Here is a 55334-nt window from a genome sequence, read left to right as displayed (position 1 = left end):
AAATCAGCGACGCCAGCCCCATCGGCAAGGCCCTGAGCGGAAAACGGGCCGGCGAGAAGGTCACGGTACAGCTGCCCAAAGGCACCGCCGAGTTCGAGATTCTCAGCGTGGATTACGTGTAAAGCAGGATTGAGGGAAACAGACGGCGCGCTGCGCCCTGTCTCCTTTCAGCACCGCGCCCCGGAGCCATTAAACCTCCGGGGCGCGGTCCTGTTCAGACCGACTTCGAGTGAATCAAGCGTTCTGCTTAATTCATTCCAAGCGGAACGAGCAAGAGAATGTACGGATGGCGCGATCTAGAGGCGCAGGCAGTGCCCTGATTTGCTGTGCCGTCATTCAGCGGAAGTCGTCTCAGGTTCTGGGCTTAAGGGCTGGAATCCGTAATCCGCCCCGGCCGTCCCAGCCTTTGAAGGCGTAGAAGCGGCCGGGTTCGCCGGTTTTCAGGTAGTCACTCAGCGGCTCGCGCATGGGCGGGGCCTCGATTTTTTCCAGGGCCTCGTCAGGGGTGCAAAAGCGCGCCTCCACGATAAAGCCGTCGGGGTCGGCGGGGTTGAGCAGACCGTCCCAGGTGGCCTCAAAGGCGACCGCAATGGCGCGCTCGCCCCGGCGCTCATCCTCAATATGGACGGTGTAGGCCATGTGCTTGATGCCGGTCAGCTTTAGACCCGTTTCCTCGTAGATCTCGCGGTACAGGGCCTCGGGCAGGGTCTCGCCCGGCTCGACAACGCCGCCGGGCAGCGTGTGGCGCACGCGGCCATGCCCCTGCCAGTCATTGCCCACCAGCAGCACCCGCCCAAAGCGGTCGCGCAGAATACCGGCGGCCACCAGCAGGTCACGCCGCCCCATGCTGCTCGTCTCCCCCGGCCATCTCCAGCAGTTGCTGTTCGCGCTGGGCACGCGCCAGCGCCCCCACCACCGGGGCCAGCACGCCGGTCATCACGCTGTCCAGGGGGTGGTTCTTGTCCTCGCCTTCGAGGCGGTGGTCGGTGACGCGGTTTTGCGGGTAGTTGTAGGTGCGAATCTTCTCGCTGCGGTCGCCCGTGCCCACCTGGGCAGCGCGCTCCGAGCGTTCCTGGGCTTCGCGGGCAGCGCGCTCCCGCTCGGCCAGGCGGGCGGCGAGCACCTGCAGCGCCTTTTCGCGGTTTTTAATCTGCGAGCGGCCGTCCTGACAGACCACCATGATTTCATCGGGGGTCCCGGCGCGGTAGACAGCGCGCACGGCCGAGTCGGTGGTATTGACGCCCTGCCCGCCCGCACCCTGCGAGCGGAACACGTCAATCCGCACCTCGGACAGGTCCAGCTGCACCTCGCCCTGCTCGGCTTCGGGCAGCACGGCGACGGTCACCGTGCTGGTGTGAATGCGGCCCTGGCTTTCGGTGGCGGGCACGCGCTGCACCCGGTGGACCCCGCGCTCCCATTTGAAGGCGCGGTAAGCCCCGTCGCCCGTGACCTCGGCCACCACCTTGCTGGCCCCACCCAGGTCGCTCTCGTTGGCGTCCAGCACGTTCAGGCGCAGGCCCAGGCCCTCGGCGTAGCGGGTGTACAGCCGCAGCAGGTCCATGACAAACAGCCCGGCTTCGGCGCCGCCGGCCCCGGCCCGCAGTTCCAGAATCACGTCTTTAGGGTCGTCCGGGTCGGTGGGCAGCAGCAGCACCACCAGTTCGGCTTCCAGCTCGGTCAAGCGGGCGCCGAGGGTCTGCACCTCGCCAGCGGCCAGCTCCCGCATGTCAGGGTCGGTCAGCAGTTCGCGGGCGCCGGCCAGGTCGCGGTCCACGCCGTCTCGCTCGCGCAGCACGGTGATCAGGGGCAGCAGCTCGCGGTGGCGGCGGGTCAGGCGGGCGTACTCGCGGGGGTCGGCCAGCGCGGCCGGGTCCCCCAGCGCCCGCTCGACCAGACCAAATTCCGAAGCGAGGGCCGTCAGGCGCGCGCTCACGCGCCGGGGGACTGCCCGCACCACGGCGGACAGCGGAGAATAGGGGTGGTCACAGGGAACATGAACGCAGTCTAGCGCCCGCCCTGCAGGCTGGGCTGACAGGCAGGGCGGGCTTTTTCCTTACATTTGCCCACTACCCGTTCCAGTTGCCCTGGGCGCTCGCCTAACCCGCCCCAGAGGTGCCTGGCCAGGGCGGCGCTACAGTCGGGCGCATGAGAACCGTGACAGTCGGCCTGCTGGGCTGCGGAACCGTGGGCCAAGACGTGCTGAACCTGATCGAGCGCCGCTCGGGCATCTTTGCCAACCTGGGCGTGAAGATTGAAGTGGCGGGCGTGCTGGTGCGCGACGCCGAGAAAGCCCGGAGCATTCCGGCCGGCATCCCCCTGACCACCGATCCCAGCTTTTTGCAGGAATGCGGCGTGGTCATTGAAGCGATGGGCGGCATCGAGCGGCCCCTGGCCCTGTTGCGGCCCTCCCTGCGCTCGGGGCGCGCGGTCATTACCGCCAACAAGGCGCTGCTGGCCGAATGCTGGGAAGAACTGCGCGACTACGCCCTGGACGGCAAACTGTACTACGAGGCGTCCGTGATGGCCGGCACCCCGGTCATTGGCCCCATGAGCACCGTGCTGCGCGCCAGCACCTTTACGCGGCTTCAGGCCGTGCTGAACGGCACCTGCCTGTACATCCTGACCCAGATGGAGGGCGGCAAGTCCTACGAGGCGGCGCTGGCCGAGGCGCAGGCGCTGGGCTACGCCGAGGACCCGCCGACCCTGGACGTGGGCGGCTTTGACACCGCCCACAAACTGACGGTCCTGGCCCGCTTCTGTGCCGACGGCAACTTCAAGTACAGCAGTGTAGAGGTGCAGGGCATTGAGGGCGTGACGCTGGCCGACGTGCAGGCCGCCCGCGCGCGCGGCGAACGCATCAAGTTGGTCGCCGAGCTGGACCGGGTGAACGGCGAGTGGCGAGGCCGCGTCTCGCCCCAGAGTCTGCCCGACACGCATCCGCTGTGTAATGCCGGCGCCAGCCGCAACGCGATGGTCTATGAGGGCGAGGAATGCGGCACCCTGATTTTCGCGGGCGGCGGCGCGGGCGGCATGGTGACCGCCAGCGCGATGGTGGGCGATCTGCTGGACTGGGTAATTGGGTTTCCGGGGCACGTCCCGCTGCACTAACGGGGAGTGGGCAGTAGGAAGTGGAAAAAGAAGGCAGAGGCTGAGGCAACCGCCCAGGCCCCCACTGCCCACTTACTCCTCCGCTTCGTCCTCGTCGTACGCCTCGTGGTCGGTGCCCGACTCCTCTTCGGGCCAGTCGTCTTCGGTGCGGGTGCGGCGCAGGTCGTCGCGCGGGGCCGAGAGGCGGGCCTGCTCACGGTCATCGCCGCTCATGACGCCCTGGGCGCGGGCCAGCACCGATACGTCGGCGGCGTCGGTGCCGTAGCGCTCGGCCAGGTAGGCGGCCACCCACGCGCCGAAGTACCACAGGGCCAGCGCCGCCGGGTAGCCCTGGGCGCCGTCCGGGGCCGGCACATGAATGATCTCGTCAATGCGCGACTCCAGCACCTCGCGCGCCAGCAGCAGGGTGTCGTCGGCGTCGCCCAGAATGAGGGCCACCTTGGCGTCACCCTTCTCGTGCTGGGCCTCGAAAGCCGACGTCACCAGCGGCAAGGGGTCACCCACCAGCGGCACGGCCAGCGTCTTGCCGGTGCGCGCCAGCAGCTGCTGCCAGGCGTGCGGCAGGGCGTCGGCGTCAGCGGCGGCCAGCAGCAGGGGCGTGCGGCCCCACAGGCTCCAGGCCAGGTCGCGCGCCGGGTTGTTCTCGGTGACGTGGGGGGCGCAGCGGGCGGCCAGGCCCAGCAGCAGGGCGTCGGCGGCGCGGGCGTCGTCGCCGTGACCGCTGGCGTGGGCCACGGCCTGGGCAAAGTGATAGGTGCTCAGGGGGCCGCCCGGCACCAGCACGTCAATTTCTTCGGGGGTGCCCCCGGTCGCCACGCGGCGCACGCCCGCGCCCGCCACGGTGGCCAGGTCGGCGTAATCGGTGGCCAGAGCGCCTGCGTCCGGGCTGCCCAGCACAAACTGGGTGCCGCTGCGGACCAGGCTGGCCGGCACCAAGCTCTGCGTCAGGTGAGCGGCCAGGGTGCCTTCGCCCACGCCCACCACGCCGTATGGCCCGGCTTCGGCGCGGTCGGGGCCGGCATACGAACCGGGCAGGGCTTCAAGCAGGGTCAGCAGGTGAGAACTCATGGCCACAGGGTAACTTGCCCTGGCCCCAGGCGCGCCGCGCGGCGCCGAAAAACCCGCCGCCAGACGGCCTTCAATGCCTTCACCTCCACTTAACCTTGCGTGCTAGAATCCGGCGCGTGTGTCCTGACATCCCCAGCTGGGCCAAAGCAGAAACACCCCGCCGCGTGAGGGACAGGGTGCTGAAGACTGTGGCGCGCTCGACTGGACTCGAACCAGTGACCTTTGGCTCCGGAGGCCAACGCTCTATCCACCTGAGCTACGAGCGCAAAGCTCCGGTAACCTAGCACTTCGTATGAAGGAGTTCAAGTGAACAAGAAGAAAGTCGTGAACGTCTTTATGGGCGTTTTGGCCCTGCTGCTGATCGTGGGCATGGCCTATCAGTTCACGCCCAACCTGGGCGACCTGTTTGCCCGCAAAGAGACGGGCACCCCCGCCCTGACCGTCAACGGCACCCGCGTGACCGTCGAAGAGCTGGAAAACGTGCGGCGCAGTAACCCCATTCTGAGCAGCACCGACACCGGCGTGCTGGGCGACGACTTTAAGACGTACATCGTGGCCCAGAAAATCGAGCAGGCCCTGGTCACGGGTGCCGTGAAGGACATCAAGGTCAGCCGGGCCGACGTGAACACCAAGGTCACAGAAGTCCGTGAGCAAAACGACCTGACCGACAACAAGAAATGGACCGACGCCCTGCAGGGTGCGGGCCTGACCGACGCCACCTACCGCGAGCAGGTGCGCCAGCAGATTGCCATTGAGCGCAAGGTCGAGGAACTGAAAAAGGCCGTGCCTGCGCCCACCGACGCCGAGCTGCGCGCCTACTACGACCTGAACCCCGAGCGCTTTCAGACCGACGCCCGCATTCAGGGCCGTCAGATTGTGGTGGCCGATAAGGCCAAGGCCCAGGGGCTGCTGACGCAACTCAAGGGCGGCGCGGACTTTGCTGAACTGGCGGGCGCAAACAGCACCGAATTTAAGGACCGGGGCGGCGCCCTCGGGCCTGTTGAAAACGGCGTGCCCCGCCCCGTGGCCCAGGTGGCCCTGCCCAGCGAAGTGGGCGCGGCAGCCTTCGCCCTGACGACGGGCGGCCTGACCGATGTCGTGGAGAGCGGCGGCAAGTTCTACATCGTCAAGGTCGAGAAGTACCTGCCGCCTGCGCCGAAGCCCTTCGCCGAGGCCAAGACCGACCTGACGACCGCCGTTCAGGAGCAAAAGCAGAACGCGGCGCTGGAAGCCTGGGTCACGGCCCTGAAAAAAGACGTGAAGGTCGAGTACCAGGACATCAACTGGAAAGTCGAGAACCCCACCGTCGCCACCGTGGGCGGCCAGGACATCCCCTACTCGGAAGTGGTGGGGCAGGTCGTGAGCAACCAGCAGTTTGCGGGCCTTCTCCAGCAGGTGCCCGCCGAACAGGCCGCCGGTCTGGTCAACGGCATCCTCAAGCCCCAGGTGACGCAGCAGCTCATTCAGAGCTACGCCGCCCCTGCCCTGGCCGAGCGCCTGAAGCTGAACCTCACCGGCACCCGCCAGGAACTGGCCGCCGCGCTGGCCGCCTACGGCTCGCGCAACGTCAAGGCCAGCGACGCCGACATTGCCGCCTTCTACGCCCAGAACAAGGCGCAGTTTGAAACGCCCGGCAGCGCCAGCGTCAATGAAGCCAGCTTTAAAGACCAGGCCAAGGCTGTGGCCTTCCGGGGCAGCTTTGCGGGCGGCAACTTCACGGCCGCCGCCACCAAAGCCGGCGGCACCGTCAGCGAGCGCGGCAGCGTGACAGCGGGCAGCGGCACCCTCAGCGAGGAACTGAACGCCGCCGTCTTTACCGCCAAGACCCTGAAGGACGCAGGCGAGGGCAGCCTGACCGACGTGGTGAAGGTGGGCGAGCGCTTCTCGGTGCTGTACGTCGCCGACCTGAAGCCGGCCACCACCCAGCCCCTGAGCGCCGTGCGCGGCCAGATTGAAACCCAGGTGCTGGCCCAGAAGAAGAGTGAAGCCGGGCAGAAGTTCGTGGACGCCCAGGTGGCGACCCTGAAACCCAAGGACAACCTCAAGACCGTGCTGGCCGCCCAGGAGAAGCGCGTGGCGGCCCAGACGCCCAAGACCCCCGCCAAGGAAGAGGGCGCTGAGAACGGCACCGGCAGCACGGGGGGCACCACCCCTGCGGAAGGCGCCGCCCCCGCAGAGGGCACCGAAGGCACCCCGGCCACGCCTGCCACAGAAGGCGCCGAAGGCACCACCGACCCGGCCACCCCCGCCGAACGCTAAAGCCTGACCTGTTCAGCCGCCCTGCCTCGTGCGGGGCGGTTTTCTGTAGCGCCCCTCTGACCGTAGGCTGGTGGCTAGACAAAGCGCGGTGTTCTCCTGGCCAGTACTACCGCTGTTGCTCACTCACGGCATAGCCAAGGAAAGCACTCTCTGCGACGCCAGACCGCAGCAGTCCGGCTATTCACCTTCTCGCTTCGCCCGGATTTCACCCCGCACACTGCTGGATTCAACCGGCGTCTGTATGAGCAGGCGCCTTTTCGGGCAAATGCTCTAGACTTGGCCGGTTATGCCGCGTGTCTTTTCAGGAATTCAGCCCACCGGTGAGCCGCACATCGGAAACTATTTCGGGGCCATGCGGAACTACGTCGCCCTGGGCGACCAGTTCGGCAAGAACTCGATTTACTGCGTGGTGGACCTGCACGCGCCCACCAACCCGGCGGCCTTTGACCCGGCCCTCCTGGCGGCGCGCACCTTCGAAATGGCGGTGGCCAACTTTGCGGCGGGACTGGACCCCGAGAAAGTGATCTTTTTTGTGCAGTCGCATGTCCCCGAACACACCGAACTGGGCTGGCTCTTTACCCTGCTGACCCCAGTGGGCGAACTGGAGCGCATGACCCAGTACAAGGACAAGGCGCAAAAGCTGGAAAGTACCCCGGCGGGGCTCTTAATGTACCCGGTGCTTCAGGCGGCCGACATCCTGCTCTACAAGGCCGACACCGTGCCCGTGGGCGAGGACCAGGTGCAGCACATCGAGCTGACGCGCGAGATTGCCCGCAAATTTAACCACGCCTTCGGCGAGATGTTCCCTGAACCCAAAGCCGTGCTGGCCAAAGACGCCCTGCGAATTCCGGGGGTTGACGGCCAGGGCAAAATGAGCAAAAGCAAGGGTGAGGCCAGCACCCTGGGCATCCTGGAACCGCTGGAGTCGATCTGGCAGAAGCTGCGGGTGGCCCCCACCGACCCGGCGCGCGTGCGCCGCACCGACCCCGGCGACCCCGAAAAGTGCCTGGTGGGCGACTACCACAAACTGTTCAGTGACGGCGCCACGCTGGCCGAGGTCTACGAGGGCTGCCGCACCGCCGGGATTGGCTGCGTGGACTGCAAGAAGAAACTGATGACAGGCGTCACCGCCCACCTGACCCCCATTCAGGAACGCGCCGAGGCGCTGAAGGCCGACCCGGATTACGTGCGCGACGCCCTGGTGCAGGGTGCGAAAGAGGCGCGGGCCATTGCCCTGCCTGTCATAGAGGAGGCCCGCAGCAAGGTCGGTTTCCTGCGGCTGTAAAGGCAGTGACGGCGACCCTGACCTCTTCCTCGTCCGTTCCGGCGCCGCCTCCCAGCGGAGCAGGCGGGTTTACCGTCACGCTGCCGGTCTTCACGGGCACCCTGGCCGAGCTGGCGGCGGGCCTGCGGGCCGGGCGCGTGGCGCCGGGCGAGGTGCCGCTGCTGGCCCTGACGCGCGAGGTGCTGGCCTGGGCGCAGGCGGTGACGGGCGGCACCGGTCTGGCCGACGCCCACCCCGACCTGCTGCCTGGCCTGGCTGGGGTGATCGCCTTGAAAGCGCGCCTGCTGCTGCCCCAGCCCGAGCCTGACCTGCCCCCCGACAGCGAATGGGATGAAGTGCCCGACGACGTCCTGGAAGGCGTCGAAGCCCTGGCCGAGCTGGACGTCCTGGTGGGGTTTCTGGCCGCCCGGCGCCGCGAACGCGAGGGCCTGATTCCGGCGCGGGCGGTGCCGATCACCCTGCCCCGGCGCGAGCGCCCGCCCAACCCCCAGGGCAGCCTGGCGCGGCTGGTGCGCGCCGCCCGCAGCGCGGTGCGGCAGGTCGAGGTGCCGCTGCTGGCGCGCGACCGCCTGACCCTGCAAGGGGCGCTTGAAGCCCTGCGGGCGTTTGGCACGCGGCTGCGGACCTTCACTTTCCGTGGGGTGCCGGCCCAGGACTGGGGCGAACGCACCACCTATTTTGCGGCGCTGCTGGAAGGCGTCAAGGAAGGCACCTTCAGCGCGCAGCAACCCGAGACCTACGGCGAAATTACCGTAACCTCGCACCTGACCGAGGATTGAGTAGGCCCTGACGGCGCGGCCAACCTCCCCAGGTGTCAAGAGACCGGTGCGGCAACCCAAGACCCGGAGGGAAAACCTGGCTTCTTCTGCACAACTCAAGCGTTCTGGCCGTTAATCCAGACTCGGGCCCACCAGCTGCAAAAAGGATTCAATCCGATTCGACTTGCAAAGCTCCGCAGGAGCAAATGCGGCTCACCGTGGCGTGCGCCCTCCGGCTTTTTGCCAAGATGTGGGCAGCCGGCCGTCTGATTTGGCTCGTGTCACCCTGGCCTACCAGGCATCCGGGTCGGCGTCGGCCTCCTCGGTCAGCAGCCAGAGTTGGCGGCCCTGCGCAGCGGCCTCACGCTGGGCGTCCAGAAGCGCGGTTTCCAGGTCACGGCTCAGGTGGGGATGGTGGCTGCGAAACTGGGTGTAACTGCACAGCAGCAGGGCCAGGCGGTCTGGCAGACGCTCGGGGTCGGTCAGCACGTCGTACAGGGCGTCCCAGTTGTGACCGAACGTGCCCGTGATAGCCAGGCCAGACATCAGGGCCAGCATCAGGCTGGGTTTGTCGTGAACCTGGCCAAAGCTCACCTCCCGCACCCCTATCTGATAGCCCGCCGCCAGGATGCGCGGCTCGTGCGGCGCGACCTGCAGGCCACTGGGCGCCTCGTTGAAGACTTGCATTACCAGCCTCCCGGAGATGGCCGCCGCTTGGACCCGTGAAACAACAGATCAAGTCGAGCAGCACCACATAGAGAACAACTCGTCTCGCGCGTGGCGGTTAGTCCCACGCAGCTCGCGGGCAAGCAGTAGGAAACGGCGAAATCCACGTGCATCATGGGGCGATCCTCTGGAAGCTGGCGTAGTGGTCGGCGGTGTAGTAGCACTCGGCGGTGCGGGTGACAGGCTGGCCGCCGCAGACGACGCGGCGCGCGCCCCGGTCCTGTTCGCCCGGCGTGGGCACCGTGTATTCGCGGTAATACGCACTGGATTGCCGGGGCAGCAGGCGCTCGCGGTTCCCAAAGGTCGCGCCGTCCCTGCTATAGGCGAAAGGGCCGCCCCCGGCAATCCGGGTCAGCACCCGCTGACCTTCCGGGGGTAGGTCGGCACGCGCCACCCAGGGCAGACCGCTGTCAGGGTCGCGCCCGGTGCTGGCTGGGGCCGAGGTGCTGGGCGGCCGCTGGTCAGCCGCTGGCCCGGTCGTCTGGAGGGGCGCCGGGTCACAGGCCGCCAGCCACGTGGCCAGCAGGAGAAGGGGAAGCACAGGCCTCATGACACTCAGTCTAGGAGTCAGCGCCACAAGCCGGGCAGAGGATGGCTTAAGCCTGGGATGACGCCGAGGCGAGCAGACCTGTAGAACTGCAACGTACAGGGGGGGGGCTGTGCCTTGTTGCAGGCAGGACAATGCCACAGGCTGTCATACGGATTCCGTCTGTTTCGTTTACAAATCGGAACAGAACCGATTTGCAAACTCCACGCCCGGAACCCGTTTTGCTCCTTCTCGCTCCGCTCGGATTGAATCGTTTGCATAAACGATTCAATCGGAGTTCGTATCACTCTCAGCAATACGCCTGGCTCATGGACAGCCCTCATGACGCCCTCTGAAGGCAAGGCGACCTGCTCTCGACTGTTCGGAGGGAATCCGCTTCTCGCGTCAGACCTCTTCGGCCGCGCGTACCGCTGGCAAGCCTGCGGCAAGACAGCCCTGCCTATCCGCTGGTCCCAAAAGCGGCGATAGAGTAATTCGGCCGGACCCCCTGACCTCCTCCCCGCCCACATAAAGCCCAGCAGGCTTGAGCCCCAGATGAAAGGAGCCCCCATGAGCATCAAAGCGTTCTTGCTTCAACAATTTGAGACGGAACATCAGGCGTTTGTGCAGGCCCTGAAGGGCATCCCAGAAGAACAGTTTTCCAGAAGTTCCCCCTGCGGCGGCCACTCAGCGGCCTGGATGGCCCTGCATATTCTCGACTGGGCCCGCCTCTACCTTCCCGAAGAACAGGGCGGCGGACCGAAGGCGACCTATGCCTACCTGGGCTGGGAGAACGAACCCTGGACACAGGCCCTCAGAGGCGAACCGGCCATGAGCGAGGTCACGCCGCAAGAGACGATTCTTGCCGCGCTGGAAGCTGCGCTGGCGCAGGCCCGCGAAGGCTACGCCCGCATCCCAGAGCAGGGATTTGCGCCGGAGTACCAGATTCAGACGCCGTTCGGTGAGCGCGTCCTGAGTGACTCGCTGGCGCGGCAGTTGCGGCATATCGCTTACCACCGGGGTCAGGCCGTGCTGCTGCAACGTCAGTTGTGACGGACAGCTGAACGGAGGCGCAACCGGAGGGCCGAGGTCAAAGCCATGCGCGCCGCTGAGCCAGCCTGGGCTACCTGACCTGCTTGCCCATCAGGGTTCACCCTTCAGCTCAGATGTTTCGTCCAAAAAACGCAGCCTGTCCTGTGACGGTCTGCGTTTCTTCGGTGGCCCTGTTGGTGTCCAGCAGGGAACTTCAGGCCAGGTTGCCGTCTGTCATGACGCCCGCCGCAATCAGGGCCAGAATCAGCGCGCCCACAATCACGCGGTACACCGCAAACCCTTTAAAGGTGTTGGTAGAGACGAACTTCAGCAGCCAGCCAATCGCTAAGTAGGCGGTGACAAAACTGACGCCCGCACCCAGCAGCACGTTGACCAGACCAATCTCGCCAAAAATCAGTTCACGTTCCTGAATCAGGTTCAGCAGAGCCGCGCCGCCCAGCGTAGGGACGCCCAGATAGAAGCTGAATTTGGTAGCGGTGGCGCGGTCCAGGCCCAGCACCATGCCGCCCAGAATCGAGCTGGCGCTGCGGGAAAACCCCGGCCACAGCAGGGCCAGGCATTGCAGAGCGCCGATCAGAAAGGACCGGCGAACCCCAATCTTCTCGATGGCGTCCACGCGCGGCGTCACTTTGCGGCTCTCGATCAGCCAGATCAGCACACCGCCCACGATCAGCGCCCAGGCGACCACGCTGGGACGGAACAGATAGGCCTTGATGGCGTCGCCGAACAGCAGGCCCAGCACCACCGCCGGAATACAGGCCACCAGCACGCCCAGCCACAGGGTGCGCTGGGTCTGGTCGGTGCCGATGTGCCGCACCTTCAGAAAGTCGCGCCAGTAATACACCAGCACGCTCAGGATGGCGCCGCCCTGAATCACCACTTCAAAAGCGTCTTTGACGTCCTTGGTCCAGGGCACGCCCATCAGGTTGCCGGTCAGAATCAGGTGCCCGGTCGAGCTGATGGGCAAAAACTCGGTGATTCCCTCGACGATGCCGTAAACGATGGCGTACAACCAGTCCATAAGGGGCCAGTGTACGGCCTGATACGGATTCCGTTTCATTACGGCGCAGAGGGTGCCTTTTCGTCTGCGGCTCCACAACGCGGAGTCCGTCTCTGCTCTCGCTCGCCCTCCTGAGAAGCTCTCCGAGTCTGCTGTGCCCCTTTCCAAGTCCGCTCGGAGTTCATCGGGCATTCTGCTGAATTCAATCGGAGTCTGGATGGCAGGGGCTGAAGGACGTCCATCCGAAGACGCAGACTGAGCGGGTGAGGACCGAAACCTATATTCGCCGCTGGGGGCTGGAACCGGACGGCGAGCCGTTTTCGACCCCCAGCAGCGACCTGTGCCCGGTGCGGTGGAAGGGGCAAGCGGCCATGCTAAAGGTGGCGAAAGGTGCCGAGGAGCAGCGCGGCAACCTCTTGATGGTGTGGCTGGCGGGACAGGGTGCGGCGCAGGTGTACCGCCACGAAGGACCAGCGCTGCTGATGGAGCAGCTGGACCCTGAGCCCGACCTGACGGCGATGGTCGGGGCCGGACAGGACGATGAGGCCAGCCGGATCCTGTGCCGGGCGGCGGCGGGGGTGCATCTGCCGCGCCGTGACCCGCCGCCCGAGCTGGCGCCGCTGCTGCAGTGGTTTCGTGCGTTGGAAGAGAGGCAGCGCCAGAGCAGCCTATTTGCCGGATGCTGGGGGCTGGCCCAGGCCCTCCTCTCTTCACCCCAGGACGTGCGCCCGCTGCACGGGGACCTGCACCACGGCAACGTGCTCCACAGTTCGGAGCGCGGCTGGCTGGTCATTGATCCCAAAGGCCTGCTGGGTGAGCGGGGCTACGACTTTGCCAACATGCTGTGTAACCCGTCACTGGAGACGGCCCGGCACCCAGGGCGACTGGAACGGAAGGCGGGCGTGATCGCGGCGGCGGCCGGCCTGGACCGCGCCCGGCTGCTGGCCTGGGTGACCGCTTACGCGGGCCTCTCTGCAGCGTGGCATCTGGAAGATGACCAGCCCACCGAAGCCGGGCAGACCTTGGACCTGGCGCAGCAGGCCCTGGCCCTCTCCCCTGCACCTTAACTTTCGGGTATACTCTCCGTTTGGGTGCCCCCGTGACCCTTCGCTGCGCGCGCTCGAGCGTCGCGCGCTGCCTGGCCTCCCCTGCGGGGCTGGCACGAGGACGGCAAACTTTTTCCCGAATCAACGCTCCGGAGTTTTCATGTCGTACATCTCCATGAAGCAGTTGCTTGAAGCCGGGGTTCACTTCGGCCACGAAACCAAACGCTGGAACCCCAAGTTCAAGCGCTTCATCTTCGCCGAGCGCAACGGCATTTTCATCATTGACCTCCAGAAGACACTGAAGCAGGTCGACCGCTCCTTTGACTACATCAAGGAACTGGCTGAGCGCGGCGGCGTGATTCTGTTCGTGGGCACCAAGAAGCAGGCCCAGGAAATCGTGGAACTGGAAGCCCGCCGCACCGGCATGCCCTTCGTGACCAGCCGCTGGCTGGGCGGCATGCTGACCAACTTCAAGACCATGCGCACCCGCATTGACCGCCTGAACGAACTGGACGACATGTTCGAGTCGGGCCGCGTCAATGACCGACTGAAGGCCGAGCGCATCAAGCTGGCCGCCGAGCGCGAGCGCCTGCAGCGCTTCGTGGGTGGCATCCGCAAGATGAGCCGCCTGCCCGACGCGATCTTCGTGGTGGACCCCACCAAGGAAGTCATCGCCGTGCAGGAAGCCAACAAGCTGGGGATTCCCGTGATCGCCCTGGCCGACACCGACTCTGACCCCGATGTCATTGACTACATCGTGCCCGGCAACGACGACGCCATCCGCTCCATCCAGCTGATTACCCACCGCATCGGTGACCTGCTGGTCGAGGCGCGCGGCGGCGGCGAAGACGTGGGCGCGGCCGATGGCGCCGAGCAGACCGAGGACGCCACCGACAGCATCGAGGCCTAAACAGGGCCGGCAGGGGGCTGTCCGGCGAAGGTGATTTGCCCGGACAGCCCCTTTCTCTAAGCATCCTCAACTTCATCCTTTACAGGAGGCATGACCATGCTGGAATCAATCAAGAAACTCCGTGAACTGACGGGCGCAGGCATGATGGACGTCAAAAAGGCCCTGGCCGACGCCGGCAACGACGAGGACAAGGCCATTGCGCTGCTGCGCGAGCGCGGCATTGCCAAAGCCGTCAAGAAGGGTGACCGCGAAGCCAAGGAAGGCATCGTGCGCTTCAAGGTGGACGGCAACCGCGCCGCCATCGTGGAAGTGAACAGCGAAACCGACTTTGTGGCCCGCAACAGCGACTTCCAGGCGATTGTCGAGAAGCTGGCGCAGGCCGCGCTGGACGCGAAGACCAGTGATCTCGAAGAGTTCAAGAACTTCAGCGTGGACGGCGAAACCGTCGCCACCCTGGTCGCCGCCACCGCTGGCAAGATCGGTGAAAACATCGTCCTGAACCGCGTGGCCTACCTGGAAGGCAGCACCGTGGCGGGCTACGTGCACAGCAACGGCAAGATTGGCGTGCTGGTGGACGTGGACGGCGGCACTGACGCCCAGGCCAAGGACGTGGCCCTGCACGTGGCCGCCGAGCGTCCCCAGTTCCTGACCCGCGACGAAGTGAACAGCACCGACATCGACAAAGAGCGCGAAATCCTGACCAACAAGGCGCTCAACGAGGGCAAGCCCCAGCAGATCGTCGAGAAGATCGTCGAGGGTCAGATTGGCAAGTTCTACTCCGAAAAGGTGCTGCCCGAGCAGGCCTTCGTGAAGGACAACAGCCTGACGGTCGCCAAGTACCTGGGCGGCGCCAGCGTCAAACGCTTCGTCCGCTTCGAAATAGGCGCGTAAAGCGTACCGGGGCCCCTGAAAAGGGGCTTTTTTCTGCGCGGCCCTTCCCTGTTCCTGTCGCTCCGGCAGCCGCGCCCGCTGGCTGCCGGCCTTGTTTGCCCCATTCCTGCCGAGGTGTTCATATGTTTAAGCGCGTTCTACTCAAGCTGTCGGGTGAATTCCTGGCGGGCGAATCCGGTTTTGGTATCAGCCCTGACACCACGGCGGCGCTGGCCCGGCGCATCACGCAGGCGCTGGACGGCACCGGGGTCGAACTGGCGGTGGTGATTGGCGGCGGGAATTTCTGGCGCGGCGAGCGCAACGGCAAAGGCATGGACCCCGCCACGGCCGATTACATCGGGATGCTGGGCACCGTGATGAACGCGATGGCCCTGCAAGACGCCATGGAAACCGCCGGGCGCCCCACCCGCGTCATGAGCGCCATTCAGATGGCGGCCGTGGCCGAGCCGTACATTCGCCGCCGGGCCATTCGGCACCTCGAAAAGGACCGCGTGGTTATCTTTGGCGGGGGTAACGGCGCGCCCTTTTTCACCACTGACACCACCAGCACCCTGCGTGCCCTGGAAATTGGCGCCCAGGTGGTGCTGATGGCCAAAAACAAGGTAGACGGGGTGTATGACAGCGACCCGCGCAAGAACCCGGACGCGAAGTTCATCTCTCAGGCGACCCACCTGGAAGTCGTCGAGCAGCGCCTGGAAGTCATGGACGCCACCGCCCTGACGCTGTGCATGGACCGCGGCCTGCCCATCGTGGTGTTCGATCTGTTTCAGGAAGGCAACCTGCGCCGCCTGCTTCAAGGTGAGCGGGTGGGCACGCTCATCCAGAGCTGAGACCAACTCCGATGAAACCGTTGTTATAAAAGCGGTTTCATCCAAGGGGACTCGGACAGCGGCAGACTCCAAGAGCTTCGCAGAAGAGCGGGCAGGAGGACAGCGGGGCCCAGGCGTGGGGTGTGTCCATCGCTGCCCTTCCTGGTTATCAACGGAGCACTCTGTCTGAGGCGCCGCGCGCCCGCCAGAAGCGGGCATCCTCAAGGCATCCCCAACCCCGCGCCCGCACCCCGCGCACTGCCGCTGGCTTCCCATCCTTTACACTGGCCGCACTTCCCGGTAAGGAGACTTCACATGGCTGACATGAAAACCATTCAGGCCGACGCCCGCGAGAAGATGGGCAAGGCCATTGAATCGCTGGAAAATAACCTCTCGGTGCTGCGCACGGGCCGCGCCAACCCCGGCATCTTGAAAAAGATTGTGGTGGACTACTACGGCAGCTCTATGCCCATTGACCAGGTGGCCAGCATCACCACCCCCGACGCCCGCACACTGGTCATCACGCCGTGGGACCGGGGCGCGCTGAACCCCATCGAAAAGGCCATCCGCGACAGCGACCTGGGCCTGAACCCCAACAACAAGGGCGATACGATTTTCATCTCGCTGCCCATGCTGACCGAGGAGCGCCGCCGCGACCTCGTGAAGAACGCCAAGAACTACGCCGAGGACGCCCGCATCGCCATTCGGAACATCCGCAAGCACACGCTGGATGAGGTGAAAAAAGTCGAGGGCATCGGTGACGACGAGATCAAGCGCGGCGAGGCCGACGTGCAAAAGATCACCGACGAGTACGTGACGCGGGTCGAGGCGACCTTCCAGAAGAAGGAGCAGGAAATCCTAGGGTGAAGGCGCCGCGCGCCGGTTGTGAGAGGTGGGTTGTCGGGTGTAGGCGCGTCCCTACAGCCCACAACCCACGTCCCACAGCCTCCCCGGAGGGGCCATGGAATCCCTGAGCAGCCGCATTCTGACCAGCGTGGTGGGCTTTGCCATCCTGAGTCTGGTGGTGTGGGTGGGCTGGGCGGCGCTGCTGCCCGGCCTGATCGTGGTGGCCATCATGGCGCTGCGCGAATACATCCGCATGCTGGACCGCAGCGACATAGACGTGCGGCGCGTGAGCCTGGGGGTGTTTGCGGCGGCGCTGCTGGTGGCCAGCCTGCCCATGTGGCCCTCCACCCCCTGGCCCGGCGGTTCGTGGCGAGAAGCCGTGCTGACCGCAGCCGTGGGTTACTTTCTGGTCGTGGAGGTGATCCGGCCCGGCGAGCGGCCCCTGGAACGCATCGTGTATTCCATCTTCGGGCTGCTGTACATTCCCTGGCTGCTGGGGTACTTTCTGCTGCTGCGCTACAGCCCGGACGCTGGCGACGGCCTGCTGTATCTTGCCCTGCCCCTGCTGGCCACCTTTGCCGCCGATATCGGCGGGTACTTTGTCGGCTACTTTTTCGGGCGGCGCAAACTGGCTCCGGAAGTCAGCCCCGGCAAAACGGTGGAAGGCTCGATTGGTGGGCTCCTCTTCAGTTTTCTGATGGTGCTGGGCCTGACCACCGCCACCCACATCTGGACCCCATTCGAGGCGCTGCTGTACGCCATTCTGGTCGCCAGCGCCAGTCAGCTGGGCGACCTGGCCGAGAGCCTCCTCAAACGCTCTCTGAACACCAAGGACAGCGGCACCAGCTTGCCGGGCCACGGTGGGTTTCTAGACCGGGTGGACAGCCTGTTGTTTGCCGTTCCCGCGACATACCTGTTCTTGAACATCAGCGTGTTTACGCGGTAAGGGGCGGTGGGGCGTTGGTGATGGGTGGGAGGACAAACAAGGCGGCTAAGGCCGCCTCTTTTGTTGTTCTGCCTGCAGTGTGTCGGTGAGGAAGACCAATCCTGACCCGCATATGGGATGCACACGGGTGTTCGTTTTCGGTGCCAGTCTCTCGCCGCGCCCTCCTATACCCTCGTCTCAGCTGGACGGCCATCTGTCACACCAACATCCCGGAGCAGCATCAAGTTGCAAACCTCATGCCTGGAAGGGATTTTGCTCCTGCCCACTCTCTCGCAAAGCTGTCCCGGTCTACGGGGCCGCTGTGCCCGTCCAATGGGACGCAACCGAGCTTGCCAACCATTGCGGCGTCCGGCCCAGTCCTGCCCAGTGCCCCATTCGTCCCTGGCCGCTTCCTCTACCATGCAGGGCAGATGAACCCTTCGGTACAGACCATTTCGGTGCTGGGCAGCACGGGCAGTATTGGCACGCAGACGCTGGACATTGCCCGCGAACGGGGCTACCGGGTCACGGCGCTGGCCGCCGGCAAGAATCTGGACCTGCTGGCGGTGCAGGTGCGTGAATTTGGCCCGCAGGTGATTAGTGTGGACGGGTCGGTGTATGACCAGGCCAAACAGCGCTTCTCGGGCGTGCAGGTGACCGCTGACCCCAGTGCGCTGGCAGCGCTGAAAACGGACGTGGTGGTCAATGCCATGAGTGGCCTGATTGGCCTGGCCCCCACCCGCGCCGCCCTAGAAGCTGGGCAGGCCGTGGCACTGGCCACCAAGGAGGCGATGGTCACGGCCGCGCACCTGATGTGGGCGGCGGCCGAGCAGGGGGGCGGGCGCGTGGTGCCGGTGGATTCTGAACACACGGGCATCTTTCAGTGCCTGACCGGCGAGGCCATAGACGACGTGGCCGAGCTGATTCTGACCGCCAGCGGCGGCCCTTTTCGTGAGGGCCCTGCGGACCTGAGCAGCGTGACCCCCGAGCAGGCGCTGAGGCACCCCTCATGGAGCATGGGCCCCAAGGTGACCATTGACAGCGCAACCCTGATGAACAAGGGGCTGGAAGTCATGGAATGCGCCTCACTGTACGGCCTGCCCCTATCGCAGGTGGGTGTGGTCATTCATCCCCAAAGCCTGATTCACGCGGCGGTGCGGTTCCGGGACGGCAGCCTGAAAGCGCAGTTTGGCCCCACGGACATGCGCCTGCCGATTGCCTACGCCATTGACGCCGCGCCAGGCGGGATGACCCGCCCCGGTGACGTGCACGGCGCGCGGCGTGGGCGCGAGGTCGGCCGCCACCTGGGCTGGGCCATGCGCGGCGAATGGTCGTTCAGCGCGCCCGACCTCTCCCGCTTTCCCTGCCTGGCCCTGGCCTACCGAGCGGGCGAAGCGGGCGGCCTGCTGCCGGTGGCCCTGAACGCCGCCGATGAGGTCGCGGTGGACGCCTTCCTGGCCGGGCAACTGGACTTCCTGGGCATTGCCCGCCTCATTGAGCAGGTGCTGGACGAGACCCCAGCTGGCGCACTGACCTGGGACACCCTGGCCGAGGTGGACGCCTGGGCGCGCACACGGGCGAAGGAACTGTGTGTGGGCGGGGTGCGCGCGTGAACGTCCTGCAAGGCATCACCGCCGCCCTGACCCCACTGGGGCTGCTCTGGACGCTGCTGATTATTAGTCTGGCGACGTTCATTCATGAACTGGCGCACTATGCCCTGGCCCGGTGGCAGGGGGTGACAGTGAACTCCTTCAGCATTGGCATGGGGCCGGTGCTGCTGCGCCGAAACTGGTACGGCACCGAATGGCGGCTGTCGCTGCTGCCCATCGGCGGCTACGTGGAAATTGACGGCATGTCTCCTGAAGAGGACGGCCAGGGCGGCCACCGCCAGCCCACGCGCGGCTTTGCGGCGCTGCCGGCCTGGGGCAAGGTGGCGGTGTTGCTGGCCGGGCCGCTGGTCAACCTGCTGCTGGCCACCACGCTGATGACCGTTAACTTCAGCGCCCAGGGGGTACCGGCCCCAGACCGCGCCCGCATTGAGGAGGTCGTGGCTGGGTCGCGCGCCCAGACCCTGGGCCTCCAGGTGGGCGACGTGATTACGGCGGCCGACGGTCAGGACATTCCAGAAACAGCGCGTCTGGGAGGCCGCGATGTGGCCGGCTGGGAGGGCGTGCGCGAGGTGCTGACGCAGCCTGGCCCCCACAGCTTTACGGTGGTGCGGGCCGGGCAGCCGCGCGAGGTGAAGTTTGACTGGACCCCCGTAATAGGCGGCGAGCGGCAACTGCTGGGCATCCGCTACGGCCCAGACGTGCAGCCAGTGAGCGTGGGGACCGCCTTCGTCCGCTCCTGGCAGGTCACCGCCGAGGCCCTGCCGCAGGTGCTGCGCTCCTTTGCCGGGCTGTTCCAGCGCTTCTTTACCCTTGACCTGTCGCGCGACGAGAATGTCAGCGGCCCCATCGGCACCGCCGAGATTGTCAGCCGGGCGGCGGCGGTGAGCCCCTGGGCCCTGCTTCAGGTGGCTATTCTGCTGAACCTGTCACTGGCCTTTTTTAACCTGCTGCCGATTCCGGGTCTGGACGGCGGGCGCATTCTGCTTGTGCTGGTGGGGGCCGTGCGTGGCCGGCCTCTGAGCTTCAGCCAGGAACAGGCCATCAACTTCGCGGGCTTCGCCTTCGTGATGCTGCTGATGGTCTTTGTGGTGGTGCGCGACGTGATCAGGTTTTTTTAGGGTTGTAGGGGGTGGGAAGGGCAGCGGCGAACATTCGTTTCCGCTGCCCTTTTCCTACAGCCCACGACCTACAGCCCCTTCAACACCTCCGCCACGCCCGTCCACCGCAGCGCCGGATACCGCCCATTGTCCAGCGGGGTCAGCTTGGCCTGACCGGTGAACATGTCGTGGAGATACTGCATCCCCTGCCAGGCGGGAAACACCTCGTCGCTGGGGGGCGTGAGGGCGCGGGTCAGGGTGGCAAAGGCGTGCAGGCTGCCCGTTCCCCCGGCCCGCAGGAGGCCAAACGGCTGGCCGGTCGCGGCCGAGGCTGCCGCCTGAAGGCCGCGCGCACTTTGCACGTCGCCCGCCACCCGCAGCCAGCGGGGCGCCGCAGGGTCCAGGGCCACGCGGGCCGTAAACGCGGCGGTATCAGCCACCGTCGTGAAGTCCAGCGGCTGGTCAGCGTCACCCCAGTACAGCACCCGCCGGAGCCTGGGCAGCACCACCGGAGCCTGCCCGGTCAACAGGTCGGCGAACATGCCGTTCAGGACCGAGGTGGCCTGAATCGGCACGGCATCCAGGCGCGCCCTGAACTCGCGGCGCAGGTCGAGGTTGCGGTTGCGGCCGCCTGGCCGGGTGAAATCCACCGAGAAATCCGAGGGGATGAACCGGGGCACCCCGGCCTCCACCGCCGCGTCCAGCAAGCGGGTCTGCACGTCCACGATCACGGCGCGCAGGCCTGACAGCGCCGAGACCACACAGGCCGCGCCCTCCACCGCCCGAATCAGGTCAGGCACGCGGTCGGGGTTAGCAGTGACGACCTCTGCCCCCGCTGCGCGCAGGGCACTGACTTTTGCGGGGTCGCTTTCGGGGCGGACCAGCACGCGCACGGGGGCGCCCAGGCCCAGCAGTTCCTGGGTGATAAGGCGGCCCAGTTGCCCGGTGGGGCCGGCCACGACGATGGGCGCAGAAGACATGCCGGTTATCCTCCCGGCTCAGGCGCGGCGCGACTGTACGGGGCCACACGGCCTGCTCGCGCCCCGGCAGGCAGTTCTCACGGGGCGCGGGGGGAGCGGCTCATATAGATTCCGCTAAATTGCAGCACAGCCGAACAGGCACCGTCAGCACTTCCAGATCGCGCCATCCGCAGCTGTTCCTTCTCGCTTTCCTGCAGAGCTTTCCAAGGCCGCTCGAATTTCACCCGGCATTCTGCTCGATTCAATCGGAGTCCGTGTTAGACAGACTCCGATTGAATCGTTTGCCCGGCAGGCGCGCGAGGAGGCGCACAAGCGGGCTAACGGATGCGGAGTTGGCTAATCGGTGACCTCCTAAGTTGTCAGCGTTCCAGCCGGCAGGCCAGCTCACTTCTCCACCTGGCCCGGCTACTCTGCTTCCATCACGCGCTCGACCCGGTCGCCCAGGCCGGTCAGGACCTCGTATTCCACCGTGCCGCCCCAGGCCGCCACGTCGGTCACCGTCACGTCGGCAGGCCCCCAGAGGGTGGCCCAGTCACCCACCTGAACGGCCAGCCCCGTCACGTCCACCATCAGCTGGTCCATGCAGATGCGGCCCAGCACCGGGCGCTGCTGGCCGCCCAGCAGCACCTCGGCGTGCCCGGTGGCGTTCCGGGGGTAGCCGTCGGCGTAGCCCACACCGACTGTGGCCACCAGGGTGTCGCGCGCCGCCCGCCACAGGCCGCTGTAACTGACTGTCTCGCCGGCGTAGGCCGTGTGCAGGTGGGTCACGCGCGCCTGTAGCGTCATCACCGGACGCAGCGGCAGGAGGCCGCGCAGGTGAGGCGGCGCGAAGCCGTAGGCCGCCAGCCCTGGCCGGGCCAGCGCCATACCGGGCAGCACGCCAAAGCTCAGCACGCCGCCGCCGTTGGCCGCGTGGGTCATCAGGGGCGTGGGCGTGGGGGGCAGCGCCGCCAGCACAGCCGCAAAGCGCCGCAGCTGCTCGTGGGCAAAACTGAGGTCGGGTTCATCGGCGGTGGCCAGGTGGGTATACGCGCCTTCCAGCAGCCCGCGCTCGGCCAGGCGGCGGCCCACGGCGGCGGCGTCTTCGGGACGGGCCCCCAGGCGGTTCATGCCGGTGTCCACCTTCAGGTGCGCGCGGGCGTGGGGGGGCAAGGCGTCGGCCTCCGGCACCGACGCCACCGGCAGGCGCACGCCCAGGTCGGCCAGTGGCCCTACCTCGTGGGGCATAGGGGGGGTCAATAGCACTAAAGGCCGACCCAGATTCAGTGCAGCCAGGGCCGCCGCCTCGCGCGGGGTGGCCACCGCCAGGCCCCACACGCCGGGGTGGGCCGCCGCCACGCGCGCCACCTCCTCCAGGCCGTGCCCGTAGGCGTTGGCCTTGACGGGCAGCAGCAGCCCCGCGCCGGCCCGCTCGGCCAGCGCCCCCAGGTTGGCGCGCAGGGCATGGGGGTTGATCACGGCGCGGGCGCGGGCAGAAAGGTCAGGCATCTGGCTCCCGATGCTAGCGCTGCGGCCAGAGGTATCCTTCACGCTAGTCATGCCCAAGCCTTTTGCACATTCTCTGGCCCGCCGCACCCTGACCCTGGCCCTGCTGGCTGCCGCCGGCCTGACCTCCGGCGCCGCCGCGCAGACCGGCGGGATTCTGCCCCTGGTGTCGGTGGGTGAAAAGTGGCCCCAGGCGCAGGAATCCTACGTCATCCGGGTGGCGGCCCAGGACGCAGGGAAATCACTGGGCCTGGAAGTCTATTCGCCCAGTTTCAACCTGGCTGACTATGTGGATGGCCGCCGGGGCGAGGGGTACTTTGGCGACGAGCTGTACAAGAAGAACGAGCCGTTCGAGACCACCTTTACCCTGACCGGCCCAGGCGGCACCGTCACCGAGCGGCGCTACGGCCTGAACCGCGAGCATACCTGGGAAAGCCTGTTTGCGGGCGGCCTGGCGGCCGGCACCTACACCCTGAAGGTCACGAGTAAGGGCGACGGCAAGAACTCGTTTGCCCTGCGCGTGGCGGCGCCCTTTGCCCTGGAAACCAGCGACTTCAGCGTGAACGCTCGCAGCACCGACGCCGAGCCCCTGCTGGCCGCCCGCCTGAACGTCACCGCCGACTGGGTGGGCAAGACCCTGGCGCTGCAAAACTACGACGTGGACGGCCCGCAGGAAGCCGAGGTCTGGGCAGTGCAACCGAACGGCACCCGCGTGAACCTGACCCCCAGTGACAACGGCCGCACCGCCACCGATCCTTACGTCATCACGCCGGAGCTGGTGGGCGAGTGGCGCGTGTTCATCCGCGTGCTGGGCACCACCCGGCAGTACAGCAACGCCATTCGCTTTGCCTTCCGGGTGGGTGACCAGTCGGTGCGGGCCACGGTGGGCGGCTTCACCCTGCCTGACACCGTGAAGATTGCCAACCAGCTGCTGGTCGAGGTCGTGGACCCCCAGGGCCGCCCGATTCCCGGCGCCTCGTACACGCTGGTGGGCGACACGGTGGTGCGGCCGACGCTGCCGGCCGGGTACGTGCCTGTCAGCAGCGCCCTGGTGGCGGGGACCGGCAACATCGTCTCTCCGACTGAAATCCGCTATCAGCCGGGCTTTAACAAGGTGCGCTTCGTGGCCCGCGCGCCGGAAGGGCAACTCGTGGTGGACGCCGTGGCCCTGTACGGCGACCAGCGCCTGCCGCTGACCGGCGTGCCGTTCGAGGTCGCGGGCCGCACCCTGTCCACGCCCGCCACCGTGCCGCTGGCGCCCGGCGACTACCCGGTGACGCCCACCGTCATTCCCGGCAGCACCGTGACCCGCCCGCTGCCTGGCCGCGTGACGGACGCCGCCGCTGGGCGCGTCACCATCGAGTACCGGGTACGCACAGACCTGACGCTGGTCACGGCCCCCGACCTCCTGAACGCCTGCGACGTCACCCAGCTGACGGCCCTGGCCAAGACCGACTTTCCCTACCGCCTGCCGGGCCGCCTGCAACTGAATCTGCCGGGCGGCTGGACCAGCGACTACCCGCTGGAGGTGGCCGGCGAATTTAGCGGCACCCAGCCCCTGCGCCTGAAAGTTCCGGTGCGGGTGTGCCGCACTGACACCGCCCAGGCCACGCTGGACCCCGTCGGCCTGAGCACCACTGGCCAGGCGCGGGTGCGCAGCCCCGGCAGCGCCAACGTCACCCGCACGGTCGAGGGCGGCGCGCGGGCCAGCCTGCAAAAAAGCGTGGAGACCGCTGCCCAGGGCTATCTGGTCACCCTGGTGCTGACGGTGGACAGCACGCTGGACAATGTCCGCCTGGGGGACCCGCTGCCTGCGGGGGGCGCCCAGCCGGCCGTGCGCGGTCCCCTTCAGGTGCAGGGGCCCAGTCTGGCGAACGTGAACCCCCGATTTGAAGGCGACACCATCGTGCTGACCCGAGTGATTCCGGGCACCTATATCCTGACCTACACGCTGCTGAGCGACCAGCCCGCCGACCGCGTGGTGACTCCACCCGACCTGAGCTGGTAAGCCCACAGGCTGCACATCTTCATGTGTCCCATGTGCTTCTCAGGTAGCCTGCGGCCATGAAAGCCCTCTGGCCTGTCCTCCTGGGGTTCGCCCTGACTGCCTGCGGCGCCCAGGTTGCGGCGCCGGGAGTTGACCAGCTGCTGGGCGCTCCCACCGCCCTGAACGTAGGCGGGCAGGTGCTGACGGTGGGCACGGCCCCCGCCGCCAGTTCGCAGGGGTTTGGGGTGAAGGTGCGCCTGGCCTCGGCGCGCACGCCACTGCCGGCCGTGCGACTGGACGGGGTATTTGTGGTCAGCGGCTCGGCCCTCTGGAAGTCGCCCCTGAGCAGCGCTGGGAACGGTCAGGGCAGCGCCTGGGGGCGCAACGTCTCTGCCTGGCAACCCGGTGAACCCGTGCAGGTGGTCGTGCGCCTGAAGGACGAACGCGGCCGCGTGCTGTGGCTGCGCGGCCCGCAGACGCGGGTGGGCCAGGCGCCCTAGAGCTGTTCTCCGAATGCAGCGGCCAGAGCGAAGAGCCTCTAGCCGCTGCATTTTGCTCCGGTTAGCCCTGGTGTTCGCAGGGGAAGAGCAGTTCCTGTTCTCAAGGACGCCGCCAAGCCCCAACCGCTGACCTCAAGGAGGAAGTGAGCGAGAGACTGCTGCTCTCTGATGGCGGTCTTTTGTGATGTTTGAGGGAAGCTCCTCAAACGAAGTGACTCGACAGACTGACAGCGGCTGCCAGTTCCATTGATGGGCCAACAACCCCCCTCAACTCCACTTTCGCCGCTGTCTCTTACGGATACTCACTTTGTTCGCCTCAGCGTGGTTGAGGGGTATGACCCTCAACCACGCTGAGTTCCGCTGTGAGTCACGCCGCCCCACCTTTCCTGCAACAACACACCGTCCTGAAAAGGAGGCCGCACCCGCTGCACATCAGCAGAGACTCGCGCGGCTGTGTCAGGCCACAGGCCACTCACTTCAGCGCACCAGGCTCCCCTGCTCTCCCAGACTCACCACGCCGTCGCGCACGTTCAGGTGATGATTCGCCTGGGCGGCCACATCGCGGTCATGGGTGATCAGCACCACCGTGCGGCCTGCGCTGGCCGCTTCTTGCAGCAGGGCCAGCACCCGCTCGCCGGTGCGGGTGTCGAGGTTGCCCGTAGGTTCGTCGGCCAGCAGCACGCTGGGGTTGCCGGCCAGGGCGCGGGCAATGGCCACCCGCTGCGCCTCGCCGCCCGACAGCTGCCCCGGCAGGTGCGACGCGCGGCCTTCTAACCCCACCAGCGCCAGCAGTTCGCGGGCGCGGGCACGGCGCTCTTTGGGCGGGTGGCCCGCCAGAGCCAGCGGAAACTCCACGTTCTCCAGCGCACTGAGAATGCCCACCAGGTTGTGGTTCTGAAACACGAAGCCGTAGTGCGCCAGCCGGAAGTCAGCGCGCGCGGCCTCCCCCAGCGTGGTCAGGTTGGTGCCGCCTACCTCCACCTGCCCTGTGGTGGGGGTCTCGAAGCCCGCCAGCAAATTCAGCAAGGTGCTTTTGCCGCTGCCTGACGGCCCCACCACTGCCGTGAGCCCAGGGGCAAAGGTATGGCTGAAGGGCGCCAGCGCCTGCACCTGGCCGTCGCCACTGGGATAGACACGCGAGAGGTTCTGCACGCTAAGGGTTGGAAAATTGGCGGTCATCTCAGACCCTCCCCAGAGCTTCGGTGATGTTCAGGCGGCTGGCACTGCGCGCGGGCAACAGCCCCGAGAGCAGGCCCAGCAGGAAGGAAATGCCCAGCGCCAACAGCGTAAGGCGCGGGGTCAGGGCCGCCGCGTCAATGCCGGCGAGGTCCTGCGTGTACAAGTTGACGCCCGCAATGCCCAGCAAGCCCAGCAGAACGCCGCAGACCCCACCCACCAGCGACAGCAGCAGTGATTCGGTCAGCACCAGCGCGCGCACAAACGACGGCCGGGCGCCGATGGCCCGCAGGGTGGCGAACTCGCGGGTGCGCTCGAACACGCCCATCATGACGGTGTTGGCCACCGCCAAGCCGCCCACCACCAGCGCAATCAGCGAGATGCCGAAGCGCACGGCGTCGCTGATCCTGAGCGCCCGCTCGACAAAACTGAGGAAATCCGATTGCGTGGCGGCCTCCAGGTTCAGCCGCTCGGAGATGCGGCCGGCCACGTCGCGGGCCTCACGCGGGTTGTTCAGCTTGACGGCCACCAGCGACACGCGGTCCTGTGCGCCCTCGCTGGCCTGCAACGTGGCCAGCGGCAGGAAAATGAAGTTGTCCACCAGTCCAGATTCGGGGGCCAACACGCCCACCACCTTGACGCTGGAGCGGCGGTTGAGGTTCAGGCGGCTGCCCAGCCCCAGGTTCAGATTCTTGGCGGCTTTGGCCCCCACCACCGCCGCGCCGGCCGGGTTGTCGCTCGCCTGCAGCGTGCGGCCCTGCGCAACCTTCGAGTTGGGGAACACCGCGCCAATGCCGCCATTCTCGGCCGGCAAGCCGTACAGCACGGCGCTTTGCGTGGGGTCCAGGCTGCCGCGCACCGCCATGATGACTGGCGTAACTGTCTGGATACCCAGGTCCGGGGCCAGCGCCTGCAGGTCCTGCACGGTCTTTTGCGGCAGGTTGGGGTGCATGGCCAGGCCCTGCGACAGCGGCGTCAGACTGACCTGGATGTCCGGGCCAATGCCGCCCAATTCGGTGACAAACACTTTGCGGATGCCCTCGCCCAGCGACAGAAAGATGACCATGCTGGCCACCGCCACCGTGATACCCAGGGCGGTCAGAAACGTGCGCACCCGGCGCCGGGTCAGGCCGCGCCAGGCCAGTCGCCACAGGTCAGTTGGGGTCATAGGGTGCAGGCTACGCCCCTAGAGGCGGGACAGGTGGCACCGAGGGGGACCGGTCTCAGGCGACAGGCGCTTTTCGCAGCGGCTCACTCCAGCCTCTGCACCTCAAACCAGGCGGTCTGGGCGCGCACAGCGAACGAGGACTGAGCAAAATCAGCCAGCGTATAGGGCGCTTCGGCCACTGGGCTCAGGTCCACAGCTACGAGTTGATCGCTGAACAGCAGGGCAATCCCGTGACTCAGGACCACATTCGTTCCCGGCTCCTCCTGCACCCGCAGGAGGCTCACACCCTCCAACTTTAAGACCAGCGAACACCAGCCCGAAGCGGCCTCCCGGTCCTGCACTTCTAGGATCAGCATGAGCTGTAAGAGGCTGTCCGGGTAAGTCAGTTCTGCGCGCTGGATCAGGCCGTCGTAACACCTCCAGTGGCGTTCCAACAAGGCAGAAGCAGTGTCGGGGGTCAATCGTTGCACCGCTCCAGTCTCTCACTCTGGACCAGGGCTCAACTGCTCTCTGGTCCCTTCGGGGGATTTCCTCACCAGCGGCCCGTAAGGTGCCCGCATGCGCTTTGCCCTCCTGGCCCTGCTGTGCGCCGCCTCAGCGAGCGCGCAGACGCTGCTGCCCCTGGATTCCCGCCCCGCCACGCGGGTGCTGCCCGCCCTGATTGCCGGGCTCCGCGGCGGGACGGCCCTGGTGCCCCCGGCCGCCTTGCTAGGCACCGCCACCATAGGCGCCAACCCAGCGGCCTTGACCGCCTGGCTAGCGGCCCAGCCGACCACCGGCCCCCTGGTGGTGTCGCTGGACGCCCTTGCCTACGGCGGGCTGGTCCAGTCGCGCACCAGCCCGCTGAGCGCGCCGGACGCGCTGACCCGCCTGGACCCGCTGCGCACCTGGACCGAGCGCACGGGCCAGCCGGTCTACGCCTTTGTCACGCTGCCGCGCGAGCCGGACGCCACCAACCGCGCCCGCAACCTGGAAGTGGTGCGCGCCGTAATGGACTGGGCGCGAGAAGGCCGTTTCAAGGAACTCCACGTCACCTGGGACGACGCCCTACCCGGCAGCCCCGCCCCGAAGGAGGGCGCCGCGTTGGCCGCCCAGGCGCCGGCGAACGTGCGCGTGTACCCCGGTGCCGACGAAGTGCTGTCCATGCTGACCGCCTACGCCCTGGCCCCTGAATCCGCGACGGTGCGCCTGGAATACAGCGACCCCAAGGCCGCTGAGGCCGTGATGAAGTACGAGGGCATTCCTCTGACCCAGAGTGCGCTCAACCACGCTCAGGGCAGCGGCTTTGCGGTGGTGCCGGGCGCGGCCGACCTGACCCTCTATGTTTACAACGGCGGTGACTCACGGCGGGCGACACTGCGGGTGAGTGCCCTGCTGCGCGCCGGGCCGGTGGCCGTGGCAGACGTGGCGCAGGTCAACCTGGGCAACACCCGCTTCTGGAGCGATCTGCGCACCCTGCGCCAGCACGCCAATCTGCGCGCGCTGGCCGCCTGGGGCACCCCCGGCAACAACCTGGGCACCGCCCTGGCCCACGCCAAGCTGAGTCTGCGCGGCGCCGACCCGCTGCGGCAAGACGCCCTGCTGGCCCGCGAATTTGCCAACGACGTGATTTACTCTGCCCAGGTGCGTGCCCGCCTGCGCCAACTGGTTCCCGAGGCTGAACTCAGTACCCCGCGTGGACAGGCCGCCTTGCAGGAAGCGGCGCAGGGATTCTTCCCTCTGCGCATAGGCAACACCTATACCCTCAGCGACGCCGAACTGCCGTGGGGCCGCTCATTTGAATGGGACTTCACCCTGGACGAGAAACGGTAAGAGGCCGGCACCGAAAGCAGCGACCTCCCTCTGTGCCTGCCCTGCATGTAGAGCGAGCTTAAACAGGAAAGGGGCGCTTCCTCGTCGGCCCCTCTCTCACTCCGCGCTAGGATGCGCTTCGTCTGGGTTGATGCTGAGGAGCAGGGCCGCCCCTATCACCAGCGCCGCGCCCAGCAGGGCCAGGGCCGCTAGGCGTTCGCCGAACAGCAGGGCAGCCAGCCCAGCGGCCACCACCGGCTCCAGGCTGGCAATTACGCTGGCGCGGGTGGCCGGCAGTGACCGCAGGCCCGCGCTATACGCCAGATAAGCCAGGTAGGTGCAGAACACCGCCATGCCGCCCAGGCTGGCCCACACGGGAGCTGTCTTGGCCGTAAAGTCCACGAAGGGCAGCAGGCCTGCGGCGCCCACCAGCAAGGCCACCGCCAGCAGCACGGCCGGCTCATATCGGGTAAAAAACGCCTTGCCATACAGGTAATACAGGCTGTAAGTGAAGCCAGCCAGGAGGCCCCAGGCCAGGGCCGGGCCGCTGACCGTGACGCCCTGGCCACCACCCAGGCTGATCAGGGCAATCCCTCCCAGGGTCAGGGCCACGGCGCCCAGCTCCCGGCGACCCAGGCGCTCGCGCAAAAAAGCCCAGCCCATCAGCGCCACAAAAGCAGGTGCGGTGTACAGCAGCACACTGGCCAGGCTGGCCCCGCCCGCCTGCACGGCCAGCTGATAGGCGCCGTAAAACACGCTGACCCCCGCCACCCCAAAGCCGACAGTGACCAGCAGGTCACGGCCACGCGGCCACCTCGCGCCGGTCAGGCCGGCGTGCAGGGTAAACAGGCCGCCGGCCAGCAGGGCGCGCCAAAACGCCACCTCCAGCGGCCCCACGCCGCCCGCCTGCGCCTGCTTGCCCAGAATCCCCAGCAGGCCCCAGAGCACCGCCGCCGCCAGAATCAGCAGGGGCGCGGGCAGGCGCGTCACCGGCCTGCCAACCGCCGCCACACCATGACCGTGGCCACCACCGTCAGCAGCAGGCCCGCCGCGCCCAGGGCCATTAGGGTCAGACTCACCCAGTCACGGGTTTCGCCCACAGGCGCCAGGGTGCCGCTTGTGAAGGCCAGGGTGTCACTGCTGGGGGCCAGGACGTCCACTGGGGTCGGGGCGCCGGCCCGCCCCGCCTGCAACAAGGTGGGGCCAGCGGCGGTGCCGGGCTTCAGGACGCCGCCCGGCGACAGGGGCGTGTACACGCTGTTGGTGACCCAGTAGCCGTAGGTCCCGCCCGGCACCGCCGCGTCAATCACCAGACTGGTGCCTGAGACCTGAACGCCAGGGGCAGCCAGCGTGGTCAGAGCGCCCTGACTGTCGGCCTGCACCAATGTGGCGCCGCTGCCGGTCACGCGGAGGTGATAGGCCCAGCCGCCCTGACCGCGCACCCGCAGCCCGGTCTCGCCCAGCACCTGCTGCCCGCCCAGCGCGCCCTTGACAAAAATGTCGGTCACGCCCGCGCTGTACCCCGACGGCGTATTCCAGGGATTACCCAGCTGGCTAAAGCTGACGGTAAAACGCATGCCCTCGCCCTGCGGCTGGGCACTAAACGCACGCAGGTCCAGCATCTCAGAGCTGAGAGCGGGGCGGGTGGGCAGCACATAGCCGCCGTCGCCGCGCGCGTCCCCCGCCGGGTCCGTCAGAGTGATCGTCGAAGCGAGCAGCGCCAGCACGCCCGGCAGTATAGAGGGGCGCAAAGAAGGGTCGCGGGGATACGCCAGTTGCCGGCGACTGCGGCCCAGTCACCTGGGAGGCGCTGCGCCGCACAGTGGAGCGGAAGATGCTTGACGGTCAGGGCGGAAGCTCCCCAGTTTCTGCTGGTTCGGTGCTCCAACGTGGCCGGGAGGCTTCTCGACTCATAAATGACGGGAGGCCCCGGCCTACTTCTCTGCCCAACCGCCCACACAGCGGCTGCCAGTTCCATTGAGAGGGTCAACACATCCCCCTCAATTCCATTTCTGCCGCTGTCTGTTGAGGTCACGCCCTTCGGCCAACCCAGAGTGGTTCAGAGTGACACCTCTTCAACCACGCCACTGTCCGTTCCCCAACAGCCTCTCCCCTACAGCCGCACCAGATCATCCCGGTGAATCGCCTCGGGGCCATAGGTGAAGCCCAGCAGCCCTTCTACGTCGCGCGAGTGCCGGCCCTGAATGCGGGCCAGGTCGCCCGAGCTGTAGCGGCTCAGGCCACGGGCCAGGTCGGCGCCGTCTGGCCCCAACACCCGGACCGTGTGGCCGCGCGCAAAGCGGCCCTCGACAGCCGTAATACCAGCGGGCAGCAGGCTGGCACCGCGTTCGCGCACCGCCTGGGCGGCGCCCGCATCCAGCCTCACGCTGCCTGAGGCAACCTCAGCTAGAATCCAGCGTTTGCGCGCCTCCAGCCGCGAGGTGTGGGCCAGAAAGCGCGTCCCCAGCGCCTCCCCGGCCACAATGCGGCTCAAAGCGTCTGGGGCGTCGCCGGGGGCGATTACGACGGGCGTGCCCGCGCGGGTGGCGACCTCGGCGGCCTGAATCTTGGTGTGCATGCCGCCGGTGCCCCGGTGGGACCCGGCCCCACCCGCCTGCGCCCAGACCTCGGGGGTGACGCGCTCCACGACCGGAATAAAGGTCGCGTCCGGGTGGGTGCGCGGGTCGGCGGTGTACAGCCCCGGCGCGTCGGTCAGGATGACCAGCAGGTCGGCCTCGACCAGATTGGCCACGAACGCCGAGAGCGTGTCGTTGTCGCCCACCTTCAGCTGCTCCAGGGCCACCGCGTCATTCTCGTTGATGACCGGCATCACGCCGCGCGCCAGGCAGGCGTTCAGGGTGGTGCGGGCGTTTAGGTACCGGGTGCGGTCCCGGAAATCATCGGCGGTCAGCAGTACCTGCGCCACCGGCACGCTGTACAGATCGGCCAGTTGGGCGTAGGCGTGCATCAAGCGGCCCTGGCCCACAGCGGCCAGCAGCTGTTTTTCGGCCAGGGTACGGTCGCGCGGCGGAAACCCCAGGGCTTCCCAACCGGCCAGGACAGCGCCACTGGTCACCAGCACCGCCTCGTGGCCGGCCTGGCGCACCGCCGAGAGCCCCCGCATCAGGTCCACCAGCCGCGGCCGGTGCAGGCGGTCTGTTCCGGCAGTCAGCACACTTGTTCCCAGTTTCAGCACCACGCGCACGGGCGCAGCATAGCGGGCGAACAGGGCCGCCCGTTCCCCCCTGTGCAGAGGCGCTCCCCTGATGCAAAATGAGAATCAATGAGAATGCGGAGGGAAGCGTGAGCCTGCAGCTGTCAGGCCGCCAGAGCGCTGGGTGGTGGCGGGCCAGCCTCCTCCTGGCGGTGTTGGCGATGGGGACCGGTGGCGCGCAGCTGAGTCCTATCGCCCAAGGGGCCGCGCCGCCCGGCTCTCCCCTGAGCCCGCTGCGCGGTCTGCACACCTTCATGACCACGTTTGCCCCGCCAGCGGCTGAAGGGTCGCTGCTGGCGCTGGCCCAGCGCGAAGGCCTGACCTGGGGGGCCACGCAGAATCTCTTTGCCCGCCGCCTGACCGACGAGGCGGCCACTTTTCTGGACTGGCGCGGTCACAGCCGCAGCGGCGCCGGCAGCGTCTTTACCACCGTGCGGGCGGCCACCTACCGCAGCGGCACCCAGGCGCTGCTGGTCCTGAACCGGCAGTGGTGTGCCCAGGGCGCCTGTCAGGAGCGCAGCGCCTTTGCCTGGCTGCGGCCAGGAGGCACCCTGACGCCGACAGGGGAACACGACGTTATTCCGCTGCTGCGCGACCAGGAATTCCTGACCGGCAGCGTGCCCCCGTGCATGCGCGCGGTGACGCTGGGGGTGTCGTACCTGCCGGCCCCAGGCGGCCTGCACCTGCACGCGCTGCCGCTGCTGCCGCCCGACGCCGCGCGCGCCTGCACCGCCGCCAGAGTGAGCCTGGCCGCCGTGACGCGGCCCCTGCGCCTGGTCTGGCATGCCGCCAGCGGCAAGTTTAGAAAGGGGTAGACGCAAAAAGAAGACGGGACCCATTGGCCCCGTCCCTGTCGCCGCCGGGTGGACTCTAGCTGGCGTTGGCCGGGCGCGCTTCCTGCGCCGCCAGCTGCTCGATGATGGCGCGCAGGGCCAGCTCGAATTCGCTGTACAGGTCGGTCTGCTCGGGCGTACGGATCTGGGCCGTCACAGGGTCGGTGCCGGGCAGCGACTCGCTGAACTGCTGCCAGCCAATCGTCATGGCGTACAGGTGGCGCAGCACGCGCAGGGCGGTGGCCGGCGGGTAAGGCATGTGGCCCACCAGGCGGCGCAGCTGCGCGTCCAGGTCACGGCGGAATTCCAGGGCCAGCTCAGGGCGCACGTTGCGCTCCAGCACGGTCCCCAGCAGCACCAGCAGGCGCCGCAGCGGAATCAGGTCTTCGGCCTGGTACAGCAGGATGTCGGTCACCTGCTGGGCAGTGCGCGGCTGGCGCTCGGTAAACAGGGCGGCGGTGGCCGCAATCCAGCGGTGCAGATGCTCGGACAGCAGCGCCAGAAACAGTTCTTCCTTGGTGTCAAAGTACAGGTAGAGCGTGCCCTTGGCCAGCTGCGCTTCCCGCGCCACCTGGTTCATGCTGAGTTCGGCGTAGGAGGTGCTGGTCCAGAGGCGTTCGGCGGCGCGCAGGATATCGTCGCGGCGCTGATGCTTTTCTTCAGCGCTGCGGGCGCGGGCGGGACGGGGGGCGGGACTTGACATCGTTGTAGACGATATTCTGTCCAGCCAGAAGCCGCTGTGAACGACTTCACGCTATCCTCCCCCTGGGGATGCATCCGGAGGCGGTAGTGTGGTTGTGCGCTTTTTTCTGCCCAGAGTGTACACGGCGCACCCTGTGCCCGCGTCACTTGACCCAGCACCCGGCCTCCCCGCTCCAGACGGCTTCGGAATCCGTACTACACTTGACCACCGAGACCTGCCATGCCCACACCCGACGCCTCTGCTCCTACCCCCCGCGCCCTGCCGGGCAAAGCCCTGGCCGCCGACGTCACGGCCGATGTGCGCGCCGCGCTGCGCGCCTGGCCGTTTCAGCCTCATCTGGTCAGCGTGCTGGCCTCAGGCGACCCAGCCTCGCGGGTGTACGTGGATAGCAAGGCTCGGCAGGCCGAACGGCTGGGGGTGCGCTTCACCGTGCGTGACCTGGGCGACGCGCCCACCCAGGACGGCCTGCACGCCGCGCTGGACGAGCTGTCGTCCAGCGGGGACGTTCACGGCATCATGCTGGAATTGCCTCTGGCACCGGGGCTGGACGCCGACGCCGCGCTGCTGCGCCTCCAGCCCCAGAAAGACATTGAGGGCCTGAGTCCTGCCAACCTCGCCCTGATTGCGGCGGGCCGCGAAAGCGAGGCTTTGCTGCCCCCCACGCCGCGCTCGGTCCGCTTTCTGCTGCGCTCGGCGCTGGGCGACGATCTGCGCGGGCGGCGGGTGGCGGTCGTGGGCCCAGGGCGCACCGTCGGCCGGCCTTTGACGTTCATGCTGAACAACCGGGGCGTGACCGTCACCCTCTGCAACGAACACACCCGCGACCTGCGCGCGGTGCTAGACAACCAAGACGCCGTGGTGGTGGCGGTGGGCCGCGCGGGGCTGCTGCGCCCCGAGCATGTGCAGCCTCATCACGTCATTATTGACGCGGGCATCAACGTGCAGCCGCAGGGCGTAGTGGGCGACGCCGAGGCCGGGCTGCCGGTGCAGGCCCAGACCCCTGTGCCGGGCGGCGTGGGGCCGCTGACCAGCGCCCTGATGTACCAGAACCTCGTGCGCGCCGTGAAGTTGCAGCGCGGCGAGCCGGTGGAATGACCGGCCCCCGCCACACCCCCCTGCGGCTGGCCGTCCTGACCGACGCCCCGCGCGTGGCCGGCAGCGAAATCTGGCTCCTAGACGTGCTGCCCCTGCTGCGTGAACAGGGCATTCAGGCCAGCGTCTTTCTGCCGCAGGGCGCGGCGATGGACGAACTGGCGCGGCGATGTGCAGAGCGGGGGCTGGAGGTCACGCGGCATGACGGCGTTGGTACGCTGGGCCCAGCCACCGCCTCCTTTGACCTGCGGCTGCTTCAGGCCTGGACACCGCACACCTACGCCGCCGCCCAGGCCAACTTGGCGACGCCCTATCTGACGGTGGTGCATGACCAGCTGGACTATCACTATCCGCTGGGGCTAAAGGTACTGTTCCAGCTGATTTACGCGGTTACCAAGGCCCGACCCCTGCGGCGGGTGGGCACCGTGGTGACCGTGTCGCGCTGGGGGCAGGCGTTTCTGGAACGCCGGATGCGCCTGCGCGGCGTTCTTGGGGTGACCAACGGCGTGGATACGGCCGTGTTCGCGCCGGCCCCCGCGGAGGCCCGCGCGGCCCTGCGGCGCCACCTGGGCTTTGACACCTTTACCGTGCTGGTGCCGGGCCGCTTTGCCCTGGAAAAAAATCAGCTGGCTGCCGTGCTGGCGGCGCGGCACTGCCCTGACTTGACCTTTGTGTTTGTGGGCGATATGGATTCGCCGCTGGGGGTAGCGGCGCGGCTGCTCACGCGCGGCCTGCGCTTGACCAACGTCCGGTTTCTGGGGCGGCGCTGGGACATGCCCGCGCTGTACCAGGCCGCCGACGTGCTCCTGCAACCCACCCTGGCCGAAAACCAGTCGCTGGTGACGCTCGAAGCGATGGCTTCGGGCCTGCCGGTGGTCACCACTGCTATTCCCGCCCAGGCCGAGTTGGTGCGCGACGGGGCAGACGGGCTGCTGGTTCCGCCTCAGCCCCGACTGCTGGCCCAGGCCCTGCGGGCACTGGCGCAGGCACCTGTCCAGACTGCTCAGCTGGGCCGCCAGGCCCGCGAACGGGTCCTGAGCAACCACCGTCTGGAGCACACCGCCGCGCAGGTCGCCGATCTGATTCACCGGGCCGCCCGACCCTGACGCGCTCCCCAACCGGCGGCGCAATGTCTTGACAGAGGCTGGGACAGCCTCTTCCGGGTTGAGCAGTTCTGCGCCTGTCCCCAGACTGACGCCACACCGTCAGCAGTCGCAGAGGTCGCGCAATTCAGCCGTGCGGCTGGCGAACCGACTGGCCCCGCTGCTGTGCTTGACTGGCAAATCGCCACCACGCCTTAACACGCCTGGCCTGCACCCTCACCCGCCTGCAAAAACGCGGACACTCGCCCTGGCAACTCCTGGCTGTCCATCAGAAAGGCGTCGTGGCCGTGCACGCTCTGCAGTTCCCAGTACGAGGCTCGGGGCAGCCGTTCAGCATGGGCGCGCACCTCGGCGGCGGGGTACAGCTGGTCGCTGGAAATGCCCACCACCAGCACCGGGGCGCGGATGGTGCCCAGTTCCGCGTCGCCCGGCTGGAAGGCGTCCATGGCGCCAGTCAGGGTCACGTAACTGCGCTCGCAGAACCGGGCCTGCAACTTCTCACCCTGGTGGTGCAGGTAGGTGGTGATGGCAGGCACGCCCGCCCGGCGCTGTCCGGCCTGGGTCTGGGCCAGACTCTCGGGACTGCGGTACGTCAGCATGGCAATCTGACGCGCCACCTTGAGGCCCTCTCCCCCTGGCGCGGCGCGGATGGCGCTACGGGCCGCCGTGTTCAGGCCAATCGCCCAGGGCGAATGCCGGGCCGGGGCGCCAATAATGACGGCGCTCTGCACCAGGTCCGGGCATTCCAGCAGCCAGGCGTAGGCCAGCATGCCGCCCATGCTGCCGCCCACCACGCGCACGCGGCGTACCCCCAGGTGTTCCAGCAGCGCGCGCCCGGCCCGCGCCATATCGCGCAGGGTCAGCGGCGCGTCGCCTGCGCCTAGTCCCGGCAGGTCGCCGGGACCACTACTGCCTGCACAGCCGCCCAGCACGTTGGCACACACGATGAAGTCGCGCGTGGGGTCCAGGGGCCGCCCCTCACCCAGAAACTCGGGCCACCACTCATGCACGGCGCTGTTGCCGGTCAGGGCGTGCAGCACCAGCGTCGCCGTTTCGCCCGGCGTGCCGTAGGTATGGTAGGCCAGGCGCACGTCACTGACCGGCAGACCGCAGTCCAGCAGCAGCGGCGCCTGTCGGAACAGCCGCGCCACCTGCCGGCGGGGAGAGACGGGCTGCTCGGCAGGCAGACATCGCTCGGGGCTGTCGTCAAGGGCCGGCAGCGGCAGCGGCGGGGGGACAGGATGACTCAGGGCGGTCACGCCTCCTCGCTCGCGCTGGCTTCTGCCGCGTCCCCTTCGACCAGGGCGGCGGCCAGCGCCTGGGCAAAGTCCTCGCGGATGTCCTCGATATGCTCGGTGCCGACCGACACGCGCACCAGCCCTGGCGTGACGCCCGCGCGGCCCTGCGAGACCTCATCCAGCTGGCTGTGGGTGGTGCTCGCCGGGTGAATGACCAGCGTGCGGGTGTCACCCACATTGGCCACATGCTGCGCCAGCGCCACCGAGCGGATAAACGCCTCGCCCGCAGCGCGCCCGCCCCGCAGTTCAAAGGTCAGCACCGCGCCGCCCCCGCGCGGCAGGTAATGCTGGGCGCGGTCGTAGTGCGGGTGGTTGCTCAGTCCAGGGTAGGTCACGCGGCTCACGTCCGGGTGCGCGGCCAGCCAGACGGCCAGCGCCTGGGCGTTCTGGGCGTGGCGCTCAGCGCGCAGGCTCAGGGTCTCCAGGCCCTGCAGGAACTGCCACGCCTGCTGCGGGGCCAGGGTCGGTCCCAGGTCCCGCAGCCCCTCGGTGCGCGCGCGGATGATAAAGGCCACGTTCGGCAGCCCCAGGGCGTTGCCGGTGCCGAAGGTCTCCCAGAAGTTCAGGCCGTGGTAGCTGGGGCTGGGCTCGGTGAACAGGGGGTAGCGGCCATTTCCCCAGTCAAAATTGCCGCCGTCCACGATGACGCCGCCAATCCCGTTGCCGTGCCCGCCAATCCACTTGCTGGCCGAATGCAGCACCACGTTGGCGCCGTGCTTGAGCGGCTGGCAGTAGTACCCACCCGCACCAAAGGTGTTATCCACGATTACGGCTACGCCATGCGCGTGGGCGGCGGCGGCAATCGCCTCGAAATCGGGAATGTTCAGCGCCGGGTTGCCGATGGTTTCGAGGTACACGGCGCGGGTCTTGTCATCAATCAGGGCGGTGAAGTCCTCGGGGCGCTCGTCACGGCCCGTAAAGCGCACCTCAATCCCCAGCCGCGCCAGCGTCACGCGGAACTGATTGACAGTGCCGCCGTAAAGGTTGGGCGTGGAGACGATGTTGTCCCCAGCCTGGGCGACGTTCGTGATGGCCAGAAACTGGGCGGCGTGCCCGCTCGCCACAGCCAGGGCGCCGACCCCACCTTCCAGGGCGGCCAGCCGCTCCTCGAACACGGCGTTCGTGGGGTTCATGATGCGGCTGTAGATGTTGCCAAAGGCCCGCAGGCCAAACAGGTCGGCGGCGTGTTCGGGCGACTGGAACACGTAGCTGTTGGTGGGGTAAATCGGCACCTGCTGCGCGCCGGTGGTAGGGTCGGGCTTCTGCCCGGCATGAACCTGCAACGTCTCAAATCTGTGCGCCATGGCGCGCCTCCTACGGGGACACCGGGGGGGCGCCTGCACAAAGAGGCGCGCCCCTGCTCTGAAACCATGAGAAGGGGCGCTGAACATGTCATCCGCGAGACCTTCCCTCTTGCTCCGGCCGCGCGGTCATCGTTGAGCCGCAGGCAGGCTGGCCTTGGCACCGTGACGAGATGAAGTCCGGTTGCCGCGCCGTCAACGAGCCAGGTCTCTCGGGCGCTCTGAAGTGGGTGGCTCCAGCGTGGGAGTCGCTGCCCAGGGTAAGGGGCGCCCCGGCGCGTGGTCAAGTCACCCGTCCAGGCGCTAGGATGTGAGGCGTCAGAAAGTTCTGTGAGCGGCGTCCGGGTCTTCGACCCTCCGACTGACCGAGACACGCGCTGCTACCGTCTACCCGGCCAGTTCTGGCCATCTCAGAGGAGTCCCATGCGTAAATCCCTGCTGACCGCTGCCCTGCTGGGCGCTGCCCTACTCTCTGCCTGTAACGATTCCGTTTCACTGCCTACGCCAACGCCACCCACCCCAACCCCTGCTCCGCAGACAGATTTCGTGGGCTTAAAGACGCTTGTTCCCGGCAAAGAGGACACGGTTCGTACCAAACTCAAGGTCAACATCGTGTTTGTGGGGTACCGTCAGACCCTTCCCGGTCAAGTGACGACGGCGCGTCAAATCAGCACGCAGGATTTCGCGCAGACCTTGCCCAAGACCTATGACGCCGTGAACCGCATTCCCAGTTCTTACGGCCGCATGGAAATGACGGGCAACACCTTTGACTTCGACTACAACTATGTGTTTGCCAACCAAGCATTTGAGGACGATTTCTTCAAATTCATGCTGGCCAGCGGCAAGGAAAACCCCCTGACCGTTCAGCAACGCAGCTATAACTGCCAGACCGACCCGAATGTTGAGAACCCCACCTGCACCACACCAGCCGGCAACATCAACCGGCCTGTAACAGGCAACTTTGAGGTCGACGCGCTGGCCACGGAAAACTGGCTGGCCGACAACGTGAGCCGCGTGGGCGTCAAGCCAGGCGAGCACACGATCTACTTCGTCAACTGGTTTGACCGTCCCGACTTCAAGTTCCACAGCTACACCCGTGCTCTGGCGGCCGATACCGACACCAACACGACCTTTGGCGCACGCGGTAGCCGCCGCCTGATTGCCTGGGGCGGCAGCACCCGCACCGGCAGCGCGGCACAGCGCGTGTGGTTTTACGACCTGTCGGCCAACCCCGACCCATGGACACGGGCCTTTGATGTGACCAACCCGGATACCGATGGGGACGGTGCTGCTGACTACCGCATGCCACCCATCTGGGAATACGGCACCCGTAAGGCCAGCATAGGCGCCGGGCGTAAGGTCAGCCCTGACCTGGCCCTGGTGGCCCGCTATACCGCCATTAACCTGCTGTTTACCCCCAGCCCTATCTACCGCGCGGCGCTGACCCCTCCCCAGATGCCCGAAGAGATTGAGCTGGACTTGCATGTGGAGCAGGGTGCAGGCGCGACCGCCTCGGCGGACCTCCTCAAGCCTCAGCTGATGCAGGAGCGCATCGCGCCCCTCCAGCCTTTTACCAAGTTCAGCACCACGGTCAAGGAAACGCCACTGGACGGCAATCTGGCCGACGTGTACAAGTGCTTCTTCCCCGTGGAAGTCGAGGACGTCTGCTCGCCCAACTACTTTGACTTCAGCGGCGAAGCGCTGTTCCAGTTTGGGGTCAAGGAGCTGCGCGAGGCCTATAAGACCACGCCGCAGAACCGTTACCGCCTGCCCGTTTACCTGTTCAACGACGACCAGAACAGCCAGGGCGGACTGCTAGGCATCGCCTACGATGACGGCGAGACGGGTACCCAGAGCTTCGTCTATTCCTTCCTGACCCCCGACCTGATTGACGCTGGCTACGGCTTCACCGATACCTCGGTGCACGAAGCAGGCCACCACCTCAGCCTGTCTCACCCCCACGACGGCTACGACAGCGAGCAGAACCTGTCCTACGGGCCCAGCGGCGACTTCTTCTTCGTCAACGGCGGCGACCAGAGCGCCACCATCATGTCCTACAACGACCTGTCGCGGACCTTCGGGCAGTTCAACCTGGACAGCCAGTACCGCTACCTGACGGCCGCCTACCTGAACAACACCAACGCCATTCTGGAGCTGACCCGCCGTGCCCAGAAAGTCAGTGGCGTGAGCAGCGCCGCCCTGAACGCCGACACCCTGTTTACCCAGGCCAAGGCGAAATACGACGCCCTGGACTACCTGGGGGCCGCACAACTGGCGCACCAGGGCTACCGCGCCGTGCTGGGGGCCGCCCAGCAGGCAGGGGTCGCCGTGCAGGGCTATAAATGGTACGAGAACCTGAACGGCTTGCAGGGCCTGAGCGCCGCCAAGAAGCCCCAGTACAGCCCGACCTTTAAGGCCCAGAAAGGCCTGGTCATCTTCCCCGAGGAGACTGCCCTGCAGCGTCAGCTGCGCCTTCAGAGGTAAAGCCCCTCGTCTTCTGTGCCCCGCCTGTTTCTCGGCGGGGCTTTTGCTGTTTTGCCTTGCCTCTCAATGCCGGCCCTGCACCCTCCGCGCCCGAGCATCAGCCTCTGGTCAGATGGTAAGCCTGTCGCCGTTGACCGCCAGACCCAGTCGCTACAGTGCCCGCATGACTTTTGTGCGCGCGCTGGCTCTGCTCGTTGCAACGGCTCCGCTGCTCCTGGGCGGGTGGACCAGTGCCGCCGCCAATCTGCCGGCCCGGCCCGGCAGCCCGGTCAGTCCTGCGGGCGTGTCCAGCGCACAGATCAAGGCGGCGCTGGATACGCGCCCCGTGCTGCGCCTGATGCTGATGACCCTCAGCCTGCGTGAGCTGCTGCGCGCAGGCACCCTCCAACTGCCCCCCAACACGAAGGTCAAGCTGGACATCCTGCTGGCCCCGCTGGCCTCAAACGCCTCTTTGCCATCGGCCACGACGCAGCAGACCATCAGCCGGATCACCGAAGCCCTGCTGCCCGAGCAGCGCCGGCTGCTTGAGACGCACATGAGCAGCCGCGAAAGCCGCGCCCTGATGCTGGCGTCACAGACCCGCCTGGCCGCCGGAGAGGCCGTCAGCGGTGTGCAGTCGGTGCTGTACCTGCTGATTCCTGGGGGCCGCTCAATTGTTGACCGCCTGAACCGGCAGCCCGATCTGAATCCTTATCAGGTGAACCCGGCCAACACTGACGTCCTCAAGACCTTGATGGCCCTGCTGCGCTAGGCGGAATTGGCCCCCGCGCAGTCGGGGCAGCGCCCGTACAGCGTGACCTCATGGGCCTCAATCACAAAGCCGCCGGGATACACCGTGCCCCTGGGCAGCGACACCGGGCAGGTGTGCAGGGTAAACACGCGCCCGCAGGCCGTGCAGCTGAAATGGTGGTGATGGCCCTTGCCGCTGGGTTCGTAGCGGGTTTCGCCGTCCAGCGTAACCGGGTGAATGCGGCCTTGTTCGGTCAGGAGCTTCAGGGTGCGGTACACGGTGGCCACGCCCAGCGCCGGCAGGTCCAGCCGGGCGCGGTCCAGCACGTCGGTCACGGCCAGCGGCCCTTCGGCGTCCTGGAGCACGCGGGCAATCACGTCGCGCTGCCGGGTGCTGCGGGACACAGAAGCGGTCATGCCCGGCAGGCTAGCACTCCCAGGCCGCAGGCATCAAAAAGCCGCCCACGATTGGGGCGGCACAGAGGGGCAGGCGGGTCAGCGGCGGTTGGGGTTGGCCATCTCGCTGGGGGCAATCTCACTGCCCTTCGCTTTGGCCTCCACCTGGCTGGGCGGAATAGGCACCTGCCCAGCGTGGGTCTGGGGCAGGGGCGCGGGCGGCGCGCTGCCTTCAGCCGGGGCCTGCTGGGCGTAGCTGCGCGTGGCGGTGGCTGCCGTGGGTGGGGCCTGACTGGCCGGGGCAGAGGCGCCTTTCTCCTGGCCCGCCTGGGCCAGCAGGCGGTCGGCAAGACTCTCCAGGCGCGGCGCAATCACGTGGTCTGTCAGGGTCTTGAACGCCAGGGTGCCGATGGTGGCCATCAGGGCGCCGCCAGCCGCGCTGCCTTTCTGGTTTTTCTGGGCCTTAATAAGGCCCTTCTGGTGCTTGACGGGGCTGGCCGCGTCCACATAGATTTTGCGGCTGCGCCGGAACTGGCGGCCAATCACCAGGCCCAGCACGGCCCCCACCGCCGAGGCGCCGCCCAGCATCTTCAGCGGTTCCTGCTGCATCTTGACCTGCAGGCTGGCCTCGTGGGTCAGGGCGTCCACACTCTTTTTCAGGCGCTCGCGGGCTTCTTCGCGCTCAGTTAAGTAGACCCGCGCAGTGGGGTCTGTGGGGGCCATCAGGACTCGCCCCGCTTCATGTCGCTGCGGTAGGTGGGCTCGGTGCTCACGGGAATCCCAGGAGCGTCTTTCAGGACCACGGGCTCCTGCAGGTTGGGGTCGCGGTGGTGGCCGTGCCCCTTGCCTGTTTCGCTGCCGTCTATCTTCTTGTTCAGGCCGCTGCCGTATTCCTGGGGCTCGCCTTCAGGAGTGCTTTCGTAGACAGGGACGGTGGTGGTGCCGTGCTCCACGCGCACGGTGGCCTGGCCCTGGCCCTCGGCCAGCACGCGGTTCTCGCCGGCCGCCTGCTCCTGGGCGTCACGGCGCAGTTCGACCTTGGGGCCACTGCTGTTATGAGAATCACGCGCGGCGTTGCTGCCAGAGGCGGCGCTAGGGGCCGCAGGAGCCGGCGCGGTGGGACGGGAGGCGGCGGTGGAGTCGTCGTTCATGTCTTCCCTCCGGTGGCGGGGTTCGGTGAGGTCGGCCTCACTGCCCAGCTTTTTCAGGCCCAGGACGATCAGGGCGCCCGTAACGGCAAAGCTGACCAGCGCAATCAGGAGCGCGGCGGCCCAGGGACCCAGGCCCAGGCGCATCAGACCGAAAAACACCGCCAGAATGATGAAAATCAAGCCCATGACCAGCGGCCCGGTTGAGGCCAGCAGCAGCACGGCCCCCAGCCCCTTGGCTTTGGCCACTGCGCCGGCCTTGCGCGCCAGGGCACTCAATTCTGCTTTCACGAGGGTGACGCCGGCGTCAAAGACATCCACCAGCGCGCCCCCCAGACTCTTGCGTTCTTCCATAAACGGTTTCCTCCGGCGTGGCGGCCCCTCACAAAACGTGAACAGCGGGGGTCAGGCCACCCCAGCATAATGAACCCGATGCCCGGCGCCACACAGCACCAAGAAAACCTGAACCTGACGCTGGCCCAGCGCAGCAACCTCTGGCCCCTTACGGCGCGGGGCTACGCGAGTTGGCGGGCGGAGTCACTGCGGCTGCTAGGCGCGCGCGGCTACTCGCTGGAACGCGAGGCGGCGCTGTTCCGCGCCCTGTGCGCCCCGCAGCCTGGTCAGCGCTGGCTGGACGCCGGCACCAGCGCCGGCTTCTATGCGGGAGTGCTGGCCCGCGCCGGGGCCGAGGTGCTGGCCGCCGACTTCAGCGCGCCGATGCTGCGGGAGGCCCAGCGCCGGGAGCCTGGCCCTCAGATAGAGTGGCGGCAGCTGAACCTGGAGGCCAGTGGGCTGCTGGGGGGACACTTTGACGGCGTGACCGTGGGCGCCACCCTGAACGAGACGCACGACCCGGCCCGGCTGCTGCGCGAGTTGACCCGCCTGACCCGGCCCGGTGGTCAGCTGTGGCTGATGTACGTGCGCCGCACCGCCGGGCCGCTTCAGCACCTGCTGGCCCGCCCGGCGCTGGGCGGCCTGACCTTCCCCGACCCGGCGTGGGTGTCGCGCCAGGTGCCCGAGCTGACCCTGGCGGCCGGCCTGAGCGTCGGCGCCATACGCTTTGAGCGCTTTGTGAAGGACGCCTCCTGAGGATCAGGACAGATGGGGACGCGCCGCCTCCCCTGCCCTGAACCAGCGGTCGCCAGACGGCACCCCTGGCCTAAGCTACCGATTCGCAAGAACTCTGTAAGAATGCGTGACGTTTCGCGCAGACCCTCCCCGTAGACTCGGTGCCTAAGGACGGCCAACGTGACCCATATGTCATTGACTTCTGTACTGGACAGTTTGAACAGGTGCCGCGCACCTGGGCAGCGCCAGTGGATGCCCGCGTGACGGCAGCGGCGCCCGCACAGCTGGGCCAGGCTGTCGCCCACTGCCAGGAGGTCACGCGCACCCACAGCAAGACCTTCTATCTGGGGTCGCGCTTTTTTCCGGCGGCGCAGCGGCGGGCGGTGTGGGCGGTCTACGCCGCCTGCCGCGAGGGCGACGACCTGGTAGATGACCTTCAAGGCGACGCGGCGCAGGCCGGACTGAGCGACTGGTGGGCACGCATCCAGGCCGCTTTCACCGGTCAACCTGGCCTCCACCCCACTGATGTGGCCCTAGCCTGGGCCGCGCAGACCTACCCTATTCCGCTGCCTGCCTTTGCCGAGTTACACGAAGGCCTGCGGATGGACCTGCGGGGCCACGCCTACGAGGACATGAACGACCTAACCCTCTACTGCCGCCGGGTGGCGGGCGTGGTGGGGTTCATGATTGCGCCCATCAGCGGCTACAGCGGCGGCGAGCGCACCTTAAACCACGCCCTGAAACTGGGACAGGCCATGCAGCTGACCAATATCCTGCGCGACGTGGGCGAGGACCTGCGCCGGGGCCGGGTCTACCTGCCTCGCACCCTGCTGGCCGAGTTTGGCGTGACCCTGGCCGATCTGGAGCGCGGCGCCGTCACGCCTGAATACCGCGCCCTGATGCGCCACCTCACAGGTGTGGCCCGCACCTGGTACGCCGAGGGCCACGCCGGGATTCCCTGCCTGCACGGCAGCGCCCGCCTGGCCGTGGCGACGGCCGCCCGCGCCTATGAGGGCATTCTGGACGATCTGGCACGCGGCGACTTTGACAACTTTGGCCGCCGCGCCCATGTCAGCGGCACCCGCAAGTTGCTGATGCTGCCGCGCGCCTGGTGGGACCTCCAAAGCCGCCCGGCCCCGCTGTCCTGACGGACTTTTTCCCTCTTCTCCCATCACGCTGCGCCCCTTGCAGCGGGAGGTTCCTGACGAATGACGCCTGACCCTGCCCCCTCTGTCCACCCCCGCCGCAAGACTGCCCTGATCGTGGGGGCGGGCATCGGCGGCCTGAGCCTGGGCATTCGCCTGCAAAGCCTGGGCTTTGACACCACCATTGTGGAGCGGCTGGACGCCCCCGGAGGCCGGGCTTACCAGAAGCGCACCCCGGACGGGTACATCTTTGACATGGGGCCTACGGTCATTACGGTGCCGCACTTTATCGAGGAACTGTTTGCCTTGCAGCGTGGCCAGGGCATGCTGGACGCCCCCGATTACCCGCCCGAAGTGCTGGCCCCAGATGCCCGGGTGCGCGAGGGCCAGAGCGGCGGCCCACACACCCAGAACTATGTCCAGCTGGTGCCGATTCTGCCGTTCTACCGCATCTACTTTGACGATGGCACCTTTTTTGACTACGACGGCGACCCGGCCAGCACCCGCCGCCAGATTCTGGCCCTGGCGCCCGGCGACCTGCCCGGCTACGAACGCTTTCACGCCGACGCGCAGGCCATCTTTGAACGCGGCTTCCTCGAACTGGGCTACACCCATTTTGGCGACCTGCCCACCATGCTGCGCGTGGTGCCCGACCTGCTGCGGCTGGACGCGGTTCGCACCCTGTTTTCCTTTACCAGTCGGTACTTTGAGAGCCCCAAGCTGAGGCAGGTCTTTTCCTTTGAGACCCTGCTGGTGGGCGGCAACCCCCTGTCAGTGCCGGCCATCTACGCCATGATTCACTTTGTCGAGAAAACCTGGGGGATTCACTACGCGATGGGCGGCACGGGCGCGCTGGTGCGGGCGTTTGTACAGAAATTTGAGGAACTGGGTGGCCGGATCCGTTACGGCGCGGGCGTGGAGGAGATTCTGGTCACCGATGACCGGGGCCGTCCCGTGCGTCAGCCGCTGGGGCGCCGCGTGGCGCGCGGCGTGCGGCTGGACGGCGGCGAGGAACTCCACGCGGATTTGGTGGTCAGCAACGGGGACTGGGCCAACACCTACCTCAAGCGGGTGCCCGGCGCCGCCCGGCTGGTCAACACTGACCTGCGCGTCAGGGCGGCCCGCCAGAGCATGAGCCTGCTGGTGGTGTACTTCGGGTTTAGAAAGGATGGCGCCGACCTGGACCTGCGTCACCACAACATCATCCTGGGGCCGCGCTACGAGGAACTGCTGACCGAGATTTTTGGGCGCAAGGTGCTGGGCGCCGACTTCAGCCAGTACCTGCATGTCCCGACCCTTACCGACCCCAGCCTGGCTCCCGAAGGGCACCACGCGGCCTATACGCTGGTGCCGGTGCCTCACAACGCCAGCGGCATTGACTGGACGGTGGAAGGACCGCGCCTCACCGAGCAGGTGCTGACCTTCCTGGACGAGCGCGGTTACATCCCTGGCCTGCGCGAACGCCTGACGCACCAAGAGTTTATTACGCCAGATTATTTTGAAGGCACGCTGGACAGCTATCTGGGCAACGCTTTTGGCCCTGAGCCCTTACTGGCCCAGAGCGCCTTTTTCCGGCCCCACAACCGCAGCGAGGACGTGAAGAATCTGTATCTGGTCGGCGCCGGGGCTCAGCCGGGTGGCGGCACGCCCAGCGTGATGATGTCGGCCAAGATGACGGCCCGCCTGATCGCCCAGGACTTTGGGCTGCACCCGAGCCTCTGGAGCGAGAAAGAAGGGAGCGCGGCAGATTAAGGCCCCCTCACCTCTTGCTACACAGGGTCCTCTCCGCCAAGGGGAGAACAGAAACCGCATCTTTAGCCACTTGATCTAGAACCAAAAACTACCGCCGCCAGGCTCTCCCTGGCGGCGGTGTCCTGACCCGTTTTAGCGTGGGTACATGAAGTTGACGGTGTTCTTGTCAATCGTGGAAAAGCCGTTGCGCTGGCCCATGCGGTTGACGTCAATGCTGCTGTTCAGAGGCTTGATGGCCAGCTTGCCGTCAAAGTATGCGGGGTAGTGCATGATGGAGTCGAAGTCGTAGGCGCCGTAGCCCTTGGAGCCGCTGCGAATCTCGTACTGGCTCTGCCAGTCGGCCGGGATGTTGTTCCACTGAATCTGCACGTAGCTGTCGCGGTCGGGGCGGGTCTGCTCGTGGAAGAGGCCCATCGCGTGCCCGAACTCGTGAACGATAGAGCCGGTGGTGCAGCGGTCGGCCAGTGTAATCGTCTGGCGCCCACCCACCATGCCCAGGCTGCTGGCGCAACTGGTGCCGGTGTTGTAGGTGATTTCTACGTAGTTGCGCTGACTGGTGCGCGGCGTGACGATGACGTTGGTGGTGCTGCGGATGTTCGAGGCGGCGGCGGCTACGCGGTCGCGGATGGCCTGCGGCACGTTGCTGGCAAACGTATACGGAATGGTGCGGCCGGTCCAGCGGTAGCGGGTGTCCACCACGTAGGTGCCCAGGCTGCCGAGGGCGTCCGCTTTCCCCAGAATGATGTCGTCTTCGAGCATCACGTAGCCGTCCTGCACGAAGCCGGTCACGGCCTGGTGGCTGCCGTCCTCCATGATGAGGGTGGCGGTGCGGGTTTCTGGGGCGGTGCGGGCGCTGGGGGCGTCCTGAGAAGTCGTGGCGCAAGACGCGAGGACGAGAGACAGCAGCAGAACAGGTGTGAACCGCATGGTGAAGCACCTCCGTTGTAAGATTCACAGAGCTTAGGCGAGCCTCATGCTTCTGTAAACCCCCAGACCTGCACTTGTTTGGACAGGGTGTAAAAAAATCAAAACTCGAACTACCAGACGCTAAAAACTGGATTTGTAAGAAAAAGAGCGAACAGCTTGGCGTTCGCCTTTTTCTCTCAGAAACAGAAGTTCACCTGCCGTCTTGAGGGCTTGAAAAGCTTTCAAATGAGAAGTGAGGGCTGACGGAGGTGTAAGCACTCTCTCCAGATCAGGTATTAGCCGCAATCCTCTTACGCCAGTTGTCCTTGACCTGCGGCGGGCTGCGGCGCTCTGACATCAAGCCAGTCCAGCACGAGTTGCCGCACTTCCTCTCGCCTCTCGTCATTCAGCAGTTCGTGATATCCACCCTCAACCTCATGGAAGGTCTTGTCACTGGCGGGCAAGGCTTCGATAAAGCGGCGGCTGCCACGGGGATCAGTCAGCCGGTCCTCGCTGCCGTGAAACACCAGGGTCGGCACCTGCCAGCGGGCGTACTGGGGCCACAGCTCGCCGCTCAGGCGCAGCATGCTCGCAGCGGTCAGGGCCGGCACTTTGCCGTGATACATGGTCGTGTCGGCCTCGTAGGCCGCAACCTCATCGGCCAGACGCGACAGGCCACCGGTGGCCAGCACGGTGGTGCCCAGCCCCGGCGCCACGCGCGCCAGGAGGGGGGCCAGCCGCTTGAGCCAGGGCTGCTCATCCTCGCCCACCAGCAGCGCCGGACTGGACAGAATGACGCCCGCCACGCCGCGCGGGTCACGGGCCACGCTGGCCGCCGCGACCAGGCCGCCCATCGAGTGGCCCAGCAGGTACAGGGGCTGCGGCAGCGCGCGCATGGCTTCTCTGGCTTTCAGGTGATCTTCCACCAACTGCGCCACATCCACCACCGCCCGGCGCCCCCCTGAGCGGCCATGCCCACGCTCGTCGTAGGCGTAGACGGTCAAGCCCGCCTGCACCAGACTAGGAATGAGGGCGTGGTAGCGCTCCACGTACCGCCCGGCATACTCGCCAAACCCGTGGGTGAGCAGCACATTCGCACGCGGGGCCAGCGCCCGCCACACGTAGCCTTCGACAGGCGCCCCCGGCACTGCCCAGTGTTCTGATTGCATGAAGGGAGTCTAAGCCCCGCCCGCCCGCAGCCCAAGACCGCCCGCCGCAGACTTGGGGCTATGGCAGATATTGCACGGAAGGCCAGCGCCCACTGGCAAGGCGACCTCAGAGGCGGCAAGGGGCAGATCAGCACCGAGAGCACGACCATTCAGAACGCCCAGTACTCCTTTGGCACCCGCTTTGAAAATGGCGTGGGCACCAACCCCGAAGAACTGCTGGCAGCGGCCCACGCGGGCTGCTTCACCATGCAGCTCTCGGCGCTGCTGAGCAACCACGGACACACCGTTGAGGACCTGCGCACCGACGCCACCTGCGAGATGGTCAAGGACGGCCCTGGTTTTCAGGTCAGCGCCATGCGCCTGACGGTGCGCGGCAAGGTGACTGGCAGCGACCAGGCCGACTTTGAAGCGCACGTGAAAGACGCCGCCGAGAAGTGCCCCATGAGCCGCGTGATGGCGGGCAACGTAGACATTACCCACGAAGCCATCCTGGAATAAGGGGTATGGGGGTGGGCTGACGTTTGGAGGGCCTGCCCTGTGCAGCGCCCTCGCCTGCCCACTCAACAAGCTCCAAACTCCGCTTGAAGCATTTGCAAACCTGGACAGCTCTGTGAGACTCCTCTTCAAGTCCACAAGAGAGGGAAAAAGAGTGGCGGCGGGCTGACGAGCGTGGAGATTGCGCCCTTCGGCTTTTTCCGATGTGTTGATCTTGTAGAGGGTAATGACGTGTAGCGCTGTTCCATCTTCCGGAGCAGCGCACGCTTTTACTCCTGCGCCATTTCATCCATGCCAGAGGCTGGGCGGCGCGGCAGACTGCTGACCATGAGCCACCTCTTTTATCTGGTTGGGCCGCCTGGGGCCGGCAAACGCACCGTGGGCAAGGCGCTGGCCACCCTGACTGGCGCGGCGCTGCTGGACAACCACCTGACCAACGACCCCGTGTTTCTGGCCGCAGGCCTGAGTGGCAAAGAGCCAGTGCCCGCCGAGGTCTGGGAGTTGTGCCACGCGGTCCGGAAAGCCGTGCGGGCCGCGACCCTGCACGCGCCGACGGCCCTGGCCCACATCTTCACGAACTACTTGAGCGCCGAGGAACAGGAATGGCAGAACGTGCAGCGCCTGCGCGACTTGGCTGCGCAGCGCGGCGTGCCCTTTGTGCCGGTGTGGCTCACCTGTGCTCTGCCCGAACTGGAGGCGCGCATGACCCACCCGGCCCGCGCCGAACGCCTGAAGCTGCGCGACCCCGTGCACCTGCGCGAGTTGCTGGCGCGGGCCGGCACGCTGCCCCCACCCCCAGACGCCCTGGTGCTCGACATGACCACGATGAGCCCAGAGGACGCAGCGCGGCAGATTGTGGCGTTCCGGGCAGGGCTGACCTAGCGCACCCGTACGGATGCCGCTGAATTGAAGCACCACAAAGACAGGCACCGTCGGCGCTTCGAGATCGCGCCATCCGCATCTGTTCCTGCTTGCTCTCCTGCGGCGCTTTTCAAGTCCGCTCGGATTCCACCCGGCATTTTGCTCATCAGCGGTCTTTTGCCCGCACCGCCGTCAGGGCAGGCACCGTCAGCCGCAGGGTGTGGGTCTGACCAGTGGCCGTCACCTCACTGGCCCTGAGCACCGCGCCGTCACAGCGCAACTGGGCGAACTGCCCCAGCGCCGCAAAGGTCTTGCGCGAGATCAGGCGGTAGTTCTGCCGGGCGTCCCAGACGCGCAGGGTGTTGCCTCCACCCACCACGTAGCGGCCGCCGCACACCACCACCCGTGCGGATGGCAGCACAGAGTCCTGCAGCCGGGCCTTGAACCGGCCATCCGGGCCGTACACCTGTACCCCCAGGCCGTGGGTGCCCTTGAGGGGCCAGCTCCACATCACCAGGGTGTCTTGACCTACAGGCGCCCTGGCCTCTACCCGTGGGGTCCAGCCGTCAGAGGCGAAGAACTGGAGCATCTGCCTCACGTTGGTCGCCTCCTGTGAGGACATCCCCAGAAAAACGTCTTCCTGGGGCGCCAGGGCGACGAGGGCGGCAAGCAGGGCCAGCAGCATGTCGCCACTCTAGGGACCGCGTCTGACGGAGAGCTGAGGCCTGCACCAAGCGCCGATTTCACTGTTAAGGACGGGGCCAGCCGAGAACAGCGGGTGGAGGGGGCACGCCAACACGCTGGCGCCCGCCCTCAATAGACGTGAAAGTCTTTGACGCCCGTCGCCTCGCTGTACTGGGTTTGCACGTCCTGCACGCGGGCGTGGGGTGGGCCGCGCCGCAGCCAGTGCAGCAGGCGGTCCAGGTCGGCCTCGTGGCCCTCGGCCACCACCTCGACCCGGCCGTCGGTCAGGTTCTCGGCGTAGCCGTGCAGCTTGAGGTCGCGGGCATATCTCTGCACGTAGCGCCGGTAACCGACGCCCTGTACAGTGCCACTCACAAGGGCGGTCAGTCGCATGGCGCCATGCTAGCGGCAAAGGCGCCTGCCTGATTGGGCTTTTCTGACGGTTGCATGAGGATGCGGTGGGTGCGGCCTTCACGCAGGGCTGCGTACAATGCACAGAATGCGGCCAGGAGCGTCAAATCTGCGAGAGAACGGCGCCCTGGCCCGGTGGGTGGAATGACAGACGATCAGCAGCCGGCAGCCCCTGTAGAGACGCCCCCTCCTCCTTCTCCACCCGCGCCCCGGCGCCGCCGACGCTGGCCCTGGCTGCTGGGCGGGCTGGCGGCGCTGCTGCTGGTCCTGGCCTTCTTGCCGGCTCTGTTGGGCGGGGTGCTGCTGGCCCGCTTTGGGGCGCCGGCCGGCCTGAGCGCCGACCGTATCGGCGGCCCGCTGTGGGCACCCGAACTGGGCGGCGTGCAGCTCACCCTTCCCGGCGTTCAGGCCAGCGCAGGCGAGGTCGGCGTCACCGTGGCCGGCGTGAACCCGGCAGAGCGCACCGTGCGGCTGAACGTGCGCGTGGCCGACGCCCAGGTGGCCCTGCGCCTACAAGACCTGATAACCGGCGCGGGCGGCCCAGCCAGCGGGAACGGCTGGCGTGTGGTGCTGGGCACGGTGGATGTGCAGCGCACCCGCGTCACTGTGGACGGCAGCGGCGTGAATGTGCCGGACGGCCAGTTCACGGTGCAGCCGCAGCCGGGCGCGGGGCTGACGGTCACCGGCCGCACCCGCGAGGGGGGACTGAACGCCAAGGTGAGCCTGGGCGAAGGCCCAGCCGGCAATGTTTTCACTGTGGACCTTGACGCCGACGCGCGGGTGCTGAACCATTACTGGCCCGGCGTGACGGCTGGGCGCATCACCGGGCGCTATGTGCTCGGCGACGGCCCGGTGCGCGGGGACTTGCGCCTGAGAGGCGGCGCGCTGCGGGTGCCTGAAGCGGGCTTTGTGACCGTGACCGGCCTGGGGGGCGCGGCCACCCACCGGGGCGACCTCGTGACCCTGAATCTGGCCGGGCGCGGCTGGAACGGCCCAGTGACGGCCCAGGGCCGCATTGACCTGAAAGCGCAGAACTGGCGCGTGACCGCCGACGCGCGGCCCACGCTGGCCGGGCTGGCGGGGGCGCTGGGCACCACCGGGCAGGGACAGGCGCGCGTGCGGGTCACAGCGGGCGGCTGGAGCACCGTGCGGGTCAAGGCGTACGTGCAGGGCGCGGGCGAACTGGCCGGCGTGGGCCTGCGCGACGTGAACGCCGAATACACCTTCCTGAACCAGGACGGCAATACGGCCGGGCAGACCAACGACGTCGCCTTCAGCGGCCTGACCACCGTGGCCGGCGCCCAACAGCGTGTTGAGGGCCGCTGGGCCTTTGGCCGCGAGGGGCGGGTGACCGTGGCTGGCGTGCTGGCGCAAAAGCCGCTGGACGTCACTGCCACCATTGACGCGCAAAACGTCATTCGCGCGCAGGGGCAGAGCCTGGGCGGGCCGCTGCGGGCCACCTTCAACCCGAAGGGCCAGCAGCTTCAGGCCGCCCTGAACCCCACCTTCGGCGCGGCGGGGGGCCGCCTGACCCTGGCCGGCACGCCGCAGAACCTGCGCGCCAGGCTGGAAGGCGGCCAGGCCGGACCTTTTGCCCTGTCCGGCACCGCCACATATGACGGGCGCGGCCTGCGCGCCGACCTGAACACCGGCCAGGGAGGGACGGCCCGCCTGACGCTGAACCCGCAGTTTCGCGGCACCTGGGCGATTCAGGGCCTTCAGGGCGCCGGGCTGAACCTGTCAGGCAGCGGGCGCCTGGACCTGACGGGCGGCGACGTAACGGGCCGCCTTCAGGCCACGGTGCCCGGCGTGCGTGACGCACTGGCCGGGCCTCTGAACCTGAACTACGTGCAGCAGCGCGGTACCTTCACCGCTGGCCAGCAGGCCCTCACCTGGAACGGCGACAGCTTTGGCCTGCGGGCGCGCAATCTGGCGGTGGCCGGTGACCTGCGCGTCACGGGTGACGTGACTGTGACCACGACCCTCAAGGCCTTCGGGTCGCTGCGGGCCGTGGGCAATGGGGTTAGCCTCAGCGCCTTTGGGCGCGGCACGGCGGCCTCACTGCGCGGCGAGGTCGGCGGCGTGACCGTGCTGGCCGACGCCGACCTGCGCGCGCCCTACCGCACGGCCGCGCGGGTGCAGGGCAGCGATATTCGCGGCACCTTGCAGGTGCAAGAAGGCGGCGCCGTCGCCTTTGACCTGCTGACGGCCGGCCAGCGTGCACGCGGCGTGCTGCGCGGCGACGCCCTGACGGCCACCGGGCGCGTCAATCTGGCGGCGCTACGCCCCCTGGCGCGCACCCAGAGCCTGAGCGGCACCCTCGACCTGAATCTGGCCGGGCAAGGCGGCACCGTGACGGTGGACGCGCAGGCCCTGGGCGCCGGGGTGCAGGGCACCTTGACCCGGCAGGCGGGCGCTGTCCGGGCCGACCTGCTGGCTCTGTACGCGGGCGCGCGGGCGCGAGTCTCGGGGCGCGTGTTTCCCGATGTGGAGGCGGACGGCCAGGTCAGCGCCCAGGGCCAGACCCTGAATGTGGCGGTCCGTGGCCCTTACCGCGCGCTGCAGGCGGCCGTCAGCGGCCGCACCGGCGAACTGTCATTTGGCGGCGTGACCCTGCCCGCGCAGGCCGTGAATCTGCGCGGCAGCCTCACCCCACGACTGACGGCGTTGGGCCGCTGGGGCGACCTAAACCTCACCTACGACGGCGCCAGCGGCCTGACCCGCGTGCAGGGCGCGCAGGCGCTGACCGCGTTTGGCCAGGCGGGACAGATTCAGGGCGCGGCCACCTGGGGGCCCGGAGCGGGCGGCGCCTTCCGGGGAGCGGTGGACGCGCGCGGCGTGCTGGACCAGTACACGGTCGCCCTGCGCGGCCCCTGGAACGGCCTGAGCCTTCAGCTCACCGATGGCGAGGGGCTGCGCGCGGTGGGCACGGCTTCCCTGCCGTCCGGGCGCTACGACGTGGATGTCAGCGGGCCCCTGGGCGGCGGCCTTTTTGTGAATGGCAACGTGCAGGGCACCGGGCTCTCACCGCGCGGGCAGGTGCAGGTGCGCGACGCGGCAGGCGGCCGCGCCACCGTGACCCTGAACGGCTTTGACAATTTGCAGGTGCAGGCGGCGGGCCTCACGCTGGCGGGGCAGCGCCTGGCCGGCACCCTGACGGCGCGGGCCGGCGTGCTGAGCGGCACCCTGACGGCGGGCCCCCTGACCCTGCGCGCCGCTGACGGCAGGGTGCGCGTGACCGGCGAGGTGGCGGGGCAGGCCGTGGTGGCCTCGGGCCGGCTGACGCTGCCGGCCACCCTCTCGGACTTGCAGGTGCGGGTCGCCGGTCCCTACCTGAGCGCCCAGGCGAGCGGCGGCGTGGCGAACCTGCGCGGCACCGTCACCCTGAAGCCGCAGGCGTTTGGCACGGGGACCACGCGCCTGAGCGTCCCTGCGCAGACCTTCCCGCTGAGCGGCAGCCTGACCGGCGCGCGCGTGCGCCTGGGCGGCTTGACCTACGCGGCGGGCACCTGGGCCGGCACCCTGCCCGTGCGCTACG

General features: G+C 67.4%; 52 protein-coding genes, 1 tRNA gene and 1 riboswitch (2 of these 54 cut by a window edge). Of the genes, 28 read left to right on the top strand and 25 right to left on the bottom strand.

Going from position 1 to position 55334, the window contains the following annotated elements; all coding sequences use genetic code 11:
- On the top strand, window positions 1-122 hold the 3' end of the coding sequence (locus tag K7W42_RS11540) for a transcription elongation factor GreA (RefSeq protein WP_157458637.1). Its footprint begins 349 nt before the window's first position; the window shows 122 of its 471 coding nt (coding positions 350-471); the start codon falls outside the window, past its left edge; the stop codon is at window positions 120-122.
- 229 nt (window positions 123-351) lie between these two features.
- On the opposite strand, the gene K7W42_RS11535 is transcribed toward K7W42_RS11540, so the two are convergent.
- Both K7W42_RS11535 and prfA read right to left on the bottom strand, forming a co-directional pair.
- Window positions 352-846: an NUDIX hydrolase gene (locus tag K7W42_RS11535; protein WP_157458638.1), complete on the bottom strand. Its 495-nt coding sequence runs from the start codon at window positions 844-846 to the stop codon at window positions 352-354.
- Window positions 833-1933, bottom strand: coding sequence for a peptide chain release factor 1 (gene prfA, locus K7W42_RS11530; RefSeq protein ID WP_224574798.1), 1101 nt, complete (start codon window positions 1931-1933; stop codon window positions 833-835). The genes K7W42_RS11535 and prfA overlap by 14 nt, the downstream gene beginning before the upstream one ends.
- 212 nt (window positions 1934-2145) lie before the next feature.
- Here prfA and K7W42_RS11525 point away from each other — a divergent pair, with 212 nt between their 5' ends.
- Window positions 2146-3108 (top strand): homoserine dehydrogenase, encoded by a 963-nt coding sequence (locus K7W42_RS11525; protein ID WP_224574780.1) that lies wholly within the window; start codon window positions 2146-2148, stop codon window positions 3106-3108.
- 72 nt (window positions 3109-3180) lie between these two features.
- On the opposite strand, the gene K7W42_RS11520 is transcribed toward K7W42_RS11525, so the two are convergent.
- Together K7W42_RS11520 and K7W42_RS11515 are read right to left on the bottom strand one after the other, a co-directional pair.
- Complete coding sequence (locus tag K7W42_RS11520; RefSeq protein ID WP_224574778.1) at window positions 3181-4176, bottom strand: SIS domain-containing protein; 996 nt, start codon at window positions 4174-4176, stop codon at window positions 3181-3183.
- Window positions 4177-4365: 189 nt separating this feature from the next.
- Window positions 4366-4442, bottom strand: a tRNA-Arg gene (locus tag K7W42_RS11515).
- Between the two features lie 40 nt (window positions 4443-4482).
- Between K7W42_RS11515 and K7W42_RS11510 the strand changes: the two genes are divergently transcribed.
- The 3 genes from K7W42_RS11510 (at window position 4483) to K7W42_RS11500 (ending at window position 8499) form a co-directional block, all read left to right on the top strand.
- Window positions 4483-6435, top strand: coding sequence for a peptidyl-prolyl cis-trans isomerase (locus K7W42_RS11510; RefSeq protein WP_224574777.1), 1953 nt, complete (start codon window positions 4483-4485; stop codon window positions 6433-6435).
- Between the two features lie 286 nt (window positions 6436-6721).
- On the top strand, window positions 6722-7720 hold the full coding sequence (gene trpS / locus K7W42_RS11505) for a tryptophan--tRNA ligase (RefSeq protein ID WP_224574775.1): 999 nt from the start codon (window positions 6722-6724) through the stop codon (window positions 7718-7720).
- A gap of 5 nt (window positions 7721-7725) precedes the next feature.
- The gene (locus tag K7W42_RS11500; protein WP_224574773.1) at window positions 7726-8499 is read left to right on the top strand and encodes a ScpA family protein; all 774 of its coding nucleotides are present in this window, start codon (window positions 7726-7728) and stop codon (window positions 8497-8499) included.
- A 270-nt stretch (window positions 8500-8769) separates the two neighbouring features.
- Here K7W42_RS11500 and K7W42_RS11495 read toward each other — a convergent pair whose 3' ends face one another.
- Window positions 8770-9165 (bottom strand): barstar family protein, encoded by a 396-nt coding sequence (locus K7W42_RS11495; protein WP_224574771.1) that lies wholly within the window; start codon window positions 9163-9165, stop codon window positions 8770-8772.
- Between the two features lie 151 nt (window positions 9166-9316).
- Window positions 9317-9754, bottom strand: a complete 438-nt coding sequence (locus tag K7W42_RS11490; RefSeq protein WP_224574769.1) for a guanyl-specific ribonuclease — start codon at window positions 9752-9754, stop codon at window positions 9317-9319.
- 546 nt (window positions 9755-10300) lie between these two features.
- Between K7W42_RS11490 and K7W42_RS11485 the strand changes: the two genes are divergently transcribed.
- The gene (locus tag K7W42_RS11485) at window positions 10301-10783 is read left to right on the top strand and encodes a DinB family protein (protein ID WP_224574767.1); all 483 of its coding nucleotides are present in this window, start codon (window positions 10301-10303) and stop codon (window positions 10781-10783) included.
- A 193-nt stretch (window positions 10784-10976) separates the two neighbouring features.
- Here K7W42_RS11485 and K7W42_RS11480 read toward each other — a convergent pair whose 3' ends face one another.
- Window positions 10977-11804 carry an undecaprenyl-diphosphate phosphatase gene (locus tag K7W42_RS11480; protein WP_224574766.1) on the bottom strand — a complete coding sequence of 276 codons (828 nt, stop codon included), beginning with the start codon at window positions 11802-11804 and terminating at the stop codon, window positions 10977-10979.
- A 242-nt stretch (window positions 11805-12046) separates the two neighbouring features.
- Here K7W42_RS11480 and K7W42_RS11475 point away from each other — a divergent pair, with 242 nt between their 5' ends.
- From K7W42_RS11475 to K7W42_RS11440, 8 genes are all read left to right on the top strand, one after another.
- Complete coding sequence (locus tag K7W42_RS11475; protein WP_224574764.1) at window positions 12047-12850, top strand: aminoglycoside phosphotransferase family protein; 804 nt, start codon at window positions 12047-12049, stop codon at window positions 12848-12850.
- Window positions 12851-12989: 139 nt separating this feature from the next.
- The gene (gene rpsB / locus K7W42_RS11470; protein ID WP_157458648.1) at window positions 12990-13739 is read left to right on the top strand and encodes a 30S ribosomal protein S2; all 750 of its coding nucleotides are present in this window, start codon (window positions 12990-12992) and stop codon (window positions 13737-13739) included.
- Window positions 13740-13835: 96 nt separating this feature from the next.
- The gene (gene tsf, locus K7W42_RS11465; RefSeq protein WP_224574761.1) at window positions 13836-14630 is read left to right on the top strand and encodes a translation elongation factor Ts; all 795 of its coding nucleotides are present in this window, start codon (window positions 13836-13838) and stop codon (window positions 14628-14630) included.
- Between the two features lie 122 nt (window positions 14631-14752).
- Complete coding sequence (gene pyrH, locus K7W42_RS11460; RefSeq protein ID WP_224574759.1) at window positions 14753-15460, top strand: UMP kinase; 708 nt, start codon at window positions 14753-14755, stop codon at window positions 15458-15460.
- Between the two features lie 294 nt (window positions 15461-15754).
- Window positions 15755-16306 (top strand): ribosome recycling factor, encoded by a 552-nt coding sequence (frr, locus tag K7W42_RS11455; protein WP_157458650.1) that lies wholly within the window; start codon window positions 15755-15757, stop codon window positions 16304-16306.
- Between the two features lie 94 nt (window positions 16307-16400).
- Window positions 16401-17231: a phosphatidate cytidylyltransferase gene (locus K7W42_RS11450; protein WP_157458651.1), complete on the top strand. Its 831-nt coding sequence runs from the start codon at window positions 16401-16403 to the stop codon at window positions 17229-17231.
- 410 nt (window positions 17232-17641) lie between these two features.
- The gene (dxr, locus tag K7W42_RS11445; protein ID WP_224574758.1) at window positions 17642-18823 is read left to right on the top strand and encodes a 1-deoxy-D-xylulose-5-phosphate reductoisomerase; all 1182 of its coding nucleotides are present in this window, start codon (window positions 17642-17644) and stop codon (window positions 18821-18823) included.
- The gene (locus K7W42_RS11440) at window positions 18820-19938 is read left to right on the top strand and encodes a M50 family metallopeptidase (RefSeq protein ID WP_224574757.1); all 1119 of its coding nucleotides are present in this window, start codon (window positions 18820-18822) and stop codon (window positions 19936-19938) included. The genes dxr and K7W42_RS11440 overlap by 4 nt, the downstream gene beginning before the upstream one ends.
- A 68-nt stretch (window positions 19939-20006) precedes the next feature.
- Here the strand turns inward: K7W42_RS11440 and K7W42_RS11435 are convergent, their stop codons facing one another.
- Window positions 20007-20897, bottom strand: a complete 891-nt coding sequence (locus K7W42_RS11435; RefSeq protein WP_224574756.1) for an NmrA family NAD(P)-binding protein — start codon at window positions 20895-20897, stop codon at window positions 20007-20009.
- Between the two features lie 405 nt (window positions 20898-21302).
- Complete coding sequence (gene alr / locus K7W42_RS11430) at window positions 21303-22385, bottom strand: alanine racemase (protein ID WP_224574755.1); 1083 nt, start codon at window positions 22383-22385, stop codon at window positions 21303-21305.
- Between the two features lie 49 nt (window positions 22386-22434).
- Between alr and K7W42_RS11425 the strand changes: the two genes are divergently transcribed.
- Together K7W42_RS11425 and K7W42_RS11420 are read left to right on the top strand one after the other, a co-directional pair.
- Complete coding sequence (locus K7W42_RS11425) at window positions 22435-24390, top strand: hypothetical protein (protein ID WP_224574754.1); 1956 nt, start codon at window positions 22435-22437, stop codon at window positions 24388-24390.
- A gap of 56 nt (window positions 24391-24446) precedes the next feature.
- Window positions 24447-24869, top strand: a complete 423-nt coding sequence (locus K7W42_RS11420; RefSeq protein ID WP_224574753.1) for a hypothetical protein — start codon at window positions 24447-24449, stop codon at window positions 24867-24869.
- Window positions 24870-25346: 477 nt separating this feature from the next.
- On the opposite strand, the gene K7W42_RS11415 is transcribed toward K7W42_RS11420, so the two are convergent.
- The 3 genes from K7W42_RS11415 to K7W42_RS11405 all read right to left on the bottom strand — a co-directional run bounded on the left by K7W42_RS11415 (window position 25347) and on the right by K7W42_RS11405 (window position 27683).
- A complete protein-coding gene (locus K7W42_RS11415) occupies window positions 25347-26048 on the bottom strand; it encodes an ABC transporter ATP-binding protein (RefSeq protein WP_224574752.1) in 702 nt (233 codons plus the stop codon).
- A gap of 1 nt (window position 26049) precedes the next feature.
- Entirely contained in the window at window positions 26050-27213 is a 1164-nt protein-coding gene (locus K7W42_RS11410; RefSeq protein WP_224574751.1) for an ABC transporter permease, read from the bottom strand.
- 83 nt (window positions 27214-27296) lie between these two features.
- A complete protein-coding gene (locus K7W42_RS11405) occupies window positions 27297-27683 on the bottom strand; it encodes a hypothetical protein (protein WP_224574750.1) in 387 nt (128 codons plus the stop codon).
- An 88-nt stretch (window positions 27684-27771) separates the two neighbouring features.
- On the opposite strand from K7W42_RS11405, the gene K7W42_RS11400 reads away from it, so the two are divergent.
- Window positions 27772-29025 (top strand): DUF4127 family protein, encoded by a 1254-nt coding sequence (locus K7W42_RS11400; RefSeq protein WP_224574748.1) that lies wholly within the window; start codon window positions 27772-27774, stop codon window positions 29023-29025.
- 96 nt (window positions 29026-29121) lie between these two features.
- Here the strand turns inward: K7W42_RS11400 and K7W42_RS11395 are convergent, their stop codons facing one another.
- The 3 genes from K7W42_RS11395 to proB all read right to left on the bottom strand — a co-directional run bounded on the left by K7W42_RS11395 (window position 29122) and on the right by proB (window position 32209).
- Window positions 29122-29994 (bottom strand): DMT family transporter, encoded by an 873-nt coding sequence (locus tag K7W42_RS11395; RefSeq protein ID WP_224574746.1) that lies wholly within the window; start codon window positions 29992-29994, stop codon window positions 29122-29124.
- The gene (locus K7W42_RS11390) at window positions 29991-30731 is read right to left on the bottom strand and encodes a glucodextranase DOMON-like domain-containing protein (RefSeq protein ID WP_224574745.1); all 741 of its coding nucleotides are present in this window, start codon (window positions 30729-30731) and stop codon (window positions 29991-29993) included. The genes K7W42_RS11395 and K7W42_RS11390 overlap by 4 nt, the downstream gene beginning before the upstream one ends.
- 386 nt (window positions 30732-31117) lie before the next feature.
- Window positions 31118-32209 (bottom strand): glutamate 5-kinase, encoded by a 1092-nt coding sequence (gene proB / locus K7W42_RS11385; RefSeq protein WP_224574744.1) that lies wholly within the window; start codon window positions 32207-32209, stop codon window positions 31118-31120.
- Window positions 32210-32307: 98 nt separating this feature from the next.
- Between proB and K7W42_RS11380 the strand changes: the two genes are divergently transcribed.
- Window positions 32308-33033 carry a hypothetical protein gene (locus K7W42_RS11380; protein ID WP_224574743.1) on the top strand — a complete coding sequence of 242 codons (726 nt, stop codon included), beginning with the start codon at window positions 32308-32310 and terminating at the stop codon, window positions 33031-33033.
- 55 nt (window positions 33034-33088) lie between these two features.
- Here the strand turns inward: K7W42_RS11380 and K7W42_RS11375 are convergent, their stop codons facing one another.
- On the bottom strand, window positions 33089-33754 hold the full coding sequence (locus K7W42_RS11375; RefSeq protein WP_157461470.1) for a TetR/AcrR family transcriptional regulator: 666 nt from the start codon (window positions 33752-33754) through the stop codon (window positions 33089-33091).
- A 219-nt stretch (window positions 33755-33973) separates the two neighbouring features.
- Between K7W42_RS11375 and K7W42_RS11370 the strand changes: the two genes are divergently transcribed.
- Together K7W42_RS11370 and K7W42_RS11365 are read left to right on the top strand one after the other, a co-directional pair.
- Complete coding sequence (locus K7W42_RS11370; protein WP_224574742.1) at window positions 33974-34849, top strand: bifunctional 5,10-methylenetetrahydrofolate dehydrogenase/5,10-methenyltetrahydrofolate cyclohydrolase; 876 nt, start codon at window positions 33974-33976, stop codon at window positions 34847-34849.
- Complete coding sequence (locus tag K7W42_RS11365; protein WP_224574741.1) at window positions 34846-35952, top strand: glycosyltransferase family 4 protein; 1107 nt, start codon at window positions 34846-34848, stop codon at window positions 35950-35952. Before K7W42_RS11370 ends, K7W42_RS11365 begins: the two co-directional genes overlap by 4 nt.
- A 191-nt stretch (window positions 35953-36143) precedes the next feature.
- Here the strand turns inward: K7W42_RS11365 and K7W42_RS11360 are convergent, their stop codons facing one another.
- Both K7W42_RS11360 and K7W42_RS11355 read right to left on the bottom strand, forming a co-directional pair.
- Entirely contained in the window at window positions 36144-37208 is a 1065-nt protein-coding gene (locus tag K7W42_RS11360; protein ID WP_224574740.1) for an alpha/beta fold hydrolase, read from the bottom strand.
- On the bottom strand, window positions 37205-38551 hold the full coding sequence (locus K7W42_RS11355; protein WP_224574739.1) for an O-acetylhomoserine aminocarboxypropyltransferase/cysteine synthase family protein: 1347 nt from the start codon (window positions 38549-38551) through the stop codon (window positions 37205-37207). Before K7W42_RS11355 ends, K7W42_RS11360 begins: the two co-directional genes overlap by 4 nt.
- 132 nt (window positions 38552-38683) lie before the next feature.
- A riboswitch (SAM riboswitch) is annotated at window positions 38684-38774 on the bottom strand.
- Window positions 38775-38971: 197 nt separating this feature from the next.
- On the opposite strand from K7W42_RS11355, the gene K7W42_RS11350 reads away from it, so the two are divergent.
- Complete coding sequence (locus K7W42_RS11350) at window positions 38972-41032, top strand: zinc metalloprotease (protein ID WP_224574738.1); 2061 nt, start codon at window positions 38972-38974, stop codon at window positions 41030-41032.
- Between the two features lie 163 nt (window positions 41033-41195).
- Complete coding sequence (locus K7W42_RS11345) at window positions 41196-41783, top strand: hypothetical protein (protein WP_224574737.1); 588 nt, start codon at window positions 41196-41198, stop codon at window positions 41781-41783.
- Here the strand turns inward: K7W42_RS11345 and K7W42_RS11340 are convergent.
- The 3 genes from K7W42_RS11340 to K7W42_RS11330 all read right to left on the bottom strand — a co-directional run bounded on the left by K7W42_RS11340 (window position 41780) and on the right by K7W42_RS11330 (window position 43659).
- Window positions 41780-42178, bottom strand: a complete 399-nt coding sequence (locus K7W42_RS11340) for a Fur family transcriptional regulator (RefSeq protein ID WP_224574736.1) — start codon at window positions 42176-42178, stop codon at window positions 41780-41782. The two genes, K7W42_RS11345 and K7W42_RS11340, sit on opposite strands and share 4 nt — an antisense overlap.
- Window positions 42179-42256: 78 nt before the next feature.
- Window positions 42257-42880: a hypothetical protein gene (locus K7W42_RS11335; protein ID WP_224574735.1), complete on the bottom strand. Its 624-nt coding sequence runs from the start codon at window positions 42878-42880 to the stop codon at window positions 42257-42259.
- Window positions 42880-43659 (bottom strand): phage holin family protein, encoded by a 780-nt coding sequence (locus tag K7W42_RS11330; RefSeq protein WP_224574734.1) that lies wholly within the window; start codon window positions 43657-43659, stop codon window positions 42880-42882. The genes K7W42_RS11335 and K7W42_RS11330 overlap by 1 nt, the downstream gene beginning before the upstream one ends.
- A 69-nt stretch (window positions 43660-43728) precedes the next feature.
- Here K7W42_RS11330 and K7W42_RS11325 point away from each other — a divergent pair, with 69 nt between their 5' ends.
- From K7W42_RS11325 to crtI, 3 genes are all read left to right on the top strand, one after another.
- Window positions 43729-44394: a class I SAM-dependent methyltransferase gene (locus tag K7W42_RS11325; RefSeq protein ID WP_224574733.1), complete on the top strand. Its 666-nt coding sequence runs from the start codon at window positions 43729-43731 to the stop codon at window positions 44392-44394.
- A 239-nt stretch (window positions 44395-44633) separates the two neighbouring features.
- Window positions 44634-45521: a phytoene/squalene synthase family protein gene (locus K7W42_RS11320; protein WP_224574796.1), complete on the top strand. Its 888-nt coding sequence runs from the start codon at window positions 44634-44636 to the stop codon at window positions 45519-45521.
- A gap of 60 nt (window positions 45522-45581) precedes the next feature.
- Window positions 45582-47270 (top strand): phytoene desaturase family protein, encoded by a 1689-nt coding sequence (gene crtI / locus K7W42_RS11315; RefSeq protein ID WP_224574732.1) that lies wholly within the window; start codon window positions 45582-45584, stop codon window positions 47268-47270.
- 132 nt (window positions 47271-47402) lie between these two features.
- Here crtI and K7W42_RS11310 read toward each other — a convergent pair whose 3' ends face one another.
- Both K7W42_RS11310 and K7W42_RS11305 read right to left on the bottom strand, forming a co-directional pair.
- Window positions 47403-48197: a M12 family metallopeptidase gene (locus K7W42_RS11310; protein WP_224574731.1), complete on the bottom strand. Its 795-nt coding sequence runs from the start codon at window positions 48195-48197 to the stop codon at window positions 47403-47405.
- 290 nt (window positions 48198-48487) lie between these two features.
- Complete coding sequence (locus K7W42_RS11305; protein ID WP_224574730.1) at window positions 48488-49345, bottom strand: alpha/beta hydrolase; 858 nt, start codon at window positions 49343-49345, stop codon at window positions 48488-48490.
- Between the two features lie 60 nt (window positions 49346-49405).
- Between K7W42_RS11305 and K7W42_RS11300 the strand changes: the two genes are divergently transcribed.
- Together K7W42_RS11300 and K7W42_RS11295 are read left to right on the top strand one after the other, a co-directional pair.
- Entirely contained in the window at window positions 49406-49843 is a 438-nt protein-coding gene (locus K7W42_RS11300; RefSeq protein ID WP_224574729.1) for an OsmC family protein, read from the top strand.
- 324 nt (window positions 49844-50167) lie between these two features.
- Window positions 50168-50722 carry a P-loop nucleotide/nucleoside kinase family protein gene (locus K7W42_RS11295; protein ID WP_224574727.1) on the top strand — a complete coding sequence of 185 codons (555 nt, stop codon included), beginning with the start codon at window positions 50168-50170 and terminating at the stop codon, window positions 50720-50722.
- Window positions 50723-50867: 145 nt separating this feature from the next.
- Here K7W42_RS11295 and K7W42_RS11290 read toward each other — a convergent pair whose 3' ends face one another.
- Window positions 50868-51386, bottom strand: coding sequence for a hypothetical protein (locus K7W42_RS11290; protein ID WP_224574725.1), 519 nt, complete (start codon window positions 51384-51386; stop codon window positions 50868-50870).
- 128 nt (window positions 51387-51514) lie between these two features.
- A complete protein-coding gene (locus tag K7W42_RS11285; RefSeq protein WP_224574724.1) occupies window positions 51515-51778 on the bottom strand; it encodes an acylphosphatase in 264 nt (87 codons plus the stop codon).
- Between the two features lie 162 nt (window positions 51779-51940).
- On the opposite strand from K7W42_RS11285, the gene K7W42_RS11275 reads away from it, so the two are divergent.
- A protein-coding gene (locus K7W42_RS11275) for a translocation/assembly module TamB domain-containing protein (protein ID WP_304524149.1) crosses the window boundary here: on the top strand, window positions 51941-55334 show its start. 6488 nt of this gene lie beyond the right edge of the window; 3394 of the gene's 9882 nt are visible here — the first part of the coding sequence; its start codon is at window positions 51941-51943; its stop codon lies beyond the right edge, outside the window.

The organism is Deinococcus betulae (assembly GCF_020166395.1).
GTDB lineage: Bacteria > Deinococcota > Deinococci > Deinococcales > Deinococcaceae > Deinococcus > Deinococcus betulae.
The sequence above is the reverse complement of the archived record's forward strand: the minus strand, read 5'-3'. Positions and strand labels throughout refer to the sequence as shown.

What these genes read in the sequence shown, in the direction of transcription:
- K7W42_RS11495 (WP_224574771.1), bottom strand. Translation starts at nt 9,165, where the DNA reads ATGCAAGTCTTCAACGAGGCGCCCAGTGGCCTGCAGGTCGCGCCGCAC.
- K7W42_RS11305 (WP_224574730.1), bottom strand. Translation starts at nt 49,345, where the DNA reads ATGCAATCAGAACACTGGGCAGTGCCGGGGGCGCCTGTCGAAGGCTAC.
- K7W42_RS11410 (WP_224574751.1), bottom strand. Translation starts at nt 27,213, where the DNA reads ATGACCCCAACTGACCTGTGGCGACTGGCCTGGCGCGGCCTGACCCGG.
- K7W42_RS11300 (WP_224574729.1), top strand. Translation starts at nt 49,406, where the DNA reads ATGGCAGATATTGCACGGAAGGCCAGCGCCCACTGGCAAGGCGACCTC.
- K7W42_RS11355 (WP_224574739.1), bottom strand. Translation starts at nt 38,551, where the DNA reads ATGGCGCACAGATTTGAGACGTTGCAGGTTCATGCCGGGCAGAAGCCC.
- frr (WP_157458650.1), top strand. Translation starts at nt 15,755, where the DNA reads ATGGCTGACATGAAAACCATTCAGGCCGACGCCCGCGAGAAGATGGGC.
- K7W42_RS11425 (WP_224574754.1), top strand. Translation starts at nt 22,435, where the DNA reads ATGCCCAAGCCTTTTGCACATTCTCTGGCCCGCCGCACCCTGACCCTG.
- K7W42_RS11340 (WP_224574736.1), bottom strand. Translation starts at nt 42,178, where the DNA reads ATGACCGCTTCTGTGTCCCGCAGCACCCGGCAGCGCGACGTGATTGCC.
- K7W42_RS11415 (WP_224574752.1), bottom strand. Translation starts at nt 26,048, where the DNA reads ATGACCGCCAATTTTCCAACCCTTAGCGTGCAGAACCTCTCGCGTGTC.
- tsf (WP_224574761.1), top strand. Translation starts at nt 13,836, where the DNA reads ATGCTGGAATCAATCAAGAAACTCCGTGAACTGACGGGCGCAGGCATG.
- K7W42_RS11295 (WP_224574727.1), top strand. Translation starts at nt 50,168, where the DNA reads ATGAGCCACCTCTTTTATCTGGTTGGGCCGCCTGGGGCCGGCAAACGC.
- dxr (WP_224574758.1), top strand. Translation starts at nt 17,642, where the DNA reads ATGAACCCTTCGGTACAGACCATTTCGGTGCTGGGCAGCACGGGCAGT.
- K7W42_RS11345 (WP_224574737.1), top strand. Translation starts at nt 41,196, where the DNA reads ATGACTTTTGTGCGCGCGCTGGCTCTGCTCGTTGCAACGGCTCCGCTG.
- K7W42_RS11335 (WP_224574735.1), bottom strand. Translation starts at nt 42,880, where the DNA reads ATGGCCCCCACAGACCCCACTGCGCGGGTCTACTTAACTGAGCGCGAA.
- K7W42_RS11400 (WP_224574748.1), top strand. Translation starts at nt 27,772, where the DNA reads ATGCGCTTTGCCCTCCTGGCCCTGCTGTGCGCCGCCTCAGCGAGCGCG.
- pyrH (WP_224574759.1), top strand. Translation starts at nt 14,753, where the DNA reads ATGTTTAAGCGCGTTCTACTCAAGCTGTCGGGTGAATTCCTGGCGGGC.
- rpsB (WP_157458648.1), top strand. Translation starts at nt 12,990, where the DNA reads ATGTCGTACATCTCCATGAAGCAGTTGCTTGAAGCCGGGGTTCACTTC.
- K7W42_RS11490 (WP_224574769.1), bottom strand. Translation starts at nt 9,754, where the DNA reads ATGAGGCCTGTGCTTCCCCTTCTCCTGCTGGCCACGTGGCTGGCGGCC.
- K7W42_RS11290 (WP_224574725.1), bottom strand. Translation starts at nt 51,386, where the DNA reads ATGCTGCTGGCCCTGCTTGCCGCCCTCGTCGCCCTGGCGCCCCAGGAA.
- alr (WP_224574755.1), bottom strand. Translation starts at nt 22,385, where the DNA reads ATGCCTGACCTTTCTGCCCGCGCCCGCGCCGTGATCAACCCCCATGCC.
- K7W42_RS11435 (WP_224574756.1), bottom strand. Translation starts at nt 20,897, where the DNA reads ATGTCTTCTGCGCCCATCGTCGTGGCCGGCCCCACCGGGCAACTGGGC.
- K7W42_RS11285 (WP_224574724.1), bottom strand. Translation starts at nt 51,778, where the DNA reads ATGCGACTGACCGCCCTTGTGAGTGGCACTGTACAGGGCGTCGGTTAC.
- K7W42_RS11350 (WP_224574738.1), top strand. Translation starts at nt 38,972, where the DNA reads ATGCGTAAATCCCTGCTGACCGCTGCCCTGCTGGGCGCTGCCCTACTC.
- K7W42_RS11330 (WP_224574734.1), bottom strand. Translation starts at nt 43,659, where the DNA reads ATGGAAGAACGCAAGAGTCTGGGGGGCGCGCTGGTGGATGTCTTTGAC.
- K7W42_RS11420 (WP_224574753.1), top strand. Translation starts at nt 24,447, where the DNA reads ATGAAAGCCCTCTGGCCTGTCCTCCTGGGGTTCGCCCTGACTGCCTGC.
- K7W42_RS11370 (WP_224574742.1), top strand. Translation starts at nt 33,974, where the DNA reads ATGCCCACACCCGACGCCTCTGCTCCTACCCCCCGCGCCCTGCCGGGC.
- trpS (WP_224574775.1), top strand. Translation starts at nt 6,722, where the DNA reads ATGCCGCGTGTCTTTTCAGGAATTCAGCCCACCGGTGAGCCGCACATC.
- K7W42_RS11365 (WP_224574741.1), top strand. Translation starts at nt 34,846, where the DNA reads ATGACCGGCCCCCGCCACACCCCCCTGCGGCTGGCCGTCCTGACCGAC.
- K7W42_RS11535 (WP_157458638.1), bottom strand. Translation starts at nt 846, where the DNA reads ATGGGGCGGCGTGACCTGCTGGTGGCCGCCGGTATTCTGCGCGACCGC.
- K7W42_RS11485 (WP_224574767.1), top strand. Translation starts at nt 10,301, where the DNA reads ATGAGCATCAAAGCGTTCTTGCTTCAACAATTTGAGACGGAACATCAG.
- crtI (WP_224574732.1), top strand. Translation starts at nt 45,582, where the DNA reads ATGACGCCTGACCCTGCCCCCTCTGTCCACCCCCGCCGCAAGACTGCC.
- K7W42_RS11520 (WP_224574778.1), bottom strand. Translation starts at nt 4,176, where the DNA reads ATGAGTTCTCACCTGCTGACCCTGCTTGAAGCCCTGCCCGGTTCGTAT.
- K7W42_RS11525 (WP_224574780.1), top strand. Translation starts at nt 2,146, where the DNA reads ATGAGAACCGTGACAGTCGGCCTGCTGGGCTGCGGAACCGTGGGCCAA.
- K7W42_RS11480 (WP_224574766.1), bottom strand. Translation starts at nt 11,804, where the DNA reads ATGGACTGGTTGTACGCCATCGTTTACGGCATCGTCGAGGGAATCACC.
- K7W42_RS11325 (WP_224574733.1), top strand. Translation starts at nt 43,729, where the DNA reads ATGAACCCGATGCCCGGCGCCACACAGCACCAAGAAAACCTGAACCTG.
- K7W42_RS11375 (WP_157461470.1), bottom strand. Translation starts at nt 33,754, where the DNA reads ATGTCAAGTCCCGCCCCCCGTCCCGCCCGCGCCCGCAGCGCTGAAGAA.
- K7W42_RS11450 (WP_157458651.1), top strand. Translation starts at nt 16,401, where the DNA reads ATGGAATCCCTGAGCAGCCGCATTCTGACCAGCGTGGTGGGCTTTGCC.
- K7W42_RS11310 (WP_224574731.1), bottom strand. Translation starts at nt 48,197, where the DNA reads ATGCGGTTCACACCTGTTCTGCTGCTGTCTCTCGTCCTCGCGTCTTGC.